This is a genomic window from Halomonas kalidii, assembly GCF_030010475.1.
In the GTDB taxonomy this organism is placed as follows: Bacteria; Pseudomonadota; Gammaproteobacteria; order Pseudomonadales; family Halomonadaceae; genus Halomonas; species Halomonas heilongjiangensis.
Genome location: NZ_JASCQN010000034.1, coordinates 1 through 55,266 on the forward strand (window position 1 = coordinate 1; position 55,266 = coordinate 55,266).

Sequence of the window (55,266 nt, forward strand, 5' to 3'; positions counted from 1 at the left end):
CGAGCGCGAGCAGATCTGGCTGCACGCCCAGAAGGACCTGGAGCTGCTGACCAACAACGACCGCACCGAGGAGATCGGCAACGACAGCTTCCTCACCGTGCACAACGACCGAATCGGCGAGATCCACGCCGACGAACACCACACCGTGCGCGGCAACCGCCATGAGCAGACCGACGGCAGCCAGCACCTGATCGTGCAGGGCAGCCTGCATGTCCAGGCCGGCCAGGCCTGGCTCACCGAGAGCGGCCGCGAGCTGCACATCAAGGCCGGCCACAAGGTGGTGCTGGAAGCCGGCAGCGAACTGACGCTGAATGCCGGCGGCAGCTTCCTCAAGCTCGACGGTAGCGGCGTGACCCTGGTCGGGCCCACGGTGAAGGTCAACGCCGGCGGCAGCCCCGGCTCGGGCTCCGGCCAGGCCGCCGAAACGCCGCTGCTGCCGGGACGGGCGGTGCCCGAGGGGCATGAGGCGATACCGCCCACCGCCCTGCCCAAGCTCAAGGATTACCAGCTCTCCGACGCGACGCTGATGCCGCTGTGCGGCAAGCTGAGCGATACCCAGTGCAGCCGGGAGGATTGCCCATGCCTGGCTGGCTGACCCGTATCGGCGAGCGCAGCCAGCGAGTCGACACCGTGGCCGCGTGCTTCGCTGCCCATCGCCCCGTCTTCCTGGTACTTGATCAGCGTCGTGCCGCCGAGCGCTGCGCCGCACTCGTAGGCCAGCCCGGCTGGCACGACTACCTGACCCTGTTCGCTGGCACGCCCCTGGCCCCGCTCATCGAAGCGAGCCCCTGGCTGATAGAACTCAAGCTAGGCAGCGAGGCCTGGCAGGCCGCCGCCGCGCTGTGCCAAGAGCAGCGCTGCGGCTGGGCCTTCCAGCCCGCGCAGGACACCCGTCTCGCTGACCTGGCCGACCACCTGCGCCGCCTGTTCGTGCTCGACGACCCCCATGGCGGCCAGTCGCTGGTCAACGTGCAGGACCCGGCCGCCTGGACGACCCTGCTCGCCGCCGGCAGCGACACCAGCTACGCCCACTGCATCGGGCCGCTCGGGCAGGTCGTCACGCCCACGCCACTGCCGCACTGGCAGGCGTGGCTACCCACTGATGAAGCTGACGAAGCCGCGGCGCCGCCGCTTACCCACGAACTGGAACGGGCCCTGAAAGAGATCCAGCGCGCCTGGTGGCTCAGCCAGGCGGCCGACATACCGCTGCAGAAACTGCCGCCCGAATGGCTGGAGCGGCTAACACAGCTCGCCGAGGCAGACATCGCACGCTGGCGGGACAGGAAGCGCCTGCTGCCCCTGGTTCGCCACGCCGATGCTGCAACGTGGCGCCACGCCCAAGCCATCCTGTTCGACGCGAGCCTCACCGTGCAGCAGAAAATCAGCGAACTGGAGCGCCATTCATGACCTCGAACTCCCGGCCCGGAAGCCTGCACTCCCCGCTGATCCTGCCTGAATTCCAGCTGCCCCCCTATGAAGGGGGCCAGGAAGCCTCGGCCCCGATGGCCTGCGAAGCGGCCCCCTGGGCCGACATCCTCTATCTCACCGGAACCGGCGCCTTCTGGCTGCTCACCGAGGAGGTCGCCGACGCCCTGCACGAAGCCGCCGGTGAGCTCGCCGGCTGGGTGAAAGTGGAAGACCCCATCCAGCGCATGGAACACCTCTCCAAGGATGCCGGCGTGATGGAGTGTTTCCTGCCGGCGCGGCCGGAAAACTTCCTGGAGGCAGCCGAGCGCGATCAGGCAGGCGAGAAGCTGAAGCGCCTGGGCGAACTGATGCAGGAACGCGGCGACGAGGAGGCGGATCCGGCTCAGCGCGTCAGCGCCCATACCCCGCTGAGCGAGAACCCCTGGTTCTGGGTCTTTCCATTTCCTGTAGGCGCCTCCCGTCTCTGGAACTGGAACGACGAGGAGACCCGCCTGGTGGAGGAGCTTCATGCCCTCTATCGCCGGGGCATGGAGCGCGCCAGGGAGGAAGGCTATGTGATCGAAGGCGGCGGCTACTACGGCCCCTGGGAAGCGGAGATCGAATCGGCACTGGAAACCTATCGCCAATGCCGCGACAGGGTGATCAGAGAAGTCGCTTCCGTCGAGCGTCCGGGCGAGCTTATCCCCGTTAGAGAAGCACTGGCAGAGTACCAGGCCTTCCTTGCCGATTGTGAGGCCATGTCACCGGTAGACTCCTCTCGTTGCCAAGTCATCGGGGATTTTATCCACCATCAAGTGGAGCACCTGGGCGCCGAGGTAACCGCTTACCAAGACAGCATCCTCGCCCTGGCAACGCTGGGAGTGGCAACGCCTGAATGGGCGCTAGCCAATGTGACCACGTCCAGCATGAACGGCAGGCTCGAACCGGGCGTCAATGCCTTTGATTACTATAATCGCCTCCTAAAAACCGCTGCGGATCTCTTTCAAGAGGTCGAAGACAAGCTGTCCGAATGGGCAACAGCCACCGCACGTAACGCATCCCTGCCTTTGCACCTATTCGATGATGAACGCCAGGCATTTAACCAGTTGACTGACCAACTGGATGCCCTGTACCAACTGGCCGAACGCCAAGTTGAGAACATGCGCCCACGCCGAGTGCTGTTCTGGCAAGCGGATATTGATGACCAGCGTCATGCGCTTGGCTACCAACGGCAATCCATCGATGTCCTAGTGCGCAAGGACTTTCCACTGCGCGAGTTCAGTTCTCCGTTAGGTAACTATCCGCTCAGTCACGTCAGCCTGCTGCACTTGATGCGTGACATTCGTGATGGCGAGCGCGCCACTCTGATGCACCACCTAGAGCAAGATGGTGTGCTTCCTGCCACGCTATGGCAGGCCAACGAAACGGCCCTCTCCAACTGGTTGGCCCGGCGCGGCTGCGAGCGCATCGAGCGACGCGCCGAATGGTTCGAGGAACGCCTGGGCTTCTTCGTGCCCGACGCTTTCTTCGACTATCTCGACGCCCAAGGGTATGAGGTGCAGTCTCTCCAGCAAGGAAGCGCCAAGAGCGCCTGGGCGGAGACATTGCAGCGCATCCTGTTCACCGGCCCCAGCCGTGAGCGCCTGCGCCTGTTCGATGCCAGCGCTCAGGCACAGATGCTGCGCCTGGTGGGCATGCCCCATGCCTCGCTGAACGACGCGCTGGATACCCACCTCGACGAACCGGTGACCCTGATCGAGCGAGAGGCCTCGCTGGAACTCTTCGAGTGGGAAGAAAAATCGAAGGCGGAAGGCTCGGTATCGGCGCAAATGCAGCAGCGTCGCGAAGTCGCCGGCGAGCGCAACATTGGCGGCCCTCGCCACGGCCCCTGGCGTGCCGCCGAGGGCTCAAGCGGCACGCGCTCCAGTGCTGGGGCCAAATACCAGTTGGAATTGAAAGGCACCTACAGCCTGGCACGTGGTGAGATCAGCCTGGGTACGCTGCACCTTCCTCACGAAAGCGATGCCGTACCATTCGCCGCGGTACTGACGCAACGCGAGAACGAGCTACGCGATCTCGGCTGCTACTCGTTGCAAGTGGCGGCGGTCGCCAAGGGATTCGCGGGCGCCACCCTGGCGCTGACGGCCGAAACCGGGCTGGGCTTCGACCATAACGGCGTCAAGCTCACCGGGCTCGAGTGGGCCCAGCGCGAGGCCCAAGGGGCCACCTTCAAGGCCTTTGCCGGTGCCACGGTAGGGGTCAACACGCGCTGTAGCATACGTTGGCAGCCGCCGGCCGATATCACCCGGCAGCTGCCCCAACTGGCCGACCGCGACTGGCTGACCTTGAGCAACCAGCAGCACGAACTCACCGCCTGGCGCACTCTCGGCCATGCCGTGCTGGGGCTGGAAGCCGCTGGCGGGATAGGCGGCGAGCTCGGCCTGCGCCTGGGCGTTCACCAGGGCAGGTTCGTGGCCTACTTCAAGGGCAAGGTCGTGGCGGGCAAGGGCGTGGGCGGCCAGATCGCCATGGAGCTGGACCTGCAGCAGCTGAACCTGTGGCTGATGATGCTCAGCCAGGCGCTGCGCGACAACGACTATGGCTTCGTTGACTGGGTGGACCGCGACGCCTACGAAGGCATGAGCTATCTGGCTTACCTAGCGACGACCACGCTGCTGGACGTGGGCCTGCTCGCCGCCCAGGGGCTGGATGGCATCCGCCGGCTCTACGACCTGATGACACAGAGCGATCGAGCAGGGCTGATTGCTTATGTCATCGTAAGACGTACAGGTAGTGATAGAGAGCAACTCGCCAAGTGGGTACAGCATCTGTCGCCCGAGGCGCTGGGGCCACTGCTGAATACGCTTGCGACCTCGCCTGGGTGGTTTGGTTATACCGTGGAAGATGAGGAATTTGACCGTGGTAGAGCCATTGACCTTCAGCAAATAGCCATTTCCAACTGCCTCGAATGGTTGGAAGAGGGCTATATCGCGAGTGGGCATTATGCTCGTGAGGATGCTAAGCAGCTCTTTGAGAGAGCAGTAGCCAGAATGTCGCAAGATGGTCGTCACGACAGTTTTCAAAGCTGGGTGCAGGCGTATTGTCATAACCGTGAGCGACTGGATCAATTTATGGCACAAAATAATACCAATAGCATTGAAGCTAGTGATGCTAGGGGATTGTATCGAGATTCCTCGAGTCGTTTGGGAGCCGATGTAAACGAATACCGTTACACCGTCTCCACGCGACGCGGCACCCGTATACGTTACAGAGAAAATTAATTTAGTGGATACCGGCATGCTAAAGAGATTACTACTGCTTACATTGCTAGCATTTTCAACCAATATTTTGGCGCTGGAGCCAGACACTCAGGCGGCGAAAGACGAAGGGATGCGGCTTTATGGGATTGGTATTTCCGCTGAAACCATTCCTTACCTAGAGCCTGCCGCTGAAGCTGGTGATGTTGAAGCCATGTACTACCTGGGTGAAGTACACCGGCTGCGGAATATGGGCTTAACGACAGAAGCCATGGAGTGGTATCTACAGGCCGCCGAGCAAGGTGATGTTTATGCCATGCTGCGATTGTTCCAAGGCGGAGCCTGCACCGCTGGCGACGAATGCCCGGAGGGCTACGATGACTGGCATTATGCTGCTCTGGATATCGTCAAGCCCAGGGCCGAAGCGGGCGATCCGGATGCCATGCTGGAACTATTCCATACCTACCGGATGCTGGACGAATCCAGTCGGGCAGGTGAATGGTTAGAGAGCGCGGCTGAAGCCGGGCAACCCGAGGCGCAAACTATTCTTGGTACGCAAATCCTGGATGGCCGAGGCTGGTACTGGACCAATAGCCGCCGCTTGGAAGCAGCCGAAGGGTGGTTTAGGCGAGCTGCGGAGCAAGGCTATGTGCCTGCAATAGATCAGCTTTCGAGTGTTCTTCGCGATAAAGGAGAATACGAAGAGGCTTGGCATTGGGCGAATAAAGCTTCCGATAATGGAAGCTATGATTCACGTCTACTAATCGGCGCCTGCTCCTTAAATCCCGACGAGTTCCCTATTTGCTTAAATGACAGGGATGTTGTGAAAGGCTGGGCCATTCTCCATGCTATTGATGTTGAGACCCAGGGGGCTGGGCTTATCAGAGGTAGTAAGCGGTTAAGGGGAAAATTGTTAACGGATGACCAAATGAATGAAGCTGAAGCACTCGCATGGGAAGAATGGATTGATCGCGAGCCCTCGCTTTCTCGCTTCCCTCCCCGGTTCGGGTTCTGAGCTGGCATACCTCAGCATCACTCTTTTGTTCCCTGCTTCGCCTTAGCGCTAACAGTTTCCAGCAGTAACTGGGCGCTGAAGCCCCCTCCAGAGCTGCATTATCGCTTATGCAGTTCTTGAGGGGGTCACTTCAGCGTGCGGCAGCCACTAGAGCCCGGCGTTGATCACCATGCAGTCCATGCCTTCCTGTACCAGGCTGCGGCAGGCGCGGTAGGCCTGGTTCTCGTCGAGGTTGACCAGGCGCGCCCGGAAGATCTTCTGCGGCCCGGTAATCTCGTCCACGTCGATACGCGCATCGGCCAGCTCGCTGGTGAGGCGATCGGCGGCGCGGCTGGCCAGGCTGCGGGCGTTGTCGGCATTGCTGAAGGCGCCCACCTGGACTCCCCAGCCGCCGCTCGGCCCCACCGGTTCGAGGCGGTGTACGACCCGCTCGGGAGAAGCGGCCGACGGCTCGGAGCGCGCGATCAGGTCGCGGATCGGGTCTTCCGCGGAGCCCTGCGCGGTACCCGAGCGCACGGCGGGCGGTGCCGAGGTGGCCGCCTGGCGCTCGATCGTGGAGGTCTCGAGGCTGGCCAGCAGGGTTGATGACCCGCCACTGGGTGCCGCGGGAGTCTCCGGTGCCTGCCTGCCGCCGCTGTTGGTCATGAAGTCGCCGGAGAAGTCCGATTGTGCGACCCAGTCACCGCGGCCAAGCAGCGAGGCACGCGCGAAGCCGCGGTCGAGCAGGTCGGCCATATGGGCATCGCGGGACTGGGCGGTGAATCCCCCCATCACCACCGAGAGGATACGCCGGCCGTCGCGTACCGCCGAGGTGGCGACGTTGAAGCCGGAGGCACGGATGAAGCCGGTCTTGAGACCATCGGCCCCGGCATAGCTACGCACCAGCCGGTTGTGACTGTTGTGGGTGGTACCGCGGTAGGTGAAGCTCTGGGTGGAGAAGTAGGGATAGTACTGCGGGAAGTCCTTCATCAGGCGGATCGACAGCGTGGCCATGTCCCGCGCGGTGGTGGTCTGACCGTTGTCGGGCAGGCCCGAGGCGTTGCGGAACTGGGTGGTCGGCATGCCGAGCTCACGGGCCTTGGCGGTCATCATCTGGCCGAACTGGCGTTCGCTGCCGGCCAGTGCCTCGGCGATGACCACGGCCACGTCGTTGGCCGAGCGCACCACCAGGGCGAGGATCGCATCCTCCACCGCGATGCTGGAGCCGGCCTTGAGCCACAGCTTCGAGGCCGGCATGGCGGCCGCCTGGGCCGACACCGGCAGCGCCTGGTGCAGGCTCATGGAGCCGTTCTCCAGCGCCTCGAACAGCAGGTAGAGCGTCATCATCTTGGTGAGAGACGCCGGATAGCGCGTCTCGTCGGCATTGGCGGCGTGCAGCACCTCGCCGCTCTCGACGTCGACCACGATCGCCGCATAGCGCGGATTGGCCTGGGCCGTCGTGGCGATGGACATGGCCAGACACGCCAGCAGCACGAATGCCACCATGCCATGGCGCCGTATTGTGGTTATGGTTGCGGTCACCATATGCGTACCCTCTGAGTTCCCCTGCGCGCCGTCGACGCGGCCCTTCATACATGCATTATGAACAGGATATCCATACTGTACAGTGTGAAAAACGTGGGACAAGGGCCGTATTTGCCGGCTTCACTCCACACTCCATCACTGCCAGGCCGGAAAGGGATCCGGCAACGCTTCCCAGACCGCCTTTCCCGCCGACAGTTCCCCGTCGCTCAGCAGGCAGTCGTCGAGCGCCCGGCAGATCCGCTCCCGGTCGAGGTGCTGGCCGATGAACACCAGCTCCTGGCGCATGTCGCCGAAGGGCTCCTGCCACTTCGCCATGATGGCGGCACGGTACTCCGGGTCGTCGGGCCAGCGCGACTCTGGCACCGCCTTCCAGAACAGGCCGGCGAAACCGTGATGGGCAATGCCTCCGGCCTGGCTCCACTGCCCCGCAAACTGCGGCCGGGTAGCCAGCCAGAAGAATCCCTTGGAGCGTAGCAACCGGCCGCCGAACCAGTCACCGTGCAGCAGCTCATGGAACTTCTGCGGATGGAAGGGCCGGCGGGCGTGATAGGCGAAGCTCGAGATGCCGTACTCCTCGGTCTCCGGCACGTGCTCGCCGCGCAACTCCTTGAGCCAGCCGGGGGCCTGCTGGGCACGCTCGAAGCTGAAGCGGCCGGTGGCGAGCACCTTGTCCAGCGCGACCTGGCCACGGGCCATGGGGATCAGCTCGGCATCGGGATTGAGCGAGTGCAGCACCGCCTCGAGCTCCGCGAGCCGGGCCGCGTCGATCAGGTCGGTCTTGCTGATCAACAACACGTCGCAGAACTCGATCTGGTCGACCAGCAGGTCGGCGACGTTGCGCTCGTCCTCCTCGCCCAGGCTCTCGCCGGCTTCGGCCAGCGACTGGGCCTCGCGGTACTGGTCGAGGAAATTGACGCCATCGACCACGGTGACCAGGGTGTCGAGCCGGGCCACGCTGGAGAGGCTGCGGCCGTGCTCGTCCTCGAAGGTGAAGGTCTCGGCCACCGGCAATGGCTCGGAGATGCCGGTGGACTCGATCACCAGCTGATCGAAGCGCCCCTCCCTCGCCAGGCGGCCGACCTCGACGAGCAGGTCCTCGCGCAGGGTGCAGCAGATGCAGCCGTTGCTCATCTCGACCAGCCGCTCCTCGGCCCGATTGAGGGCAACCTCACCGTCACCGTCGGGCGTGCCGCGCACCATGGCGGCATCGATGTTGACCTCGCTCATGTCGTTGACGATCACCGCCACGCGCCGTCCCTCGCGATTGGCGAGGATGTGGTTGAGCAGGGTGGTCTTGCCGGCGCCGAGAAAGCCGGACAGCACGGTGACGGGCAGGGTATCGGACGCGGTGGTCATCACTGGTCTCCTCGGGATTTGCTGAAGTGGTGCTCGCGCAGCTCCTGGCGTTCCTTGGCCTCCAGGCAGAGGGTCGCGGTGGGCCTCAGCAGCAGGCGCTCCAGGCCGATGGGCAGGCCGGTCTCCTCGCAGTAGCCGTAGTCGCCCTCGTCGATCCGCCGCAGGGCCTGGGCGATCTTGCGCAGCAGCCGTGTCTCGCGGTCGGCCTGGCGCAGCAGCAGGCGCGTCTCCTCCTCGATCGCCGCGCGGTCGAATTCATCGCCCCCCGCTGATGGGCACCGATGGCGTCACGCACTTCCTTGAGGTGGCTCTCCACCTCGGTCTGCTCGGCCAGCAGCCGCCGGCGAAAGAACGCCAGCTGTTCGTCGTTCATGTAGTCGTCTTCCGGCATGGCCAGCAGACGCAGCGCTTCCGGGCTAGGTGCCATGGAGGGTCTCCTGCGGGGCATCAAATGCGCAATGTTATATTATTGCATTACTGGCGCAAGTCTCTTGCGTGACGACGCCTCATCCCTCGTCGATCCTTGCCGCGAGTCACAGTGTGGTGCCCTCCCGCAGGCCCTGCAGCGTCCGCGCGAGCGCGCTCAGTCCTCCGCGATCGTCAGCAACACCTCGTAGCGGTAGTCGCGATGCAGGCAGTCGAAGGCCGAGCGGCACGCATGGGGATTGCTGACCCTCAGATACCAGGTGCCGGCCGCCAGGGACTCCTCGATCCGGAAGTTGCTGTCGGCGCCGCTGGTCCAGTCGCGTGCCACGACCCGCCCCTCGCTGTCGAGCAGTTGCCCCGCGGGAGAGACGAAGCCCACGTCCGCGGGGAAGGTGTGGCTCTCCAGCACCACCTTGGCGGGGGCCTCCAGGGTGAAGGTGAAATAGCGCTGCCCCGCCATCATGACCTGGTAGGACCGGCCGGGCACCAGCTCGATGGCGCCTTCCCGCGGGTCGTGCACGCCGGCACAGCCGGCCAGTGCCCACAGGCAGGCGGCGCACAGGAGAAATACGTAACGACGCATGACAAGCTCCTCTTCCCGGACACACGAGCCGCACCGCCGCCTCCCTTGCCGGCGGAGGTGCGCTACCCCTGAGCCTACGCTTTGTCTGAAAACTGCCTGCGCTCGCCGACTTTTCAGACAAAGCTTAGCTGGCCGGCGGGACACCGTCGCGGAGCCCTCGCCGCTTCCGAAGAGTGCCACACCCGATCTCGCCGGCCATGTCACGCCCCGCCAAGACGTCCCGCCCCCAGCCAGATCAGGCGCAGGGCGAGCAGCGTCAACATCCACTTGAAGAGGGTATCGAAGCGCTGGTCGGAGAGCCGGTGCAGCAGGCGCAGGCCGAGCCAGGTACCGACGACGCCGGCCGCCACCATGGCCAGCATCAGGCCGAACCAGTCGCGGAACACGAAGCCAGCGACCCCGAACACGAAGGCCTTGGTGAGGTGCTGGAAGGTCATGCAGGCGGCGAAGGTGGCCACCCGTGGCAGGCGCTCGGTGAAGTGCTGCTTGACGAAGGCGGCGACCAGCGGGCCGGTGGCCCCCACCAGGCTGGAGAGGAAGGTGGTCAGGGCCCCGGCGAGCAGGGTGCCGCCGCGGCCGAGGAGGCGCTGTGGCCACCCAGACCCCCAGCAGGAATAAAGCACGAAGGCGGCGATGCACAGCTCCAGCACCCCGACGGGCAGGCGCACCAGCAGCCAGGCGGCGACCAGGGCACCCAGCACCACCCCGGGCAGGAAGGCCACCAGCAGGCCGCGATCCAGGTGCCGCCAGGTCATCACCGCCCGGCCGCCGTTGGAGCCCAACTGCACCATGCCATGCACCGGGATCAGAGCGGTGGCCGGCATCACCTGGGCCATCGCCATGATCAGCAGGGTGCCACCGCCGATGCCGGCCGCGGCGGAAACCCCCGAGGTCAGCACCGAGAGCAGCACCAGGCCCAGGTTCAGGCTCGCCGGCAGCGGCGAGAGCGCCTCCAGCATCATGATTGGATCACTCGATTCGTTCCTCCTCCAGGGCGTGGCAGGTCACCTCGCTGCCGTCATCGCGGGCGATCAACCGCGGCACCTCGCGCGGGCAGCGCGGGGGAAGGCGCAGCCCTTGTGAGCGTTTCTCCCACACCTTAGCCAAGAATGCCAACGCCTCTCCGTGCAACCTTGCAGCCGACAACCCGGCACAGGGATACTCGGGCCTGGCTGGCAAGATCGGAGAGGAGACGCCGCATGCCTCTGCTTGAAACCCGTGTGGCCCCGGAGTGGGTCGACTACAACGGCCATATGAACGATGCCGAATACGCCCGGGTCTTCTCTCTGGCGGTGGAGGCGCTGATGGACCGCATCGGCCTGGATGTCGACGGCCGGGCCCGCCACGGCTATACCCTCTACACCCTGGAAACGCACCTGTGCTATCGGCGCGAGGCCCATGAAGGCGCGCTGTTGGTGGTAGACCTGATGCTGCTCGATCACGATGCCAAGCGCTTGCACGTATTCTTCACGATGCGTGATAGCGAAGGCCGGGAGCTGGCTACCAGCGAACAGATGCTGATGGGCATGAGCAGTGAAAACGGTCGCCCCAGTGCCTTTCCCGAGAGCGTGGCAGAGCATATCGCGCATCTGCCACATCCCGCCGACGGCGAATGGCCGGTGCTGGCTGGGCGGCGTATCGCCATCCCCCGCAGCCACTGATAGGAATCTCGCCAGCCGTGGTTTCACTTCCAGAAACGAAGAAGGCCTGCCCCAGGTGATGGCTAGTCACCTGGGGCAGGCCTTAGCAGGAGCGAAATAAGACCGCTCTCTTCAGTATGAGTCTCAGTACTGTCCGAGCTGTGATTCAAGCTTGAACATGCTGGCCGACAGCTCACCGGAGCTCATGACCGGCGATTCTGGTGCCTCTGCCGATGGCCAAGCCTGCAATGCTTCGTCGTAGGCCGACACCAATTCATCGAGGGACTCGGTACCGTTGGCCTGGAAGAGCTCGGCATGAGCCTCGAGCAGCGACTTGGCAACGAGCATGAAGCCACGACCATCCTGGTATTCGACGACATTGACGAACTGGCCATCGTCGACCGCTTCGGCATACTCGTTCGTGGCTTGGCGTACCAGTGCCAATTGAACACGGCTCTGGAAGGCCACATCTTCACGCAATTCAGGATCGACATCCTGCATGGCGGACTCGATGGCACCGATGGCCTCCTCGTAGGCATCTTCGTGCTGCCCCCATTCGCCACCTTCACGGACCTCGTCGACCAAGGCTTGCAGGGTATCTTCGAAGTCCTCGACTCCACGCTGCTCGAAAGCGGGTTCCAGCCCCTCGTAATGCTCATGGATGGGGTGCCCGAAGTGAGGCTGGGCAGCGGTTTGCTCACCCTCTTGATACAGCTCGCGCGCCACTTCGAGGTGGCCTTGCATCATGGCGAGGCTGGTGTAGTAGACACCGGGGTTGGAGGCATCGATATGCTGGCCGGCTTCTCCGCCTTCGCCGCCTTCGCCACCTTCGCCGCCTTCGCCACCTTCACCGCCTTCACCGCCTTCACCACCAGCGGAAGCGTTCAGGTAAGCAAAGACTGCGAACGGATCGGGACCCTCGGCATGGCCGGCCTCACCGCCTTCACCGCCTTCACCGCCTTCACCGCCTTCACCGCCTTCACCGCCTTCACCGCCTTCACCGCCTTCACCGCCTTCACCGCCTTCACCGCCTTCCTTATGATGGCCGGCTTCTCCGCCCTCGCCACCTTCGCCCCCTTCCTTGTGGTAACCGGCTTCACCGCCCTCGCCACCTTCTCCGCCTTCTCCGCCTTGCTCGTTGTGGGCGAGCATCAGAGTATCGGGGCCCTGGGTGAACTCGGGCGGGAGTTCGGTCTCCGCCCAGCTGGCCGTACTGGTACCCAGCAGGACACATGTGCCGACGCCGACCCAGAGCTTGGTACGAGTATTGTTGGACATGGGGACTTCCTTATTCATTTCCGTTTGCCATAGCACTCGGCCGTGAAGGCCGGTTCGGATGCCGACTACAGAGAGTGCCGACTGCGCAAGCTTAATGCAAACCATTCACGCTTGTTTATAATTAACGGCAATTTTTACTGGAGTGGAGCGCTAATCGTGATCCTATGCATCGATCAGGTCATTCCGGCCGAGCTGCTGCAACGGGTGCAAACCACCCTGGCTGACGCCTCCTTTCGCGACGGCCGCGAAACGGCGGGGTGGCATGCTCGTACGGTCAAGCTCAATCAACAGGCCGACAGCCGTCAACCAGAGGTAGCGGCCCTACGCCAGGAACTCACCGCCGAACTACAACGCCATCCGCTGTTTCAGATGGCGGCTCGCCCCAAGCGCATCAAGCCGTTGATGTTCAGCCGTTATGAGCAGGGCATGAGCTACGGCAACCATGTCGACGATGCGGTGATGGCCACGCCCCAAGGCGCCATGCGCTCGGACCTGTCCTTTACCCTCTTCCTCAACGACCCGGACAGCTACGACGGCGGCGAACTGCTCATCGATTCCACCGCCGGCGAACAGGCCTACAAGCTGCCCGCCGGGGCCCTGATCCTCTATCCCTCCTCGACCCTGCACCGGGTCGAGCCGGTGACGCGCGGCCAGCGGCTGGCCGCCGTCGGCTGGACCCAGAGCCAGGTCCGCGATCCTCAGCAGCGTGAAATCCTGTTCGATCTGGATACCACACGGCGTCAGGTCTTCGAGGAGAGCGGCAAGTCCCGCACTTTCGACATGCTGTCGAAAAGCCTGGCCAACTTGCTGCGGATGTGGGCAGACCCCTGAAGACCACTGACACCGAACGGCACGCCGACCCTTGATCTTGGACGATCACCTCACCCCGGGAACAGCCTCTTTCTGAGGAAGGTGAAGGCCAGGGCCTGCATATGGGCCCGCTGGCGATTGTCGGCCGCGCCGCCATGGCCGCCCTCGATGTTCTCGTAGTAGAGCACCCGATGCCCCTGCTCGCGCATCCGCGCCATCATCTTGCGGGCGTGGCCGGGATGGACCCGGTCGTCACGGGTGCTGGTCATCAGCAGCAGCGGCGGGTAGTCCGCCGCGGCGTCGAGGTTGTGGTAAGGCGAATACTCGCGCAGGAAGGCCCAGTCGTCGCCGTCGGGATCGCCGTACTCGGCCATCCACGACGCCCCGGCGAGCAAGCGGTGATAGCGACGCATATCGAGCAGCGGCACCTGGCAGACCGCGGCACCGAACAGCCGTGGATACTTCACCAGCATGTTGCCCACCAGCAGGCCACCGTTGGAACCACCCTGGATGCCCAGATGCCTGGGCGAGGTGATGCCACGCGCAATCAGGTCTTCGGCCACCGCGGCGAAATCCTCATAGGCCTTGTGACGATTGGCCTTGAGTGCGGCGCGGTGCCAGCGCGGGCCGTATTCGCCACCACCACGGATATTGGCGACCACGTAGACACCACCCTGGCTGAGCCAGCCACACCCGATCCCACCGCTGTAGCCAGGCGTCAGCGATATCTCGAAACCGCCATAGCCATAGAGTAGCGTCGGGTTCTTGCCATTGGTCTCGATGTCCTTGCTGGCGACCATGAAGTACGGCACGCGAGTGCCGTCCTTGCTGGTGGCGAAATGCTGGCTGACAGCCAGCCCCTCGGCATCGAAGAATGCCGGTGCCGCCTTGAGCTCGCGCGGCGACTCACCGACTCGTCCGTAATACAGCGTGGTGGGCGTGAGATAGCCAGTGGCGATCATGAAATAGTCGTCGGATTCCTCGTCATCCACCGCACTCACGCTCACCGTACCGAGCTCGGGCGCCCCGGCCAGCGGCTCGCACGACCACTCGCCATCGCCGGGGGTGACCACGTAGAGTCGATTCCTGACGTCGTCGAGGACATTGAGCACGAGGTGATGACGGGTCCAGGTGGCATCCGCCAGGGAGGTGCGCTCGGTCGGCGTGAACAGCACCCGTAGCTCTCGTGATCCGGCCATGAAGGCGTCGAAGTCGGCGGCCAACAGCGCCCCCGCCGGGTGGGTCGTGCCGTCGAGCGTCCAGGGCTCGCGCAGCTCCAGGGTCAGCCAGCGCCGATGTACCTGCTTGCGGGCCGAGTTCGGCACCTCGACCTTGCGCAGGGCACCATCCGGCTCGCGCAGGTAGAGCTCGTTATCGTAGAAGGCCCGGGCGCGGCTGACGAAATCGCGCTCGTAGCCGCGCGTGTGGTCGCGCACGGCACCCACCACCATGTCATCGGCGTCGCCCTCGAAGACCGTGGTGGCCTCGGCGAGCGGGGTACCGCGCCGCCACGCCTTGACGATACGCGGGTAGCCCGAGGCGGTCAGCGAGCCCTCGCCGAAGTCGGTGTAGGCGTAGACGCTGTCGCGGTCGATCCAGGCGAGTCCTCCCTTGGCCTCGGCGCGGAAGAAGCCGTCGTCGACCCAACGCTTGTCGACGAGATCGAACTCGCGGGTCACATCGGCGTCGGCGCCGCCCCGCGACAGCGAGATCAGGCAGTGGCGCCAGGGCCCGTCCGGGTCGTGCGGCTTGAGGCAGTGGGCGCCGTGCCAGACCCAGTTCTCGCCCTCGGCGGCGTTGAGGGCATCGAGGTCGATCAGCACCTCCCAGGCCGGACGGGGCTGGCGGTACTCCGCCGGCGTGGTGCGCCGCCACAGCCCCCGCGGATGCGCCCCGTCCTGCCAGAAGTTGTAGTAGTGCGCGCCGCGCTTAACCACGAAGGGGATGCGGTCGTCGGCCTCGAGGATCGCCAGCAGGTCGGCCTGCAGGGCAGCGAAGTCGAGATCGGCCTCCAGGCGGGCCCGGGCCACGGCATTGTGTGCCCGCACCCATTCCAGTGCCCGCTCGCCCTCGACCTCTTCCAGCCAGCGATGGGGGTCGGGCGCCTCCCGATCAGGGCCCGTGGTGGGATGGCTGGGCATGTCGGCTCTCCTGCGCTGGATGATCGCTTCACCCTAGCAGAGTCGTCCCTTCCTAGCCGCCGGTCATGTTCATGAAGCGCACCACCTGAACCTCGCCGCCGGTGGTGAAGTGATGGCGCTCGGGCTTGCGGGTCATGGCGGCGACGATGGCCGCCTTGAGGCGTTCGCGATCGCCGGGATGGCGACGCATCAGGCCGCGCAGGTCCAGCGAGTGCTCGTTGCCGAGGCACAGCAGCAGCCGACCCTCGGCGGTGACCCGCACGCGGTTGCAGGCATCGCAGAAGTTATGGCTGTGGGGGGAGATAAAGCCGATCCGACTTTCGCTGTCGGGCATGCGGAAATAGCGCGACGGCCCCAGGGTGCTCTCGGTGGTGGGCACCAGGGCATGGCGGGTCTCGATGGTCGCGCGTACCGCATCGCTCGAGCAGAAGGTCTCGGCCCGGTCATGGCCGGTGACCTGGCCCAGCGGCATCTCCTCGATGAAGCTGATATCCACCTTCTCTGCCCTGGCGAATGCCACCAGGTCGAGCACCTCGTCGTCGTTGCGCCCCTTGAGGATCACCGCATTGAGCTTGATGCCCTCGAAGCCGGCGTCGCGGGCCGTGCGGATGCCGTCGAGCACCCGGGCCAGCTCGCCGGTACGGGTCAGGGCACGGAAGCGTCCCGGGTCGAGGGTATCCAGGCTGATATTTAGGCGCGTCAGGCCCCCGTCGCGCAGTGCCCTGGCGTGCTTGACCAGGCCGGCGCCGTTGGTGGTCATGGCGAAGTCGCGCAGCCCCGGCAACGCCCCGATCTCGTGTACCAGCTCGCCGATCCCCCGCCTCACCAGCGGCTCGCCGCCAGTGAGGCGAATCTTCTCCACGCCGAGCTCGACGAAGGCCCGGCACAGGGTGGCCATCTCCTCGAGGGTCAGCACCCGGGCGCGGGGCAGGAAGGTCATCTGCTCGGCCATGCAGTAGACGCAGCGGAAGTCGCAGCGGTCGGTGACCGAGAGCCGCAGGTAGCGGATGGCACGGCCGAAGCCGTCGACCAGGGACGTCATGAGGGGCACTCCGCCGGCGGCGCGTCGCGCATCGTCCGGTCCATCGGCAGCCGGGCGATCAGCTCGCCGACGCCCTCGGTGACCTCGGCGATGGTCGCCTCGCCGTAGAGCCGGCCCTTGCGCTTGCGCAGGCCCTGGTCGTAGAGCCTGACGTGCTCGGTGGGCGTCACCCCGGCATTGGCCAGGCAGTGGCTGGCGCAGTGCAGCTGGCAGCCGTCGATGGCCACGATCGGGCGCCCGGAGCGGGCCAGGCGCACCAGGGGCGGTACGCCGCCGCCCACCCCGGCGATGCAGGACATCTCCGCCACGCCGGCGTGGTCGAGGCGCAGGGCGACCTCGTTGGCCAGCTGGGCCACGTCGGAACAGCCGGAGCAGGCATAGACCAGGGTGCGTGGCCGGTTCGCTTTGCGGGACATCTCGCCTCCCTCGTTGCGGGGTTCAGTCGTCGGTCAGCAGGGCGTCGCGCAACGTCTGCTCGTCGAGCACCACCAGCCGCTGACGGTCGATGTTGATGGCACCGCTGTCGCGCAGCTTGCCGAGCAGGCGCGACAGGGTCTCCGGGGTCATGGCCAGCTGGGCGGCCAGCCAGCGCTTGGGAATGGTCAACCGCACCACCCGCGGTCCCTTGGCACGGCTGCCGGGCAACTGGCGCAGGATGTAGCTGACCAGCCGTGCCATGGCGTCGGCCTGGGTCAGCAGCGCCATGTCCTCCAGGCGTTCGGTGAGCTCCAGGGCCAGGCGGCTCATGAACTCCGCCCGGCAGGCCGGGTGGGTATCCATGAGCGCACGGCAGCGGGGGGCGGGAATCGCCAGCACGTGGGTGCGGCGCAGCGCCTCGGTGGAATAGAGGTAGCTCCCCTCGCTGGACACCATGCTCAGCTGGCCCAGGGGGCCGCCACGCTCCACGCAGCGGATGGTCGCCTGGCGGCCGTCGATGGTGTCGCGCACCAGCCTGACCACCCCGCTGATGACGATGTAGAGCCAGTGCGCCGGGGCGTCCTGGCGGAACAGCCACTCGCGGCTCTTCAGGTGGCGCACCTCCGAGGCCGCCAGCAGGGCGTCGACCTCGTCGTCGTCGAGCGCGGAGAGCCAGGGCACCCCGCGCACCAGGTCGCGCAGCTGCCGGGGCCGGAACAGCAGCTCAGTCGAGGAACTGGGCGACGGGACAGAATCCATGGGCATTCCCTTCCTCCACGTGGGTATCGGCTTCGATCATCAGGTAACCGTGGGCCTGGCTGGCGGCGCCGAGCATATGGGAGCCCTGGCCTCCCGCGAGGAACGCCACGGGGGCGCCACCGGTCCAGTCGAGCACCACCCGCAACAGTTCGCGGCGCCCGCGCGGGCCGCGCCGCGAGAAACCGGCCACCACCGGGTAGTGCTGCAGCGGGGCCGGGGCACGGCCCTGGCGGCCATGCACCAGGGGCAGCGCCAGCCACTGCCAGCCGACCAGCGAGGCCACCGGGTTGCCGGGCAGGCCGATCAGCGGTGTGCCGCGCTCGGCATCGGGGCCCAGCCAGCCGAAGGCGAAGGGCTTGCCGGGCTTCATGGCCACGCCGTGGAAGGCGAGACCGCCGAGGCGCTCGAGCACCGGACGCACATGATCCTCCTCGCCCACCGAGACCCCGCCGGTGCAGATCACCAGGTCGGCGCTGTCCCGCGCGACGATGAACGCCTCGCGCAGGGCCGGGACCGTATCGCCGACGATGCCCAGGTCGAGCACCGCGCACTGCTGCTGCGCCAGCAGGGCACGCAGCATGGCGGCGTTGCTGTTGTAGACCTGCCCCGGCCCCCGGGGCGAGCCCGGCTCGATCAGCTCGTCGCCGGTGGAGATCAGCGCCACCGTCAGGCGCGGGCGCACCGTGACCTCGGCGATGCCGTGGCTCGCCAGCAGGGCGATGGCCGCCGGGGTCAGGCGCGTGCCGGCGGCCAGCACCCGCTCGCCGGCACGGGTCTCCTCGCCACGGCGGCGGATATTGGCAGCGGCCGACACCTCCCCCTCGACGTGCACGTGCCCCCGGGCATCGAGTCGGATGCGCTCCTGGGGCACCACGGCGTCGGCGCCCAGCGGCACCGGCGCCCCGGTGAAGATGCGCGCGCAGCCGCCTGGCGGCAGGTGCAGCACCCCGGCACCGGCGGGCACCCGCTGTGCCACCATCAGGCCACGGTCCTGCGCCCTAGCGTCCTCGAGATCGGTCAGGCACAGGGCGTAGCCGTCCATGGCGCTGTTGTCGACGCCCGGCAGGTCCAGCGCCGCCATGACGTCCTCGGCGAGCACGCGGCCGGGGGCCCCGGCCAGCGCCAGGCGCTCGCGGCCCGCGACCGGCACCGCGGCGGCGATCATCCGGGCACGGGCCTCGAAGAGATCGAGCAGGCCGGGCGTGACGACCTCCGCGCAACCGCAGTTCATATCACGGCTCCAGCCCGGCCGGACGACTGGCGGCTCGTGCAGCGTCCGGCCTCTGGCAGCACCATGGCGACGAAGTTGCAGGGCCGGGTGCGGGCGTCGAGCTGGGCTTTGATGATGCCGTCCCAGGCCGTGGCGCAGGCCTTCGGCGAGCCCGGCATGGCGAAGATCAGGGTGCGGTTGGCCACTCCGGCCACGGCCCGGGACTGAATGGTCGAGCTGCCGATGGTCGCGAAGGAGAGCTGGCGGAACAGCTCGCCGTAGCCGTCGATGGCCTTGTCGAACAGCGGCGAGAGCGCCTCGGGGGTGGTGTCGCGGGGCGTGAAGCCGGTACCGCCGTTGACCAGGATCGCCTGGATGTCGTCGCGCACCACCCACTCGGAGACCACCGCGCGGATGCGGTAGACGTCATCGGGCACGATGCAGCGCGCCACCAGGTCGTGGCCGGCCTCGGTCAGGCGGCCGCTGAGCAGGTCGCCGCTGCCGTCCGCGTCGAAGCCGCGGGTATCGGAGACGGTCAGCACCGCCATGCCCAGCGGCACGAAGGAGGCATCGGCATGCACATGGGCCATCGGGAATCCTCCGTCACTGCATCAATGAACGGCCGGCATCGTCGTCCAGGGTGACCCCCTCGACGCCGATCTCGGCCTCCAGCGCCAGCAGGTAGTGGCGCAGGGCACGGCGGGTGGCCTGTTCGCGCAGGCTGTGACGGACATGCTCGGCGACCCGCTCATAGGGCAGCTCGCGCCCCTCGACGCGCTCGTCGATGCTGACCAGGTGCCAGCCGTAGCGCGAGGCCAGCGGCCGTTCATGGAGGCCCTCGGGCAGGTGCTGCAGGGCACGGTCGAGCTCGGCGACGGTCTGTCCCGGGGCCAGCCAGCCCAGCTCGCCACCCTGCTCCTTCGACGGGCACGCCGAGTGGCGCTGGGCGAACTCGGTGAAGCGCTCGGGCACGGCGGCGAGTTCCTCGAGCAGTTTCTCGCCCTGGCGATAGCCGGCATCGCGGGCCGCGGCATCGTCCGGGGCCGCGGCCAGCAGCACGTGGCGTACCCGCAGGCGGGTGGGCTCGCTGAAGCGCTCGGGATGGGCGGCGTGGAAGCGCCGGCAATCCTGCTCGGCGGGGTCCGGCACGTCCAGCTCCTGCTCCAGCAACTCGGCGATGGCGGCATCGGCCTCGTCGAGTTCGCCATTGGCCGCATCACTCAGGCCCAGGGCCGCGGCGCGCTGGCGCAGCAGCTCGCGCACCACCAGCGCACGGGCCGCCTTGAGCTGGGCAGTGCCGGCGCTGTCTGCCGGGTGGTACTGCATCTCCTGGGCGATGGCGGCCTCCTCGATGGTGGCCTCGCCGACCCGGATGGGCGGGGGGCTGGCGCCCCCCGGGATCTGTTCGATATCGATCTTCTGCATGGTCCAGTCTCCCTTACCCTCTGCGACGGACGATTTGGTAACGCCGGGTGACGTACCCGAAGGGCACGCTCCAGACATGGACCAGGCGCGAGAACGGGAACAGCAGGATGATGGTCAGCCCGAGGAAGACGTGGAGCTTGTAGATCCAGGAGACCTCGGCCATGTAGTCCGCCGCCCCGCCGCCGAAGAAGACGATCGCCTGGGCCCAGGCGGCCAGGGTGAGCATCATCTCGCCATCCAGGTGGCCCAGCGAGAAGTACACGCTGATCACGCCCAGCCCCGCCTGGAAGACGATCAGCCCGAGGATGACGTTGTCCATGACGCTCGACGAGGCCTTGACCCGCGGGTTGGTCAGGCGGCGGTAGAGCAGCATGGCGCCGCCCACCAGGCACATCACCCCGGCGATGCCACCGATGACGATGGCCAGCATCTGCTTGGCACCCGCCGACAGGAAGGGCGCATAGGCCCAGTGGGGGGTCAGCATGCCGAACAGGTGGCCGAAGAAGATCACCAGGATGCCGATATGGAAGAGGTTGCTGGCCAGGCGCATGTTCTTCGACGAGAGCATCTGGCTGGAGCCGGTCTTCCAGGTGTACTGGCCATGGTCGTAGCGCAGCAGGCTGCCGACCAGGAACACCGTACCGGCCAGATACGGGTAGTAGCCGTAGATCAGGTGTTGCAGGTATTCGGAAAACATGGCGATTCTCCTTCAGCTGGCAGCCGGGCCGGTGCCAGGCATGATACGTACGGGGTCACTGGGCACCTCACGCTTGCGCTCGGCGAGGCGGCGTCCCTCGGCGGACTGCAGGGCGCAGTCCTGGTCGGACGCGGCGGAAAAACGCACCGCCTCCTCTTCCCATACCTCGTCCAGTGCCTCGGGGGTGTCGTCGCGGGGCTCCTCGACGACCCGCTCGCGGTGGGCGTCGACGTCGGCCTCGGCACCGATCAACGCCAGCAGCGCCAGGGGCACCAGGGCGTGGTCGGCATCGCGCTCCTCCAGCCGGGCGGCGAGCAGCGCCAGGATGTGGCGGATCTCGCCCAGCCAGCGGCCGATCTCGGCCTCCGGCCGGGTCGAGAGGTACTCCAGGAACAGCGGCAGGTAGTCCGGCAGCTCACGGGCGTCGAGCTCGAAGCCCGCGGCGCTGTACTCGGCCAGCAGGTCGACCATGGCCTGGCCGCGGTCGCGGGACTCGCCGTGGACGTGCTCGAAGAGCAGCAGCGAGGTGCTGCGCCCGCGATCGAACAGCGCCACGTACTCGGCCTGCAGCTCCATCAGGTCGGCATCCAGCAGACGCTGGCACCAGTCCATCAGAGCGGTGCGCAGCGTCGCCGGTAGCCGGAGTTCGGCATCGGTGATCTCGATCATCTCCGGCGCCGCGGCCTGCAGCGCCTCGCTCGGGTAGTCGAGCAACCGGGCCAGCACGCGCAGGCTCAGCATGTCCGGCTCCGTCGCGGGATGTTGCATCGCTGCCTCAGCCATGACGGACCTCCTCGGCTTGCGGATCGTAGGTTTCCACCGGCTTGACCAGGGTGGTGGTCGTCTTGCGCCCCCCGAACAGGCTGTCGCCGCTCTCGCCGTGGCAGCCATCGCCGAAGCTGAAGCCGCAGCCGCCGCGCTCCGGGAAGGCTTCGGTGGCCATCTCGCGGTGGCTGGTGGGGATCACGAAGCGGTCCTCGTAGTTGGCGATGGCCAGGTAGCGGTACATGTCCTCCACTTGGGCCTCGGTCAGGCCGACGCTCTCCAGCACCTCGGTCTCGGCCTGGCCTTCCACGTGCTTGCCGCGCATGTAGAGGCGCATGGCCATCAGGCGCTTGAGCGCCAGCACCACGGGCGCCTCCTCACCGGCGGTGAGCATGTTGGCCAGGTACTTGACCGGGATGCGCAGCGACTCGATCTTCGGCATCACGCCGTCGAACTCGACCTTGCCGGCCTCGGCGGCGGACTGGATCGGCGACAACGGCGGCACGTACCAGACCATCGGCAGGGTGCGATACTCGGGGTGCAGCGGCAGCGCCAGGCCCCAGTCCATGGCCAGCTTGTAGACCGGCGAGGCCTGGGCGGCCTTGATCACGTTGTCGGTGATGCCGTCCTTCCTCGCCTGGGCGATCACTTCCGGGTCGTGGGGGTCGAGGAATATCTCGCGCTGGCGGTGATAGAGATCGCGCTCGTCGGGTGAGCTGGCCACCTCCTCGATGCGGTCGGCATCGTAGAGCAGCACGCCGAGGTAGCGGATGCGCCCCACGCAGGTCTCGGAGCAGATGGTCGGCTGGCCGGCCTCGATGCGCGGGTAGCAGAAGATGCACTTCTCCGACTTGCCGGTCTTCCAGTTGTAGTAGATCTTCTTGTAGGGGCAGCCGGAGATGCACATCCGCCAGCCGCGGCACTTGTCCTGGTCGATCAGGACGATGCCGTCCTCCTCGCGCTTGTAGATCGCCCCGCTCGGGCAGCTCGCCACGCAGGTGGGGTTGAGGCAGTGCTCGCACAGGCGCGGCAGGTACATCATGAAGGTGTTCTCGAACTGGCCGTAGATGTCGGCCTGGATCTGCTCGAAGTTCGCGTCCTTGCGCCGCTTGGCGAACTCGGTGCCGAGGATCTCCTCCCAGTTCGGGCCCCACTCGATCTTGTTCATGCGCTCGCCGGAGATCAGCGAACGCGGGCGCGCGGTGGGCTGGTGGTCGCTCTGCTTGGCGGTGTGCAGATGCTGGTAGTCGAAGGTGAACGGCTCGTAGTAGTCGTCGATCTCCGGCAGGTCGGGGTTGGCGAAGATGTTCGCCAGCACCCGCCACTTGCCGCCGATGCGCGGCTCGATCTTGCCGTCCTTGCGACGCAGCCAGCCCCCCTTCCACTTGTGCTGGTTCTCCCACTCCTTGGGATAGCCGATACCGGGCTTGGTCTCGACGTTGTTGAACCAGGCGTACTCGACGCCCTCGCGGCTGGTCCAGACGTTCTTGCAGGTCACCGAGCAGGTGTGGCAGCCGATGCACTTGTCGAGGTTGAGGACCATGCCTACCTGGGAACGAATCTTCATTTCACGGCCTCCTGCACGGTGTCATTACCCTCGCCATCCAGCCAGTCGATCTTCTTCATCTTGCGTACGATGACGAATTCGTCGCGGTTGGAGCCGACGGTGCCGTAGTAGTTGAAGCTGTAGGACAGCTGCGCGTAGCCCCCGATCATGTGGGTCGGCTTGGGGCATACCCGGGTCACCGAGTTGTGGATGCCGCCGCGGGTGCCGGTGATCTCCGAGCCCGGCATGTTCAGGATCCGCTCCTGGGCGTGGTACATCATCGCCATGCCGTTCTTGACCCGCTGGCTGACCACCGCCCGGGCGGCGATGGCGCCGTTGGCGTTGTACAGCTCGATCCAGTCGTTGTCCTCGACGCCGATGGCCCTGGCGTCATCCTCGGACATCCAGACGATGGGGCCGCCCCGCGACAGGGTCTGCATCAGCAGGTTGTCGCTGTAGGTGGAGTGGATGCCCCACTTCTGGTGCGGGGTGATCCAGTTCAGGGCGATCTCCGGGTTACCGTTGCCCTTCGTCTCGGCCAGGCTGATCGCCGCCTTGGTGTCGATGGGCGGACGATAGACCAGCAGGCTCTCGCCGAAGGCGCGCATCCAGGGGTGATCCTGGTAGAACTGCTGGCGACCGCTGACGGTGCGCCACGGGATCAGCTCGTGGACGTTGGTATAGCCGGCGTTGTAGGAGACGTGCTCGTCCTCGAGGCCGGACCAGGTCGGGCTGGAGATGATCTTGCGCGGCTGGGCGACGATGTCGCGGAAGCGGATCTTCTCCTCCTCCTTGGGATGCGCCAGGTGGGTATGGTCCCGCCCGGTGATCTTCGACAGGGCGTCCCAGGCCTTCACCGCCACCTGGCCGTTGGTCTCCGGCGCCAGGGCCAGGATCATCTCGGCGGCGTCGATAGCGGACTCGATCCGCGGCCGTCCCTTGTGCGGCCCGTCCAGCTTGCGGTGGTTGAGCCTGCCGAGCAGCTCGACCTCCTTCTCGGTGTTCCAGCCGATGCCCTTGCCGCCGTTGCCGATGCTCTCGAGCAGCGGGCCCACGGAAGTGAAGCGCTCATAGGTCTCGGGGTAGTTGCGCTTGACCTCGATCAGCGCCGGCATGGTCTTGCCGGGGATCGGCTCGCACTCGCCGCGCTTCCAGTCCTTGACCTCGACCTGGGCCAGCTCGGCGGGGGAGTCGTGCTGGTGCGGCAGGGTGACCAGGTCGGTCTCCTCGCCCAGGTGCCCCACGCACGCCTTGGAGAAGGCCTTGGCGATGCCCTTGTAGATGTCCCAGTCGCTGCGCGACTCCCACGCCGGGTCCGTCGCCGCGGTCAGCGGGTGGATGAAGGGGTGCATGTCGGAGGTATTGAGGTCGTCCTTCTCGTACCAGGTCGCCGTGGGCAGCACGATGTCCGAGTAGAGGCAGGTGGTGGACATGCGGAAGTCCAGGGTCACCAGCAGGTCGAGCTTGCCTTCCGGCGCCTCGTCGTGCCACTTGACCTCCTCGGGCTTCTGGCCGCCGACCTCGCCCAGGTCCTTGCCCTGGATGCCGTGGCGGGTGCCCAGCAGGTACTTGAGCATGTACTCGTGGCCCTTGCCGGAGCTGCCTAGCAGGTTGGAGCGCCAGATGAACATGTTGCGCGGGAAGTTCCGGGGGTTGTCCGGATCCTCCGCGGCGAAGGCGAGCTTGCCGCTCTTCAGCTGGTCCACGGCGTAGTCGGCGGTGGACAGGCCGGCGGCCTTGGCGTCCCTGGCCAGGCCGAGCGGGTTGGTGCCGAGCTGGGGAGCGGAGGGCAGCCAGCCCATGCGCTCGGAGCGCACGTTGAAGTCGATCAGGCTGCCGGGATAGTCCTCGACCCTGGCCAGCGGCGAGAGGATCTCCTTGATCTCGAGCTTCTCGTAGCGCCACTGGGAGGAGTGGTTGTAGAAGAAGGAGGTGGAGTTCATGTGGCGCGGCGGGCGCTGCCAGTCGAGGCCGAAGGCCAGCGGGGTCCAGCCGGTCTGCGGACGCAGCTTCTCCTGGCCCACGTAGTGGGACCAGCCACCGCCGCTCTGGCCGATGCAGCCGCACATGACCAGCATGTTGATCAGCCCGCGGTAGTTCATGTCCATGTGGTACCAGTGGTTCATGCCGGCACCGACGATGATCATGCTGCGCCCCCGGGTCTTGTCGGCGTTGTCGGCGAACTCACGGGCGATGCGGGTGGCCTGCTCGGCGGGCACGCCGGTGATCTTCTCCTGCCAGGCCGGGGTGTAGGGCTTGACCTGGTCGTAGGAAGTGGCGCCGTCGTCCTCGCCCTCTGCCCCCTCTTTACTTCTAAAACCGCGGTCGATGCCGTAGTTGGCGCACATCAGGTCGAACACGGTCACCGCCAGCACGTCGCTGCCGTCGGCTTTCTTGAGGCGCTTGGCGGGCAGGCTGTGGAACAGCAGATCGTCGCTGGCGCCGCCGCTCTTCACATGGTCGAAGTGCTCGTGGGCGATGCCGCCGAAGTAGGGGAAGGCAACCCTGGCCACCTCGTCATGCTGCTCGGCCAGGGTCAGCAGCGGCTTGATCTCGCTGCCTTCGGCGTCCAGCGACTCGAGGTTCCACTTGCCCACCTCATCACCGGTCTCGCCCCAACGGAAACCGATGGAGCCGCGCGGCACAACGAGCTGGTCGCGGGTCTCGTCCCAGGCGACGGTCTTCCACTCGGGGTTGTTGCCCTGGCCCAGGCTCGCCTCGAAGTCGCTGGCGCGCATCTGGCGACCCGGCGCGTAGCTGCCGTCCTCGCGGGCCTCGAGCTCGACCAGGAAGGGCATGTCGCTGTAGCGCCGCACGTAGTCGGTGAAGTAGGCGCTGGGCTTGTCGAGGTGGAACTCCTTGAGGATGACGTGCCCCATGGCCATGGCCAGCGCCGCGTCGGTGCCCTGCTTGGCGGAGAGCCACTCGTCGGTGAGCTTGGAGACCTCGGCGTAGTCCGGGGTGATCGAGACGGTCTTGGTGCCCTTGTAGCGCACCTCGGTGAAGAAATGGGCGTCCGGGGTGCGGGTCTGAGGCACGTTGGAGCCCCAGGCGATGATGTAGCCGGAGTTGTACCAGTCGGCGGACTCGGGCACGTCGGTCTGCTCGCCCCAGGTCATCGGCGAGGCCGGCGGCAGGTCGCAGTACCAGTCGTAGAAGCTCATGCACACGCCGCCGATCAGCGACAGGTAGCGGCTGCCCGCGGCGTAGCTGACCATGGACATGGCGGGGATCGGCGAGAAGCCGATGATGCGGTCCGGGCCATACTGCTTGGCGGTGTAGACGTTGGACGCCGCAATCAGCTCGTTGAGCTCATCCCAGTTGGCGCGCACGAAGCCGCCCATGCCGCGGGCCCGCTTGTACTGCTTGGTCCGGGCCGGGTCCTCGACGATGGAGGCCCAGGCGTCGACGGGGTCGCCCTTCTCGGCAACGGCCTCGCGCCACAGCTTGAGCAAGGGCTTGCGGATCAGCGGGTGCTTGAGACGGTTGGCGCTGTACAGGTACCAGGAGTAGCTGGCGCCGCGCGGGCAGCCCCGCGGCTCGTGGTTGGGCAGGTCCGGGCGGGTGCGCGGGTAGTCGGTCTGCTGGGTCTCCCAGGTGACCAGGCCATTCTTGACGTAGATCTTCCAGCTGCACGAACCGGTGCAGTTGACGCCATGGGTGCTGCGCACGACCTTGTCGTGCTGCCAGCGCTGCCGGTAGCCGTCCTCCCAGCCGCGGGATTCCGTGCGCAGCTCGCCGTGGTCGTCGGCGAAGGGCTCGCGAGTCTTGCGGAAGAAGTTCAGCCGATCAATGAAGTGACTCATGGTCGCTCTCCAGGCTCCTCGAAAGATGTGTGACCGCTTCCGGCCACCCGGCCCGCCGTGCCGCGTGGAGCTCGTGCCGCACGCCAGGCAGGTTCATGGCGAGGATTCTGGGCGATCGATCGGCGAATTACTGCCCGGTTACCTCCATATACCGCGCCTCTACCCCCAAGGGGATAGAGGCCGTGAAGCGAGGGGATAAGCCGAAGATGGCAGGGCCGTCAGGCCGCCACGCGGGGAGCCCTGGCGTGGTCGGCGAGCATCACCAGCATGCACACCACCAGCGAGCCATAGAGGAACATGAAGCCGGCACTGCGGACGCCGACCCACTCGTTGCCGAGCACGAACACCATCGGCAGCAGCGCGGCGAAGAGCCCCCCCAGGGTCAGCGCCAGGCCGCCCACCAGCGGCATGTCAGCGCCGTGGTCGCGGTGGATCAACCGCATCAGGCTGCCCTTGCCGATGCCCATGCCTAGCCCCATGGGCACCAGCAGGGCCATGAACCACCACAGCGGGGCGCTGAAGCGCAGCACCAGTTCCCCATGGACCCCCTGGATCTGCATGGTGAAGGGGGGGTAGGAGAGCAGGAAGAGACAGACCAGCACGAAGGCGCTGACCCACCAGCGCAGGGCCCGGAAGTCACGCCAGTCGGCCAGTGCGCCGCCGAGCACCTGTCCCAGGCCCACCGCCAGGGTGAACGGCAGCGCCCAGAGCGCCGCACTGCCGAGTGGAAACTGGTACTGGGCCGCCAGGTAGCCCGGCAGCCACAGCGCCAGCGCCACGAAGGCGCCGAAGAAGAAGCTGTAGACGAAGGCGAGCCGCCACAGCCGCCAGCAGGCCAGGCGCTCCCGTGCCCTGCGCCAGCCACCGGCCACCGGCCCCGGATCATCGAGGGCGAGTGCGTCGTCCACCGTCCGCGGGGTGGTCTCGACCGGGTCGTCGGCGAACAGCCACAGCAGGCCCGCCACCAGCAGTACCGGCAACAGGTAGAGCTGCGGCGCCAGGCGCCAGCCATAGGCCTGGCTGATCAGCGGCAGCAGCAGGTAGCTGAGCCCGGCGCCGAGCATGCCGGCGCCGTAGAGCCCCAGCGCCAGGCCGGCATGCTGACGGGGCCCCTGGGTCGCCACATAGACCAGGCCGGCCGCCAGCGACCCGGCCCCCAGCCCCAGGCCGGCCCCGGCCAGCAGGAACTCCAGGTAATGGCCCGCCTGGCTGATCCACCACAGGAAGGGGCAGATCAGCAGCAGGCAGCCGAGCATCACCCGGCGCCCCCCGACCTTCACCGCCAGGCCCGCCATGGGCAGGCTGGCCAGGCCGCCCACCAGCATGGGCACGGCCAGCAGGGCGGCGAAGGCGACCTCGCCGAAGCCGAGCGCCGCCTTGAGCTCGAGGCCCAGCACGGCGAACAGCGTCCAGCAGGCGAAAACCAGGGCGAAGGCCAGTGGTGAGAGCACCACCACCACCAGCGAGCGGTAGCCACCCTCGGCATCGCGGACGGGGTCTTCCCGGAGGGGCATCATGGATGGCGGGGCTCCGAGGCAAGGGAACGGAACATTGGGAAAATTCTCGTGAGCCTGGGCCCGCCGGTCAAAAGGGCATGCGAGGTACACCTTTGAGGGGGCAGGGCCTACCTACTAGGGTATAATGATGGCCTCGTGACTCCTTCAGCCCGCCCCGATGCCGGAGGGCCCCCTCACCGATGAAACTGCTGCAACGTTCCCTGGTGGCACGCATCATCGCCTCCCTGCTGGCGATCAGTGCCATGGCCCTGATCAGCATCGTGGTCACCATGACCGTGGCCAGCAACAGCCGCGGCGACGCCGCCGCCATCAACATGGCCGGCTCGTTGCGCATGAACACCTACCAGATCGTCGCCGCCCTGCAGCGCTACCAGCAGCAGCCGGAGGCCGAGCGCCGCGAGCACGCCCGCGCGCTCGTGGTGCGCTTCAAGGAGCGCCTGACCAGCCCGCAGCTGACCGGCGCCATGCCCGGGGCGACCGACCATAGGCTGCAGGTTCAGTATCGGCGGCTGCTGGAGCGCTGGGACCGGGAGCTCGCCCCCCGGATCGAGGCGGCCATCGCCGGGGGACGGATCGAGACCGGCGAGCTCCACGCCAGCCTCGATGGGCTGGTGGGCGAGATCGATGCCCTGGTGACCCTGCTCGAGGAGAACAGCGAATCGAAGATCCGCCTGCTCAGTGTGCTGCAGATCTTTTTCCTGGGGCTGACCGCCGTGGTCGTGGCCATCGCGCTGTACGATATCCGCCACAACCTGGTCACCCCGCTGCGCCAGCTGATGGTGCTGGCCAGGGAGGCCGCCCATCGCAACTTCGGCCATCGCACCCGCCTGCGGGGCCACGACGAACTGGCGATGCTCGGCCGCACCCTCGACACCATGGCCGAGGAGCTCGGCGCCAGCTACGCCGAGCTGGAGGAGCGCGTGTCGCGCAAGAAGGCCGAGCTGGAGCGCAGCAACCTGGCCATGCAGGTCATGCACGACGGCAGCCGCCAGCTCTATGGTGGCGGCAACGACCTGTGCTCCAGTGCCGCGCCCATGCTGCGTCGTCTCGAGCAGCTGCTGGAGATCGGCCCCATCCGCTTGTCGCTCAACGATCCCCACGACGACCGCCAGATCCCGATACTCGCCACCCACTCGGCGCGTCGCCCCGAGTACTGCCGCGACCACGACTGTCACGCCTGCCTGATCGACCCGCGGCCACTGCGCCTGCGCGAGACCGAAGAGGGCGAGTGCCTGCTGCTGCCGGTGAGTGTCGGTGACGAGATGCTCGGCACCCTGGAGCTCTGGCACCCCAGGAACCAGCCGCTCTCGAACAGCACTCGACGCCTGCTGAACGCCCTCGCCGACCAGCTCGCCACCGCCATCTACCTGCAGCGGCGCATCGAGGAGCAGCAGCAGGTGTCGCTGATGAACGAGCGCACCATCATCGCCCGGGAGCTCCACGACTCCCTGGCCCAGTCGCTCTCCTACCTGAAGATGCAGGTGGCGCGGCTCGAGCGCATGCAGCAGAAGGACATGCCCCGGGAGGCCCAGGCCGCCGTGTTCGACGAACTGCGCACCGGCCTCGACAGTGCCTATCGCCAGTTGCGTGAACTGCTCACCACCTTCCGCCTCAAGCTCGAGGGGCCGGGGCTCTCGAGCGCCCTGCGCCAGACCACCGCGGAATTCGCCGAGCGCATGGCGGCGCCCATCGAGCTGGACGTCGACGTGCCGCCCCACCTGCTCAATCCCAACGAGGAGATCCACGTCCTGCAGGTGGTCCGCGAGGCCCTGGCCAATATCCACAAGCACGCCCGGGCCCACTGGGCCGGGGTCTCGGTGCGCTTCGCCGAGGCCCGCATCCGGGTGCGGATCGAGGACGACGGCATCGGCCTCGAGGACGACCGCTCGCCACCCATGCACTACGGCCTGGTGATCATGCGCGACCGTGCCGAGACCCTGGGGGGCGAGCTGAAGCTGCGCAACCGCCCCACGGGCGGCACCCTCGTCGAGCTCGTCTTCACGCCCCAGACCGCTCGCCTGATTACCCAGCAACCCGCGTCACATGTCCCGGATGCTGCCACCGACCCCGTCGCTGAGCACCGGGCCGATGATCGCATCGCGCTCAAACACCATGGCAACAGGGAATAAGTCACGATGGCCACGCCTGCCCACGATACGCCCGCCAGTATCCTGATCATCGACGACCACCCGCTACTGCGCCGTGGCGTCTCCCAGCTGCTCGAGCTGGAGGACGACCTCGCGCTGGTCGGCGAGGCCGGCGAGCCCGAGGAGGGCGTGCGGCTGGCCGCCGAACTCGACCCGGACATGATCCTGCTCGACCTCAACATGCCGGGCATGAACGGCATCGAGACCCTCAAGCGGCTGCGCGCGAACGACTTTGCCGGGCGCATCGTGATGTTCACCGTCTCCGACCACGAGGAGGACGTGGTGGATGCCCTGCAGAACGGCGCCGACGGCTACCTGCTCAAGGACATGGACCCCGACGAGATGGTCCGCCAGCTGCGCCAGGTGGCCCTCGGCCGCATGGTGATCAGCGAGAGCCTCACCGCCCTGCTCGCCGAGGCACTGCGCAACCAGCGCAGCCGGCCGGTGGCGCCGGACCTCCACAGCCTGACCCAGCGCGAGCGGGAGATCCTGCGCGAGCTCGCCGCCGGGCTCTCCAACAAGCTGATCGCCCGCAAGCTCGACATCACCGAGGGCACCGTCAAGGTCCACGTCAAGCACCTGCTCAAGAAGCTCAACCTGCGCTCGCGGGTGGAGGCCGCGGTGTGGGCCGTGCAGGAAGGCGTCGACCGCTAGGACGCCCCTACCCTCCTCCCGGTTCTCTGTGGATACCTCCAAATACTCCCGGGCCGCGCAGGCGGCCCGGCCTCCATCCCCCCGTGTGAAAAAAGCGCTTTTCTATCAACCGGATGGCCCCATACCCCGGCTACCCCTCAAGAGGTATTCCGCTGATTTTTCGGCATTTTCAGCCAGTTTCGCCCCCTCGAGCCGCGGCGTATCTTTCGCCTCAAAGCCTCGTGCGTTGATCCGTGTCACGCCGTGGACCGCAAGGCGAGGCGCAACGGTAATACCCAAGGGGGAATCACCATGGCTAAATCGAGTGCCGACACCGGCCGCATCGCCAGGCCCGGCAGGAATGCCGATATCGAACACTGGGATGTCGAGAACGACGACTTCTGGGAGCGGGAAGGCAAGAAGGTCGCCAACCGCAACCTGTGGATCTCCATTCCCAGCCTGCTGATGGGCTTCGCCGTCTGGTTGATGTGGGGGATGATCACCACCCAGATGCAGAACCTCGGCTTTCCGTTCACGGTCAGCCAGCTGTTCACCCTGAGCGCCATCGCCGGCCTCTCCGGCGCCACCCTGCGCATTCCGGCGTCGTTCATGATCCGCATCGCCGGCGGACGCAACACCATCTTCCTGACCACCGCCCTGCTGATGATTCCCGCCGCGGGCACCGGCCTCGCGTTGATGAACCCCGGCACCCCGTTCTGGGTGTTCCAGGCCCTGGCGCTGCTCTCGGGCATCGGCGGCGGCAACTTCGCCTGCTCGATGAGCAACATCTCGACCTTCTTCCCCAGGAAGCAGCAAGGCTATGCCCTGGGCATGAACGCCGGCCTGGGCAACTTCGGCGTCACCACCATGCAGATCCTGATCCCGCTGGTGATGACCGTGGGCATCTTCGGCGCCATCGCCGGGTCCCCCATGGAGCTCGAGAGCGCCAGCGGCACCCTGATCGGGCGCATCGAGGCGGGCACCGACACCTGGATCCAGAATGCCGGCTTCGTCTGGCTGGTCTTCCTGATCCCGCTGGCCTTCGCCGGCTGGTTCGGCATGAACAACCTGCGCACCATCACCCCCAACCCGGGTAGCCCGGGCGCCGCCTTCGGCAAGATCCTCGGCCTCTACGGCGTCGGCCTCGTGACCTCCGTGGTGGGCGTCGTCGCCCTGGGCATCCTCAACATGTGGCTGGCCCTGCCGCTGACCATCGCGCTGACCCTGGTGCTGCTGCGCCTGATCCCCGGTGACATCAAACCGAACATCCAGAAGCAGTTCGCGATCTTCTCGAACAAGCACACCTGGTCGATGACGGTGCTCTACATCCTCACCTTCGGCTCCTTCATCGGCTTCTCGGCGGCCCTGCCCCTCTCCATCAGCGTCATCTTCGGCAACATGATGGACGTGGCCGCCGACGGCACCGTGACCCGCGTCGCCAATCCGGATGCCCCCAGCGCCCTGACCTGGGCCTGGATCGGCCCCTTTGTCGGCGCCCTGATCCGTCCCGTCGGCGGCTGGATCTCCGACAAGGTGGGTGGCGCCATCGTCACCCAGATCATCTCGGTGGTGATGGTGGTGGCCTCCGCCGCGGCCGGCTGGGTGATGATGCAGGCCTACAACGCCACCGACCCCAACAGCTACTTCGCCCTGTTCATGATCCTGTTCGTGGTGCTGTTCGCCGCCAGCGGCATCGGCAACGGCTCCACCTTCCGCAGCATCGGGGTGATCTTCGATACCCAGCAGAAGGGCCCGGTGCTCGGCTGGACCTCGGCCGTGGCCGCCTACGGTGCCTTCATCGCCCCGCGGGTGATGGGCGAGCAGATCCAGGCCGGCACCCCCGAGCTCGCCATGTACGGCTTCGCGGTCTTCTACGCACTCTGCCTGGTGATCAACTGGTGGTTCTACCTGCGCGGCAACGCCTACGTGAAGAATCCCTGAGCCCGCCCCCTCCCGGCGCTCGGGACAGGCCCGAGCGCTCCACCTCACCGCTGCGTGTCGAGGTACCCCATGAAGATCATGATCGCCTACGACGGCTCGCGTAACGCCAAGCTGGCACTGGCGCAGACCGTCACCATGTTCCGCTGCAACGCCCCGACGCTGATCCTCGCCGGCGTGGCCGAGAACCCGCTGGACGCCACCGATGCCAACGAGGCGCTCTTCCAGGAGGAGTACGACGAGCTCAAGGCCGCCCTCCAGGAGGGGATCGACTTCGCCTCCGGCGAGGGCTTCGACGCCGAGCTGCTGATCGCCGAGGGCGATGCCCGCAAGATGCTGCTGCGCGCCACCCAGAAGCACCAGCCCGACCTGCTGGTGATCGCCCGCCACAGCCACAAGCCCGACGGCGGCATCATCGCCCAGTCGCTCAGCTACTTCGTCGACGAGCTCGACTACATGACCTTCGGCAGCGTCAGCTCCTTCCTGGCGCGACGTGTCGAGTGCCCGCTGTTGATCTTCCCCAGCCCATGACGGTTCGCCCGCTTCCACCACGCTCGGGAACAAAGGATTAAACGACCATGAAAGTCTCCGCCGTCTTCAAGGTGCGCAATCCGGAGATCAGGGCCCTGCACCTGACCTGGATCGCCTTCTTCATCACCTTCTACGTCTGGTTCAACATGGCGCCGCTGGCATCGAGCATGCTCAAGAGCGTCGACTGGCTGACCCGCGACGATATCCGGCTGTTCGCCATCACCAACGTGGCGCTGACCATCCCCGCCCGCATCATCGTCGGCATGGCACTCGACCGCTTCGGGCCGCGCCGGGTCTTCTCGGTGCTGATGGTGACCATGTCGGTCCCGGCCCTGGTGTTCGCCTTCGGCGACACCATGACCCAGCTGCTGGTCTCGCGCCTGGTGCTGAGCTCCATCGGCGCCAGCTTCGTGGTCGGCATCCACATGACCGCGCTGTGGTTCAAGCCCAAGGACATCGGCTTCGCCGAGGGCTTCTATGCCGGCTGGGGCAACTTCGGCTCCGCCGCCGCCGCCATGTCGCTGCCGACCATCGCGCTGACCATGTACGGTGGCGAGGACGGCTGGCGCTGGGCCATCGCCCAGAGCGCCATCGTCATGGCCGCCTACGGCGTCTACTACTGGTTCGCCATCACCGACGGCCCCGACGCCAGGGCCCATCGCAAGCCACGCAAGGCCGCCGCCATGGAGGTCAGCACCTGGGGGGACATGCTCAAGCTGATCCTGTGGACCATCCCGCTGGTGGGCTGCCTGGGCATCCTGGTGTGGCGCATCGAGGACATGGGCTACCTCTCCGCCACCGGTGCGCTGATCTGCTACCTGGTGATCGCCGCCATCGTGATCTACCAGATCGTGCAGATCCTGCGGGTCAACGTGCCGATCCTGAAGAAGGGCGTGCCGGAGGACGACCGGTATCCGTTCAGCAGCGTCGCCGCCCTGAACAGCACCTACTTCGCCAACTTCGGAGCCGAGCTGGCGGTGGTCTCGATGCTGCCGATGTTCTTCGAGGAGACCTGGGGGCTGAACGCCGCCACCGCCGGCCTGATCGCCGCCTCGTTCGCCTTCGTCAACCTGGTGGCACGCCCCATGGGCGGCCTGGTCTCCGACCGCATGGGCAACCGCCGCTTCGTGATGCTCAGCTACATGTTCGGCATCGGCATCGGCTTCGTGCTGATGGGCATGCTCGACTCGAGCTGGCCGCTGGTGATCGCCATCGCCATCACCATCTTCACCTCCTTCTTCGTGCAGGGGGCGGAAGGCGCGACCTTCGGCATCATCCCGTCGATCAAGCGCCGCATCACCGGCCAGATCTCCGGCATGGCCGGTGCCTACGGCAACGTCGGGGCGGTGGTCTACCTGACCCTCTTCACCTTCGTCACCCCGACCCAGTTCTTCTACATCATCGCCTCCGGCGCCTTCATCAGCTGGCTGATCTGCCTGGTCTGGCTGAAGGAGCCCGAGGGCGCCTTCGACGAGGAGTACCACATCTCCTCGGTGGATCGCATGATCGAGGAACAGGAGGCCCTCAAGGCCCAGGCCGGCAACGCCTGACTGTCCGCCCCCGTGGCCCGATGGCCGGCTCACCGCCGGCCATCGGCCTTGCTGCCTCTCCCCGCACCGACCATGGCGAGCTCGCCGAGACTTGATCCAGGCCAGGAAATAGTGGTGCATCTCGCGCTATAGTAGCATTTCAAATACATGAATCAGGTCGGCATCTCACGACGGGGACGGCCGACCCTCGGATGCGAGGTCACCATCATGTCCGCAGCCCTCTCCTCTCTCGCCCCCGCCCAGGGCAGCAAGGCCGACCGCGGTCGCGGCACGGCCATCGTCGTCTACATGCTCTTCCTGGGCAGCATCCTGGCGGTGGTCACGGCGCCGCTGGGCGTGCTGATCGCCCACCTGGCTAGGCGCCATGCCGAAGGCTGGGTCGCCTCCCACCTGCAGTTCCAGATCCGCACCTTCTGGCTGGGCGTACTGGGCGGCGGCCTGTTCGTGGCGGCCTGGCAGCTGCTTGGCGTGCTCGGCCTGCCCGCCCTGGCTCCCTGGGCGCTCGGCTACCTCTACTTCACCGCCTGCCTGATCTGGATGGTGGGCCGCTGTGGAGTGGGCATCGCCCGGCTGACCGCCAACCGCCCGGTCGACAACCCGCGCAGCCTGGCCTTCGGCGGTGCCCGGGTGACCCTGGCGGACGGATGAGCAGCCGCGCGTTGCCCAACCCCGGCTGGGGGCCCCTCTCGGCACTGCCCGGCAACCCGCTGATGTGGGTGCTGATCCTCAGCGAACTGCTGGTCTTCACCGCCTTCTTCGCGCTCTACGCCTGGCAACGCGCCGCCGACACGGCGCTCTTCGATGCCTCCCAGCGCGAGCTCGACCCGCTGATGGGCGGGCTCAACACCCTGGTGCTGCTGACCAGCGGGCTCTGCGTGGCCCTGGCCGTGGAGGCGACGAGTGCCGAGCGGATCCGCCGCGCCCGCCAGTGGCTCTCGGCTTCCATGGGGCTGGGGGTGGGGTTCTGCGTGATCAAGGTCGTCGAGTACGCCGACAAGCTGGCCGCCGGCCTGACGCCGGAGACCAACACCTTCTTCGGCTTCTACTACGGGCTCACCGCCTTCCACTTCGCCCATGTGCTGTTCGGCCTGGGGCTGCTGGCGCTGGTGAGCTGGCGCACCTCGCTGGACAACGTGGAAACCGCCGCCGCCTTCTGGCACCTGGTCGACCTGATCTGGATCCTGCTCTATCCGCTCGTCTATCTGCTCAGATGACGGCAACCGACCGATGACCGCAGAGGTGATCATGACCGCCCATCCCGGCACCCGCCGCCTGCTCGCGACCTGGGCCATCCTGATGGCCCTGACGGTGATCTCGATGGTCTCGGCGCGCCTGGACCAGGGCGACTGGCAGGCGCTGCCGCTGTGGTCGGCGGGCCTGGTGCTGGCCGCCACCGGCTTCAAGGCCCAGCGGCTGCTGATGGTCTACCTCAACCTGCGCGCCGCCACACCGGCCTGGCAGGGCGCCTTCGTGGGGCTGGTGGTGCTGACGCTGGCGCTGATCGGCGCGGGTTACCTGGCCGCCCGCCTCACCGCCTGACGGCCGCCTCAGGCGTCGTCACCCAGCAGCCACCGGTCGAGGCACTGGTGCACCTCCTCGATGCCCTGGCCCTTGAGCGACGAGAACAGCTGGATGCTCACCAGGTCCTCCCATTCGCGCAGCCGGCTTCGCACCTGATGCAATGCCCCTTTCGCCGCCCCCGACTTCAGCTTGTCGGCCTTGGTCAGCAGGATATGCACCGGCATCTCCTTGTCGTCGGCCCAGCCGAGCAGGGTCTGGTCGAACTCCGAGAGCGGGTGACGCACATCCATCACCAGCACCAGGCCACGCAGCGAACCACGGCGCTGCAGGTAGTCGGAGAGATGCCGCTGCCACTCCAGCTTGACCGACTCCGGCACCTTGGCGAACCCGTAGCCGGGCAGGTCGACCAGGCGGCGCTCGGTGTCGTCGCCCAGGGTGAAGAAGTTGATCAACTGGGTACGCCCCGGGGTCTTGGAGGTGCGCGCCAGGGCCTTCTGGCGGGTCAGGGCATTGATCGCGCTGGACTTGCCGGCGTTGGAGCGCCCGGCGAAGGCCACCTCGGCGCCGCTGTCGGGCGGGCAGGCCGCCAGCGTCGGGGCGCTGGTGAGGAAACAGGCGGTCTGGTAGTTGAGACGAAGGTTGGGCGAATCGTTGAGTCGCGACATGACGGGCTGGTCCTGACGATGGTCGGGGGTGGCAGGGGCGCGGCTTGCATTCCCGCGGCCGGGGTGTTTCGTTATAATGCAGTGTCTTCTGTCTGCGACCCGGGGCACGCTAGTGTACCACCGCGCCCTCGACGTCCGCGAACCGCCAGGCCGCCGAGCCGCCGCATGACCCGGCCCTGGCAGGTTTTCGCGATCCGGGCGGCACCCAGGGTACGTACCGGTCAACAACGTAACGGCATAGTGGAACAGCGATGAGAAAGTTACTGGCAAGCCTGGCAATCACCATGGGTGCCGTGGGCGCCGCCCACGCGGACCTGCAAGCCGACGCAGACGCAGCGGCCGGCCGCGAGAAGGCCCAATCCTGCGCCGCCTGTCACGGCCAGGAGGGCACCAGCCCCTCCGGCAGCTTCCCCAACCTGGCCGGCCAGCAGGCCTCCTACCTGGCCAAGCAGATCATGGACATCCGTGACGGCAACCGTCAGGTGGCGCAGATGGCCGGCCAGGTCGACGACTTCTCCGACCAGGACGCCTGGGACGTGGCCGCCTATTTCGCCGACCAGGACGCCAGCCTCGGCCAGGCCGACCCGGACGAGGAACTGGTCGCCCGCGGCCGCGAACTCTACCGTGCCGGTGACGTGTCCAAGGGCATCCCGGCCTGCGCCGCCTGCCATACCCCGACCGGCAACGGCATCGGCAGCGCCGGCTATCCGGCCCTCTCCGGCCAGCATACCGATTATACCGTCGCCACCCTGCAGGCCTTCGCCGCCGGCGAGCGTGCCAACGACCCCGCCAACATCATGCGCGATATCGCCGCCAAGATGAGCGATGCCGACATGCAGGCCGTGGCCAACTACGTGATCGGCCTGCACTGAAGGCCACCGGCATGTCCTCACGCAAGGGCGGCTCGTGGCCGCCCTTGTCGTCTCCGGCGGCGAACCTCGCCGGGAACCCCGGCAGCGATTCGGGCTCAAAGCCAGCGAACATGCCCGGCAGCGGCACCGGCTCATCCAAGGAGAGATACCCCCGATGTTCAAGACCCTGATGGTTGCCCTGGCAGGCCTCGGCCTGTCGACCCTGGCCTCGGCCGCCACCCTGGTGGAAGGCCAGCACTACGAGGTGCTCCCCGAAGCGGTCGAGACCCGCGTCGACGACGGCCAGATCGAGGTCACCGAGGCCTTCTGGTACGGCTGTCCGCACTGCTACAACCTCGAGGATCCGCTCAACGCCTGGGTCGCCGAGCAGCCCGAGGACGTCGTCTTCCAGCGCCTGCCTGCCACCATGGGCGGCGACTGGAACCAGCATGCCATGGCCTTCTATGCCGCCCAGGAGCTGGGCATTCTCGACGCGGTGCACGATGACTTCTTCGACGCCATCCACGAGGGGGGTCGCCAGCTCACCGAAGCCGACGACATCGCCGCCTTCTTCAGCGATTACGGGGTCAGCGAGGAGGAGGCGCGCGAGGCCCTGACGTCCTTCGGCGTGAAGAGCCAGGTCAACCAGGCCCACGCCCGCATGCGCGCCATGCGCCTGATGGGCGTTCCCGCCCTGATCGTCGATGGCCGCTACCTGGTGACCCCCAGCAGCGCCGGCAGCCTCGACAACATGCCGCAGATCGCCGACGCCCTGGTGGAGAAGGTTCGTGAGGAGCGCGCGGACTGACATGCCTCAGCTGGCCGACGCCCGGATACCGTTGCTCGACGGCGGCCACCTGAAGCTGCTCACCTTCAACCTACAGGTGGGCATCCAGACCTCCGCCTACCATCACTACCTGACCCGCAGCTGGCAGCACCTGCTGCCACACCCCAAGCGCATGCGGCGCCTGGACATGATGAGCGAGGTGATCGGTCGCTTCGACATCGTCGGCCTCCAGGAGGTCGACGGTGGCAGCTTCCGCTCGAGCCAGGTCAACCAGGTGGAGTACCTGGCGACCCGGGCCGGCTTTCCGCACCACTTCCAGCAGCTCAACCGCAACCTGGGCCGCATCGCCCAGCACAGCAACGGCTTGCTGTCGCGCCTGGCGCCGGCTCGTATCGAGGAGTATCGCCTGCCGGGCACCCTGCCCGGCCGCGGTGCCATCCATGCCCGCTATGGCGAGGGCCCCGACGCCCTGCACCTGTTCGTTGCCCACCTGGCCCTGAGCCATCGCGGCCGGGTGCGACAGCTCGACTACCTGAGCGAGATCATCCAGCCGCTGCGCCACGTGGTGGTGATGGGCGACCTCAACTGCACCCCGGAACAGCTGCACACCCACGACCGCTTCCGTGCCTCGCTGCCGCTGCACCCGGTGCGCCCGCTGCTCAGCTACCCCTCGTGGCAGCCGCGCCGGGCACTCGACCACATCCTGCTCTCCGACTCGCTGGAGGCCGGCGAGGTGCGGGTGCTCGACCACCTCTTCTCCGACCATCTGCCGATCGCCGTGGACGTCCGCCTGCCACCGGCCTGCCTGACGGCCATGAGAAAATCGCTGAAACGGACGCGTTGATGGCACGGGGATGACGGTCGGCACCGAATCGGCGATGATGCGCCTCCGGTTTTCCTTCATCACGAGAGCGCCCATGAATCCCGCGAAACGCGAACCGGCCCTGCTCGCACGGCTCGACGCCTTCACCGACCTGATCGGGCGTAGCATCGCCTGGCTGGTCATCGTCATGATGGTGGTGCAGTTCGCCATCGTGGTCATGCGCTACGTCTTCGGCATCCACAGCATCGTGATGCAGGAATCGGTGATGTACATGCATGCCATGGTCTTCATGCTGGCCGCCGCCTGGACCCTGCGCAACGACGGCCATGTGCGCGTGGACATCTTCTACCGCAAGCTGTCTGCCCGCGGCCGCGCCTGGATCGACCTCGGCGGCACCCTCGTCCTGCTGATACCGGTGCTGGTGTTCATCGCCCTCGTGAGCCTCGGCTACGTGACGAGCAGCTGGGCGATCCTCGAGCGCTCGTCGGATGGCGGCATCCCCGCCGTCTTCCTGCTCAAGAGCCTGATCCTGGTGATGGTGGCGTTGCTGCTGATCCAGGCCATCGCCCAGGTGATCCGTCAGGTGCTGATCCTGCGCGGCCGCCTGCCGGGCCACCCCCCCAGCCACGAGGAGGCCCTCTAGTGCTTGCCTCCCTCCTCGAACTCATGCCGCTGGTGCTGTTCGCCGCGGTCTGCGGCGTGCTGATGCTGGGCTATCCGGTGGCCCTGTCGCTGGCCGGCACCGCGCTGATCTTCGCCGGCCTCGGTTATGCACTGACGCAGATGGGCGTCCCGGTGCCCTTCGAGGCGCGTTACCTGAGTGCCATGCCCAACCGGCTCTACGGCATCATGACCAACCAGACGCTGCTGGCCGTGCCGCTGTTCGTGCTGATGGGCGTGCTGCTGGAGAAGTCGCGGGTCGCCGAGACCCTGCTCGATGCCATGGCCCTGGCCTTCGGCGCACTGCGCGGCGGGCTCGGCATCGCCGTGGTGCTGGTCGGCATGCTGCTGGCGGCCTCCACCGGCATCGTCGGCGCCACCGTGGTGACCATGGGCCTGTTGTCGCTACCGACCATGCTCAAGCGCGGCTACTCGCCGGCGCTAGCCACCGGCACCATCTGCGCCACCGGCACCCTGGGACAGATCATCCCTCCGTCCATCGCCCTGGTGCTGCTCGGCGACGTGCTTTCCAATGCCTACCAGCAGGCCCAGTTGGCCATGGGGGTGTGGAGCCCCAAGACCCTCTCGGTGGGCGACCTGTTCATCGGCGCCCTGGGGCCCGGCCTGCTGCTGGTGGCGGCCTATATCGGCTATGTGATGATCATCGCCTGGCTGAAACCGGAGACGGCGCCGCCGGCCGACCGCCAGGCGCTGATGCAGGACCTGGGGCACAGCGGCAGCCTCTGGCCGTTGCTGATCAAGGGGCTGATCCCGCCGGTGCTGCTGATCGTCGCCGTGCTGGGCTCGATCCTCGGCGGCTTCGCCACGCCCACCGAGGCCTCGGCGGTGGGTGCCACCGGCGCCTTCCTGCTGGCCCTGGCCAACCGCCGGCTGAGCCGGCCGATGCTGCGCGAGGTGGTGTACTCCACCACCCAGGTCACCAGCATGGTGTTCCTGATCCTGATCGGCGCCACCCTGTTCTCGCTGGTGTTCCGCGCCTTCGGCGGCGAGGAACTGGTCATCGAGCTGTTCGAGTCGCTGCCCGGCGGCGTGGTCGGCGCCACCCTGGTGGTGATGCTGGTGATCTTCCTGCTCGGCTTCATCCTCGACTTCATCGAGATCACCTTCGTGGTGGTGCCGATCGTCGGCCCAGTGCTGCTGACCATGGGCCTCGACCCGATCTGGCTCGGCATCATGATCGCGGTGAACCTGCAGACCTCCTTCCTCACGCCACCGTTCGGCTTCGCGCTCTTCTACCTGCGCGGCGTGACGCCGGAATCAGTGCCGACCTCGGCGATCTACCGCGGGGTGATCCCGTTCATCGTGCTGCAGCTGACCATGCTGCTGGTGCTGGCGCTGTTCCCGGGCATCGCCACCTGGCTGCCTTCGGTCCTGTGACGGCCAGGGCCGCTCATCGGCCCCGGCACGTTACTGACAGAGCGGCGCCAGCCAGCTCTGCGCCAGGTAGAGCACGAGGGCATAGCGGGTTCCCTTAGCCAGGGAGATCAGCAGGATGGCCCGCCACCAGGGCAGCCGGAAGATGCCGGCCAGCACGGTGAGCGGATCGCCGACCACCGGCGCCCAGGAGGCCAGCAGGCTCCACTCGCCGAAGCGGAAGTACCAGCGCTCGGCCCGGGCCAGCCCCTCCCGCGAGGCGGGAAACCAGCGGCGATCCTGGAAGCGCCGGGCGTAGCGACCCAGCCACACGTTGATCAGGCTGCCCAGGGTGTTGCCGGCGGTGGCCACCGCCCAGAGCATCGGCGCCGGCTCGCCCAGGCACCAGAGCCGGGCCAGCCATACCTCGGAGCCGCCGGGCAGCAGGGTGGCGCTGACCAGGGCGACCACGAACAGGCTCAGCATGCCGCCCCCCGAGCAACCGACACTCCCTTGCGATACGATGACGCCATGACGCTCCCTCGACCCATCCCCAATGTGCTGACCATCGCCGGCTCCGATCCCAGCGGCGGCGCCGGCATCCAGGCCGACCTCAAGACCTTCTCGGCGCTGGGCGCCTATGGTACCAGCGTGATCACCGCCCTGACCGCCCAGAACACCCGCGGCGTCACCGGCGTGCACCCGGTACCCGCGGACTTCATCGCCCGACAGCTGTCCACCCTGCTCGATGACGTCGAGATCGACGCCGTGAAGATCGGCATGGTGGCGAGCCGCGAGGTGGCCGAGACCCTGGGCACCCTTCTCGAGCGCCGTCGCCCGCGCTGGATCGTGCTCGACCCGGTGATGGTGGCCAAGAGCGGCGACGTGCTGGTCGACGACGCCGGCATCCGTGCGGTACGCGAGGTGCTGGTGCCGCTGGCCGACCTGGTCACGCCCAACCTGCCGGAGGCCGCCGTGCTGCTCGACTGCGCGGAGCCCCACGACCGAGCGGCCATGGCGGCACTCGCCCCCGGGCTGCGCGCGCTCGGCGCCGGCGCGGTGCTGCTCAAGGGCGGCCACCTGGCCGGCGATGCCTGCCCGGACCTGCTGATCACGTCCGACGCCACTCACTGGCTGGAGGGTCCGCGCATCGCTACCGGCAACCTCCACGGTACCGGCTGCACCCTCTCCTCGGCGATCGCCACCCGCCTGGCGCTGGGCGATGCGCTGCCCGACGCCGTGGCCGCCGCCAAGGCCTGGCTCGCCACCGCGCTGGGCGAGAGCTACCGCCTCGCGGTGGGGCGGGGCCACGGCCCGGTGCACCACTTCCACGCCTGGTGGTGAAACACGCGGCGGCCGATTCGGCTTGCAGCCCGGCCGAGCCCCACCCATTCTGAAGGTCCGACCCGCCGGGAACACCGCCCGGCGCCTTCATGCACCGGAGGGATGCGTCATGACCCAGACCCTGCTGTTCGCCTGCGATCTTTCCGCCGAGAACCGTGCCGCCTATGCCCGCGCTGTCCGCCTGGCGGTGGAGCATGGCGCCCGCCTCGACGTGATCCATGTGCTCGATCCCTATCTGCCGCACCGGGTGCTGCACGATCTGGAGGAAGCGGTGGTCGCCGACATGAAGGCCATCCTCACCGACATCCGCGAGGACTATGCCCTGCCCGAGCCGAAGATGCTGATCCAGACGGTGGCCGGGTCGGCCTATGCCGAGATCATCCGCGAGGCCCACGAGCGCGAAGTGGACATGATCATCCTCGGCGCCCACCGCAAGCGCGGCCAGCCGGACCTCGTCGTCGGCACCACCCTGGCGCGGGTGCTGCGCAGCGCCCCCTGCCCGGTGCTCTCGGTGAGCCATCTGGCCACCCAGGAGTGGCAGGATATCCTGGTCCCGGTGGACTTCTCGCTAACCTCGCGCCATACCCTGCGCGAGACCCTCAAGCGCTTCCCCGACGCCCGCCTCACCCTGCTGCATGCCTGGGACATCCCCGGCGAACGCGAGCTCGGTTCCGACAGCGACTACGCTCGCTGGCGCGACCGGGAAGTGGCGCGGTTGCGCACCCAGCTCGAGCGCGAGACCGAGCAGTTGATGAGCGAGCTCGACGACGTCCCGGAGCTGGAACTGGTGCTGGAGCAGGGCGACCCCCTCGAGGTGCTGATGACCCGTCTGCGCCGCCAGCCGCCGGACCTGCTGGCGCTGGGCAGCCGCGGCCAGCTGGGCCGCCAGAGCCAGATCACCGAGCAGCTGCTGGCCGAGCCCCACTGCGACATCATGCTCTGCCGCGCCTGGTAGCCACCGTCGTGCTATCCTTCCCGGCCTGATTCCCAGGCAGGAGGCCGCTCGTCGGATGAAAGCCCTGATTCAGCGCGTACGGCGCGCCAGCGTGGAGGTGGAAGGCCGGGAGGTCGGCGCCATCGGCCAGGGCCTGCTGGCCCTGGTGGGGGTCGAGAGGGGCGACGACGAGACCGCCGCCGACCGGCTGCTGCACAAGCTGCTGCACTACCGGGTGTTCGGCGATGACGACGGCCGCATGAACCTCAACCTGCAGCAGGTCGAGGGGGGCCTGCTGCTGGTCTCCCAGTTCACCCTGGCCGCCGATACCGGCAAGGGGCTCAGGCCCGGTTTCTCCAGCGCCGCGCCGCCCGCCGAGGGCGAACGCCTCTTCCACTACCTGCTCGACCGCGCCCGCGAGGCCTGGCCGAAGGTCGCGAGCGGCGAGTTCGCCGCCAACATGCAGGTCGCACTGGTCAACGACGGGCCGGTGACCTTTCTGCTGGAGAGCTGAAAGCTGGAAGCTGGAAGCACCCGGCCGGCTCCGGCGCGCACCAAGCCCGCGGCTTGCCCGGCGACAGGCCTACGAGGAGGCGCAGTGAACCCCTCCCTGGGCGCTACATTCGCCATCCATGGCGAATGACCTCCTCTTCGGCCTATCCCCGGCGCCGCTCACTCAAGGACCAACACTTCATTATCCTGCACTTGCAGCCTGGCGCTCGGCACTTTCCAGCGCTTCCTCGGCCGCCAGCCATTCTGCCTCGAGGTCGTCCAGCCGCGACTTGAGCTGGCCCTGGCGGGCCAGGGTCTCGGTCAGCTCCTCCTTGCGGGCGGCGTCGGTATAGAGCTCGGCATCGCCCAGCGTCTCCTCCACGATGGCGAGCTCGGCCTGGACCTTCTCCATCGCCTTCTCTGTCCGGTCGCGCTCGCGCTTGAGCGGACGCAGCTGCTCGCGCAGCTCGGCGGCGGCTCGCCGGGCCGCCTTGCGATCCTCCTTCGGTTCCGCGCTCTCCGCCTGGCGCTCGACCTTGTCGTTGCGCGCCTCGCGCCGTTCGCCCTCGAGACGGGCCTTGAGCCAGGCGCGATAGTCCTCCAGGTCGCCGTCGAAGGGTTCGACGTGGTGGTCGGCGACCCGCCAGAACTCGTCCACCGTGGCGCGCAGCAGGTGGCGGTCGTGGGAGACGATGATCACCGTGCCCTCGAAGCTCGCCAGGGCCTCGGTGAGCGCCTCGCGCATCTCCAGGTCCAGGTGGTTGGTCGGCTCGTCGAGCAGCAGCAGGTTGGGCTTCTGCCAGGCCACCAGGGCCAGCGCCAGGCGCGCCTTCTCGCCACCGGAGAAGCTGCCGACCCGGGCGAAGGCATCGTCGCCCTGGAAGCCGAAGCCGCCGAGGAAGTTGCGGATCGCCTGCTCGCTCGCCTTCGGCGACAACCGCTGCACATGCATGAAGGGCGTCGAGGAGAGGTCGAGCCCCTCGAGCTGATGCTGGGCGAAGTAGCCGATGGCCAGGTGCTCGCCTGGCACCCGCTTGCCGGCGAGCAACGGCAGCTCGCCGGTGAGCGACTTGATCAGGGTCGACTTGCCGGCGCCGTTGGGGCCCAGCAGGCCGATGCGCTGGCCCGGCAGCAGGGTCAGCCTTACCTTGTCGAGCTGTACGCTTTCCTGCCCGGCCGCGTCACGGTAGCCGAGCCGCGCCTCGTCGAGCACCAGCAGCGGGTGGGAGGTCTTGTCGGCCGCCGGCAGGGTGAAGTGGAAGGGCGAGTCGGCATGGGCCACGGCGATGTCGCCCATGCGTTCGAGCATCTTCAACCGGCTCTGGGCCTGGCGCGCCTTGGTCGCCTTGGCCCGGAAGCGCGCCACGAAGCGTTCGATCTCCTCGCGGCGAGCCTGCTGTTTGGCCGCCTCGGCCTGCTGCAGCGCCAGCTTCTCGGCCCGGGTGCGCTCGAAGGTGGAGTAGTTGCCGCGGTAGAGCACGAGCCGCTGGCGGTCGAAGTGCACGATATGGTCACACACCGCGTCCAGGAAATCGCGGTCGTGGGAGATCAGCAGCAGGGTGCCCGGGTAGCGCACCAGCCATTGCTCGAGCCACAGCAGGGCATCGAGGTCCAGGTGGTTGGTGGGCTCGTCGAGCAGCAGCAGGTCGGAGGGCATGAACAGGGTACGGGCCAGGTTGACGCGCATGCGCCACCCCCCGGAGAAGTCCGCCAGCGGCCGCTCGAGATCGGCCTGGGCGAAGCCCAGCCCCACCAGCAGCTGGGCCGCCCGGGACGGGGCGCTGTAGCCATCCAGGGCCTCGATGGTGCCGTGGAGCTCGGCCTCGCGATGGGCATCGTCGTGCTCGTGGGCCATCGCCAGGGCGGCCTCGGCACGCCGCAGCTCGTGATCGCCGTCGAGCACATAGTCGACGATGGGGCGCTCCAGCGCCTCCACCTCCTGGGCCATGTGGGCGATGCGCTGGCCGCCGCTCATCTCCACCTGGCCGGCATCCGGTGTCAGCTGGCCCAGCAGCAGGCCGAACAGGCTCGACTTGCCGGCGCCGTTGGGCCCGACGATCCCCGCCTTGTGCCCCGCATGCAGGGTCAGGTCGGCCTCCTCGAACAGTCGCTGGGTGCCGCGTTGCAGGGAAACTTGGCGCAGTGCGATCATGCTGGCTCCACTCGACAGGACGTGAGACTGCCGCCGCGATACGACGGCAGCCGATGGATGACCCCCGATTCTACCGAATTGCCGCCCGCTCTGCGGGCCAGGCTCATCGCCAATCCGCTCTGGGACTTCGCCCTGACGCTCTATGCCCGGGAAGGGGTCGAGGCCGCCTGCCTGCACCTGCAGGATGACGCCGGGCTGGACGTCTGCGAACTGCTGTGGCGCTGCTGGCTGTTCCACCACGGGGTCCAGCCGACCGACACGCCCACCGGCCTGGCCGAGATCCGCCACTGGCAGCAGCAGATCACCGCGCCGCTGCGTCGGCTGCGCCGCACCCTGAAGGCCGAGGCGGCGACTCGCCCCGCTGTCGCCGACCTGCGCCGTACGCTCCAGCGGGCCGAGCTCGAGGCCGAGCGGGAGACGCTCGACCGCCTGGAGGCTCTCACCGCCGACTGCCACCCGGCACCACTTCCGTCGGCCCGTCCGGGGTTGAAAGAACATCTCGCTGGCTGCCTGCAACTACAGAAAAAATCGCATCTTTCTGCCCTGCAAAGGCTAGAAAGCTCGCTTGACCCCTCCCGGACCCCACGCTAGCCTGAAACTAACCGTGCAGGATTTTTACCTGCTCGTTACCTGGCAATATCACCCGATCTTGACCAGTCCAACCTGCGAGGGGAACACAAGAATGAAGGCAACCAAGCTGTTGACCACGGCCACTGTCGGCGCGCTGCTGTTCGGCATGTCCGCCGCGGCCCATTCCGCCGACTGGCGCTATGCCCATGAGGAATTCGAAGGTGACGTTCAGGACGTGTTTGCGCTCGCCTTCAAGGAGCATATCGAGGAAAACTCCGACCATACCGTGCAGGTCTATCGCTTCGGCGAGCTCGGCGAGTCGGATGACCTCATGGAGCAGACCCAGGCCGGCATCCTGCAGTTCGTCAACCAGTCACCGGGTTTCACCGGCGCGCTGATCCCCGAGGCGCAGATCTTCTTCATCCCCTACCTGCTGCCGACCGATGAAGCGACCGTCCTCGAGTTCTTCGACGAGAGCAAGGCCATCAACGAGATGTTCCCCGAGCTCTACGCCGAACAGGGGCTCGAACTGCTGAAGATGTATCCGGAAGGCGAGATGGTCATCACCGTCGACGAGCCGATCCGCACCCCGGAAGACCTGCGCGGCAAGAACATCCGCACCATGACCAACCCGCTGCTCGCCGCCACCTATCGGGCCTTCGGTGCCAGCCCGACGCCACTGCCCTGGGGCGAGGTCTACGGTGGCCTGCAGACCAACATCATCCAGGGCCAGGAGAACCCGATCTTCTGGATCGAATCGGGCGGCCTCTACGAGGTCTCCCCGCACCTGGTGTTCACCGGCCACGGCTGGTTCACCACCGCCATGATGGCCAACCAGGACTTCTTCGACGGCCTCTCCGAGGAAGACCAGCAGCTGGTGCGTGATGCGTCCGATGCTGCCTACGACCACACCATCGAGCACATCCAGGGCCTGTCCGAGGAGTCCCTGGCCAAGATCCAGGAGGCCTCCGACGAGGTCACCGTGACGCGCCTGACCGAGGAGGAGATCCAGGCCTTCCGTGAACGTGCCCCGCAGGTCGAGGAGGAGTTCATCGAGATGACCGGCGAACGTGGCCAGGAACTGCTCGACCAGTTCAAGGCCGACCTGGAAGCCGTGAACGGCGAGTAAGCCTCAGGGCCGCTCCGCCGCAAGCACGCCAAGGGGGCAGCCGTCCGGCTGCCCCCTTGGCGTTGAGCCCCGGCCAATCAGCGTTGAAGAGCCGGCACGGGGTCCGGCCACCCGTTGCGTACCCTTGAGAACGAGCAAGGCGACCCCCCTTCTCTCGGGGAAAACCCTCAGGAGTCTGGTCACATGACTGAAGAAGAATCCGAAAAGAACTACCGGTCGACGCTGCCCGGTCCGCTGGGGCCGATCGATACCTGGATCAGCAAGATCGAGGCGGTGATCCTGGCCATGGGGATTATCCTCATGGCGATCAATACCATCGCCAACGTCATCGGCCGCTTCGTGTTCGGCGAGAGCCTGCACTTCTCCGAGGAAGTCAACCGCATCCTGATCGTGATGGTGACCTTCGCCGGCATCGGCTATGCGGCGCGCCATGGGCGACACATCCGCATGTCGGCGATCTACGATGCCCTGCCCACCGGCGGGCGCCGCTGGCTGATGATCTTCATCTGCCTGTTCACCGCCCTGGTGATGTTCGTGCTCTGCTACTACTCGATCGGCTACATCATCACCCTCTACGGCCGCGGTCGAGTGCTGCCGTCGCTGAGCATCCCGGTATGGATCATGTACGTCTGGGTCCCGGTGGGCTTCGCCATCACCGGCATCCAGTACCTGCTGACCGCCATCAAGAACCTCACCTCCCGTGACGTCTACCTGTCGACCCATGTGGTCGATGGCTACAAGGACACGGAAACGGAAGTCTGACGCAGGGCACGCGAGGAATACCCCATGACAACCATCATCGTCTCCATCATGATCGTGCTGCTGCTGCTGGGCTTCCCGATGATGATCCCCCTGGCCACCGCGGCCTTCGTCGGTTTCTACATGACCTTCGGCGGTACCGGCCAGATGGAAACCCTGATCCAGCAGCTGATGGGCGGCATCCGCCCCACGGCGCTGATCGCCGTGCCGTTGTTCATCCTGGCCGCCGACATCATGACCCGCGGCCAGTCGGCCAACCGCCTGATCAACATGGTCATGGCCTTCGTCGGCCACGTGAAGGGCGGGCTGGCGGTCAGCACCGCGGCCTCCTGCACCCTGTTCGGTGCGGTCTCGGGCTCGACCCAGGCCACGGTGGTAGCGGTCGGCTCGCCGCTGCGGCCCCGCATGCTCAAGGCCGGCTACAAGGACCCCTTCACCCTGGCGCTGATCATCAACTCCAGCGACATCGCCTTCCTGATCCCGCCGAGCATCGGCATGATCATCTACGGGGTCATCTCCGGTACCTCCATCGGCGAGCTGTTCATCGCCGGCATCGGCCCGGGCCTGCTGATCCTGGCCATGTTCTCGGTCTACTGCGTAACCTACGCCATCGTCAAGGACGTGCCCACCGAGCCCCGTTCAAGCTGGAAGGAGAGGGCCCTGTCGGTACGCGACGCCCTCTGGCCGCTAGGTTTCCCGGTGCTGATCGTCGGCGGCATCTACGGCGGTGTCTTCAGCCCCACCGAGGCCGCGGCGGCCTGTGTGCTCTATGCGGTGCTGCTCGAGTTCGTGGTCTTCCGCTCGCTGAAGCTGCACCACATCTACACCATCGCCAAGTCGACCGGCCTGATCACTGCGGTGGTGTTCATCCTGGTGGCGGTGGGCAACGGCTTCTCGTGGATCATCTCCTTCGCCCAGATCCCGCAGACGCTCCTTGCCGCCTTCGGCATCAACGAGGCCGGGCCGATCGGCGTGCTGGTCGCCATCTCGGTGGCCTTCTTCGTCGCCTGCATGTTCGTCGACCCCATCGTGGTGATCCTGGTGCTGACGCCGATCTTCGCCCCGGCCATCGCCGCCTCCGGGCTCGATCCGGTGCTGGTGGGCGTGCTGATCACCCTGCAGGTGGCGATCGGCTCGGCGACCCCGCCCTTCGGCTGCGACATCTTCACCGCCATCGCCATCTTCAAGCGACCCTACTGGGAGGTGATCCGCGGCACGCCCCCCTTCGTCTTCATGCTGGTGCTGGCGGCCGCTCTCATCATCATCTTCCCGCAGATCGCGCTGTTCCTGCGTGACCTGGCATTCCGCTGATCCACTGTCCAGATCCACTAACCTCAGGAGAAGGTGACGATGTTCAATCGGATACTGATACCGGTGGACGGCTCGAAGGGGGCGCTGAAGGCCCTGGAGAAGGCCGTGGGGCTGCAGATGCTGACCGGCGCCGAACTCTACATCCTCTGCGTCTTCAAGCACCACAGCCTGCTGGAGGCCTCGCTCTCCATGGTCCGGCCCGACAAGCTGGACATTCCCGACGATGCCCTCAAGGAGTACGCCACCGAGATCGCCGTGCACGCCAAGGGCGAAGCCCTGGCGCTGGGGGCCGAGCCGACCAAGCTGCGCGCCTTCGTCAAGGGCGGCCGCCCTTCGCGCACCATCGTGCGCTTCGCGCGCAAGCGCGAGTGCGACCTGATCGTGATCGGCTCCCAGGGCACCAACGGCGAGAAGAGCATGCTGCTGGGCAGCGTGGCCCAGCGGGTCGCGGGCTCCGCCCACTGCCCCACGCTGGTCGTCTGACAGCTCCCGCCTCCCGGGCCGGCTTCCCGCACCGCGCCGGTCTCTGGTGCGGAACCGGCCCGGCCCTGTTACAGTCCCATGGTTTCCATGCACTGGCGCCGCGGCGCCCGGACCACAAGGCTTGCTGATGAAGAGACTGCTGACCACCGCCTCCCTGACCGCCCTCCTGGGCGCCGCCCCCCTGGCACTGGCGACACCGGAAACCGACGACGAGCGCCTCGGCTACAGCCTGGGCGTGACCCTCGGCCAGAGCATCCAGCAGGACGTCGAGGACCTGAACATCGACGCCTTCACCCAGGCCATCCGCGACGTCTTCGAAGGCGGCGAACTGGCCATGAGCGACGAGGAGATGGCCGAGGCCCTGATGCGCTTCCAGCAGGAGGCCATGGCCGCCCGCGAGGCCGAGGCCGAGCAGCTGGCCGAAGCCAACCGCGCCGACGGCGAAGCCTTCCTGGCCACCAACGCCGAGGATGAGGATGTCGAAGTCACGGAGTCCGGCCTGCAGTACAAGGTGCTGGAATCCGGCGATGGCGACTCCCCTGGCCCCGAGTCCACCGTCGAGGTGCACTACGAGGGCACCCTGATCGACGGTACCGTCTTCGACAGCTCCTACGAGCGCGGCGAGCCGGTCAGCTTCCAGGTCGGCCAGGTGATCGAGGGCTGGCAGGAGGCGTTGCAGTTGATGAGTGTCGGCGATACCTGGGAGATCGTCATCCCCGCCGAGCTGGCCTATGGCCCCCGGGGCCAGGGCCCCATCGGCCCTCACGAGACGCTGATCTTCAAGGTCGAGCTGCTCGGCGTTGACGCCGACTGACCATGAACCTCCTTGCCTCTGTCGCCGCCGGCCTCGTTCTGACAGGGCTGGCGGCCCCCCTTGCGGCCACCGAGCGGCTCCCCGAACTGCCTCGGCTGGGCATCGCCGCCGATGACGTCAGCCTGGTCGGCATCTCCTCCGGCGGCTACATGGCCACCCAGTTGGCGGTGGCCTGGCCGGAGCGCTTCGCCGGCCTCGCCGTGCTGGCCGCCGGCCCCTGGTCCTGCGCCCAGGGGGCCTTGAGTCTCGCGCTCGGGCAATGCATGACAACGCGGCTGGGCGCCCCGGAGCTGGACGAACTGGCCAACCGCCACCGCGGCTATCTGGAGGGCGGCCTGGTGGGCGACCCCCAGGCACTGGCGCGACTGCGGGTGTTCATCTGGCATGGCACCGAGGACGATACGGTGTCGCCGGCCCTGGGCCGTGCCCTGGCCGAGCAGATGCAGGGCTGGCTGGAGAGCCCCGAGGAGCAGCTCCGGCTGATCGAGAGCGAGGATGTCGGCCACGGCTGGCCCGTGGCAGCCCGAGAGGAGGCCCCCGTCGATGTCCTTGCCGGCTGCCGTGCCGGGGGCGGTACCCACCTGCTGGCCTGTGGCCTGGACATCGCCGGCGAGGCATTGGGCTGGCTGCATGGCGCACTCGACCCGCCGGCCGAAACGGCCCCCCGCGACCACCTGACGCGCTTTACCCAGGCCCCCTTCCTCGACGGCAAGGGATTCGACGAAGCGGGCTATCTGTTCGTGCCCGAGGGGTGCGAGGCCGGAGGCTGCGGGCTGACCGTCGCGCTGCACGGCTGCGCCATGGGCGCCGGACAGATCGACGACGCCTTCGTGCGCCACAGCGGGCTCAACGAGTGGGCGGCCACCAATCGTCGCGTGATCCTGTACCCCCAGGCGGATACCAGCCTGGCCAATCCACAGGGCTGCTGGGACTGGTGGGGGTTCGCCGAGAGCACCTGGCAGCTGAACCCGCTGCACGACACCCGCGAGGGCACCCAGACACGGGCCCTGATGGGCATGATCGATCGTCTGGCACAATCCCCGGAGGCGTGACTAGCACCCGGCGTCAGCCCTCCAGCTCGCTCTCCAGCGCCGAGATCAGCGCATGGGGGGCGGGCGAATAGAGCACTCGCTTCTGGATTCGCCCCTCCCGGTCGACCAGGTAGAGCGACGAGCTGTGGTCGATGGTGTACTCCATCGCCGACTCCGGCGTCTCCACGCGCCGCCAGACCACGCCGTAGCGCTCGGCGATCTCCTCGAGCTGCGCCTCACTGCCGGTGGCACCGATGAAGGCATCGCCGAAATAGTCGGTGTACTCGGCCAACCGCTCCAGGGTATCGCGCTCGGGGTCCACCGAGATCAACACCGGCACCACCCGCTCGCGGCTTTCGTCGTCGAGCTCGGCCAGCGCCTGGCGCACCACTGCCATGCTCATGGGACAGACGTCGGGGCAGTAGGTGTACCCGAAGAAGAGGATCGCCAGTTGATCGTCGTCGAGCCGGGAGAGAGAGAAGTCGCCTTGGGTCGAGGAGAGCTCCACCGGGCCGCCCTGTGCCCCGTGGCCCGTGCCACGGGCCACCTGCTGCTGGTACCAGGCATAACCGCCGAGGGCCATGATCAGCACGATCACGGCCAGCCCTGTCCAGATCCCCTGTCGCTTCATGGTGTGTGTCGCTCCACATCGAAATCGAACCAGCTCCCCAGGCTTCCCCGGGCGGTTTCCACTACCACCCGGGCCCGCCACGGCATGACCGACTCGGTACAGATCGTCACCTGACCCTCGCCGCGGAAGACGCCATCGGCTCCACGGGTGAGCGGGAAGCGATGCAGCCCCATGTCCATGTCGCGGCCGACGAACTCGACCCGCGCCGCTTCGGCCGCGAGGCCCTCGAGGGTCACGACCAGGGGCAGGGGCTCCAGCGCCCGGATCCGCCCGGCAACGTCGGCCTCGAGCGTGAGGCTTACGCCCCGATCAAGGGTCGCCGCGCAGGCGCCGACATGCAAGTCACAAGGGGCCTCGGGGGCAACCCAGCGCACCTCGCCGCCACCGCGAAGACTGTAGCTGGTCAGGTACCAGAGCGCCACGGCGATGACCCCCAGTGTCACCAGCATCAGCAGGCGCAGCAGCGGGGAACGCGAGACACCGGTTTCGATCGGGGGGCGGTGGGGCATGGCGGCGAAAGAAGCACTCCAAAGGGGGCAGGATGCGGGTAAGCTTATCAGCATTTGCCCTGAGTGGACTGTGCAAGGATGTCGCAGGGCGGCACGACGAGGGAGGCGTTCATGGAGGGAGTGGCAAGTGCGCTGGGGCCGCTGTTCCTGCTGATCCTGCTGGGAGCCGTGCTGGGTTGGACCCGACAGCCCGGTGGCGACTTCTGGCCACGGCTGGAAAGGCTGATCTACTTCCTGCTGTTTCCCGCCATGCTGATCTCGACCCTGGCCACCGCCGACGTGAGCCAGGTACCGGTCGCCCGGCTGGCGCTGGCCCTGCTCGGCGCCATGGGCCTGTTCGGCGCCCTGTTGTGGCTCGTTCGGGACCGGCTGCGGCTCGAGTCACCGGCCTTCACTTCGGCCTTCCAGGGCGCCCTGCGCTTCAACACCTATGTCGGCGTGGCCGGCGCCGCGGCGCTTCATGGCGGTGCCGGGGCCACCGTGGCCGCGGTGGCCGTGGCACTGATGGTGCCGGTGGTCAATGTGCTCTGCGTGGCCAGCTTCATCGCCGCCGGCACCCTGGGCCGCTCCAGCCTGGGCCGCAGCCTGGCCGCGCTGGTACGTAACCCGCTGATCCTCGGCTGCCTGATCGGCATCGGCCTCAACCTCAGCGGCATCGGCCTGCCCGGCTGGAGCGGCGCCACCGTGGAACTGCTTGGCCGCGCCGCCCTGCCACTGGGCCTGGTGGCGGTGGGCGTGGCACTGCGACCCGCCGCCCTGATCCGCCTGGATCGCGGTGTCTGGGCCACCAACCTGATCAAGCTGGTGCTGATGCCGACCCTGGTGCTGGGGCTCGCCCTGGTCTTGCGACTCGACCCGGTGAGCCGCGACGTGGCCCTGCTGTTCGCCGCCCTGCCCACCGCCACCTCGGCCTATATCCTGGCCCGCCAATTGGGGGGCGACGCCGAACTGATGGCGGCGCTGATCACCGGTCAGACCCTGTTGGCCATGGTGACGCTGCCCTTGT

General features: G+C 67.1%; 54 protein-coding genes (1 of these 54 only partly in view). 30 read left to right on the forward strand and 24 right to left on the reverse strand.

Features of this window, described 5'->3' with window-relative positions; translation table 11 throughout:
* From QLQ85_RS09965 to QLQ85_RS09980, 4 genes are all read left to right on the forward strand, one after another.
* The coding region (locus QLQ85_RS09965; RefSeq protein WP_407650376.1) for a bacteriophage T4 gp5 trimerisation domain-containing protein at positions 1–595 on the forward strand (595 nt) is incomplete at its 5' end.
* Positions 580–1,407, forward strand: a complete 828-nt coding sequence (locus tag QLQ85_RS09970) for a DUF4123 domain-containing protein (protein ID WP_282738855.1) — start codon at positions 580–582, stop codon at positions 1,405–1,407. The genes QLQ85_RS09965 and QLQ85_RS09970, both read left to right, overlap by 16 nt.
* On the forward strand, positions 1,404–4,688 hold the full coding sequence (locus tag QLQ85_RS09975) for a hypothetical protein (RefSeq protein WP_282738856.1): 3,285 nt from the start codon (positions 1,404–1,406) through the stop codon (positions 4,686–4,688). Before QLQ85_RS09970 ends, QLQ85_RS09975 begins: the two co-directional genes overlap by 4 nt.
* A 16-nt stretch (positions 4,689–4,704) precedes the next feature.
* Complete coding sequence (locus QLQ85_RS09980) at positions 4,705–5,679, forward strand: tetratricopeptide repeat protein (RefSeq protein ID WP_282738857.1); 975 nt, start codon at positions 4,705–4,707, stop codon at positions 5,677–5,679.
* Between the two features lie 147 nt (positions 5,680–5,826).
* On the opposite strand, the gene QLQ85_RS09985 is transcribed toward QLQ85_RS09980, so the two are convergent.
* The 6 genes from QLQ85_RS09985 to QLQ85_RS10010 all read right to left on the reverse strand — a co-directional run bounded on the left by QLQ85_RS09985 (position 5,827) and on the right by QLQ85_RS10010 (position 10,684).
* A complete protein-coding gene (locus tag QLQ85_RS09985) occupies positions 5,827–7,164 on the reverse strand; it encodes a serine hydrolase (protein WP_282738858.1) in 1,338 nt (445 codons plus the stop codon).
* A 174-nt stretch (positions 7,165–7,338) separates the two neighbouring features.
* On the reverse strand, positions 7,339–8,559 hold the full coding sequence (gene zigA / locus QLQ85_RS09990; RefSeq protein WP_282738859.1) for a zinc metallochaperone GTPase ZigA: 1,221 nt from the start codon (positions 8,557–8,559) through the stop codon (positions 7,339–7,341).
* Complete coding sequence (locus QLQ85_RS22910; protein WP_456070440.1) at positions 8,559–8,798, reverse strand: TraR/DksA C4-type zinc finger protein; 240 nt, start codon at positions 8,796–8,798, stop codon at positions 8,559–8,561. Before QLQ85_RS22910 ends, zigA begins: the two co-directional genes overlap by 1 nt.
* A gap of 344 nt (positions 8,799–9,142) precedes the next feature.
* Entirely contained in the window at positions 9,143–9,568 is a 426-nt protein-coding gene (locus QLQ85_RS10000; protein WP_282738860.1) for a PPC domain-containing protein, read from the reverse strand.
* Positions 9,569–9,768: 200 nt separating this feature from the next.
* Complete coding sequence (locus QLQ85_RS10005) at positions 9,769–10,530, reverse strand: sulfite exporter TauE/SafE family protein (protein WP_282738861.1); 762 nt, start codon at positions 10,528–10,530, stop codon at positions 9,769–9,771.
* Between the two features lie 7 nt (positions 10,531–10,537).
* Positions 10,538–10,684 (reverse strand): hypothetical protein, encoded by a 147-nt coding sequence (locus QLQ85_RS10010; RefSeq protein WP_282738862.1) that lies wholly within the window; start codon positions 10,682–10,684, stop codon positions 10,538–10,540.
* A gap of 83 nt (positions 10,685–10,767) precedes the next feature.
* Here QLQ85_RS10010 and QLQ85_RS10015 point away from each other — a divergent pair, with 83 nt between their 5' ends.
* A complete protein-coding gene (locus QLQ85_RS10015; protein WP_282738863.1) occupies positions 10,768–11,229 on the forward strand; it encodes a thioesterase family protein in 462 nt (153 codons plus the stop codon).
* Positions 11,230–11,352: 123 nt separating this feature from the next.
* On the opposite strand, the gene QLQ85_RS10020 is transcribed toward QLQ85_RS10015, so the two are convergent.
* Positions 11,353–12,486, reverse strand: a complete 1,134-nt coding sequence (locus tag QLQ85_RS10020; RefSeq protein WP_282738864.1) for a hypothetical protein — start codon at positions 12,484–12,486, stop codon at positions 11,353–11,355.
* A gap of 42 nt (positions 12,487–12,528) precedes the next feature.
* On the opposite strand from QLQ85_RS10020, the gene QLQ85_RS10025 reads away from it, so the two are divergent.
* Positions 12,529–13,317: a Fe2+-dependent dioxygenase gene (locus QLQ85_RS10025; protein ID WP_282738865.1), complete on the forward strand. Its 789-nt coding sequence runs from the start codon at positions 12,529–12,531 to the stop codon at positions 13,315–13,317.
* A 50-nt stretch (positions 13,318–13,367) separates the two neighbouring features.
* On the opposite strand, the gene QLQ85_RS10030 is transcribed toward QLQ85_RS10025, so the two are convergent.
* The 12 genes from QLQ85_RS10030 to QLQ85_RS10085 form a co-directional block, all read right to left on the reverse strand.
* Complete coding sequence (locus QLQ85_RS10030) at positions 13,368–15,437, reverse strand: prolyl oligopeptidase family serine peptidase (protein WP_282738866.1); 2,070 nt, start codon at positions 15,435–15,437, stop codon at positions 13,368–13,370.
* Between the two features lie 52 nt (positions 15,438–15,489).
* Positions 15,490–16,479: a GTP 3',8-cyclase MoaA gene (gene moaA / locus QLQ85_RS10035; RefSeq protein WP_282738867.1), complete on the reverse strand. Its 990-nt coding sequence runs from the start codon at positions 16,477–16,479 to the stop codon at positions 15,490–15,492.
* The gene (locus QLQ85_RS10040) at positions 16,476–16,895 is read right to left on the reverse strand and encodes a putative zinc-binding protein (RefSeq protein WP_282738868.1); all 420 of its coding nucleotides are present in this window, start codon (positions 16,893–16,895) and stop codon (positions 16,476–16,478) included. Before QLQ85_RS10040 ends, moaA begins: the two co-directional genes overlap by 4 nt.
* A 22-nt stretch (positions 16,896–16,917) precedes the next feature.
* Positions 16,918–17,655, reverse strand: a complete 738-nt coding sequence (locus QLQ85_RS10045; RefSeq protein ID WP_282738869.1) for a Crp/Fnr family transcriptional regulator — start codon at positions 17,653–17,655, stop codon at positions 16,918–16,920.
* Positions 17,621–18,886 (reverse strand): molybdopterin molybdotransferase MoeA, encoded by a 1,266-nt coding sequence (locus QLQ85_RS10050; protein WP_282738870.1) that lies wholly within the window; start codon positions 18,884–18,886, stop codon positions 17,621–17,623. The genes QLQ85_RS10045 and QLQ85_RS10050 overlap by 35 nt, the downstream gene beginning before the upstream one ends.
* Positions 18,883–19,455, reverse strand: a complete 573-nt coding sequence (moaB, locus tag QLQ85_RS10055; protein WP_282738871.1) for a molybdenum cofactor biosynthesis protein B — start codon at positions 19,453–19,455, stop codon at positions 18,883–18,885. Before moaB ends, QLQ85_RS10050 begins: the two co-directional genes overlap by 4 nt.
* A 13-nt stretch (positions 19,456–19,468) precedes the next feature.
* On the reverse strand, positions 19,469–20,290 hold the full coding sequence (locus QLQ85_RS10060; protein ID WP_282738872.1) for a peptidylprolyl isomerase: 822 nt from the start codon (positions 20,288–20,290) through the stop codon (positions 19,469–19,471).
* A 13-nt stretch (positions 20,291–20,303) separates the two neighbouring features.
* Positions 20,304–20,987, reverse strand: a complete 684-nt coding sequence (narI, locus tag QLQ85_RS10065; protein ID WP_282738873.1) for a respiratory nitrate reductase subunit gamma — start codon at positions 20,985–20,987, stop codon at positions 20,304–20,306.
* Positions 20,988–20,999: 12 nt separating this feature from the next.
* A complete protein-coding gene (narJ, locus tag QLQ85_RS10070) occupies positions 21,000–21,770 on the reverse strand; it encodes a nitrate reductase molybdenum cofactor assembly chaperone (RefSeq protein ID WP_282738874.1) in 771 nt (256 codons plus the stop codon).
* Positions 21,763–23,319, reverse strand: coding sequence for a nitrate reductase subunit beta (narH, locus tag QLQ85_RS10075; protein ID WP_282720087.1), 1,557 nt, complete (start codon positions 23,317–23,319; stop codon positions 21,763–21,765). Before narH ends, narJ begins: the two co-directional genes overlap by 8 nt.
* On the reverse strand, positions 23,316–27,104 hold the full coding sequence (locus QLQ85_RS10080; protein WP_282738875.1) for a nitrate reductase subunit alpha: 3,789 nt from the start codon (positions 27,102–27,104) through the stop codon (positions 23,316–23,318). The genes narH and QLQ85_RS10080 overlap by 4 nt, the downstream gene beginning before the upstream one ends.
* Before the next feature lie 218 nt (positions 27,105–27,322).
* Positions 27,323–28,621, reverse strand: a complete 1,299-nt coding sequence (locus QLQ85_RS10085) for an MFS transporter (RefSeq protein ID WP_282738876.1) — start codon at positions 28,619–28,621, stop codon at positions 27,323–27,325.
* Positions 28,622–28,800: 179 nt separating this feature from the next.
* Here QLQ85_RS10085 and QLQ85_RS10090 point away from each other — a divergent pair, with 179 nt between their 5' ends.
* The 8 genes from QLQ85_RS10090 (at position 28,801) to QLQ85_RS10125 (ending at position 36,959) form a co-directional block, all read left to right on the forward strand.
* Complete coding sequence (locus QLQ85_RS10090; protein WP_282738877.1) at positions 28,801–30,750, forward strand: type IV pili methyl-accepting chemotaxis transducer N-terminal domain-containing protein; 1,950 nt, start codon at positions 28,801–28,803, stop codon at positions 30,748–30,750.
* A 6-nt stretch (positions 30,751–30,756) separates the two neighbouring features.
* Positions 30,757–31,422, forward strand: coding sequence for a two-component system response regulator NarL (gene narL, locus QLQ85_RS10095; protein ID WP_282738878.1), 666 nt, complete (start codon positions 30,757–30,759; stop codon positions 31,420–31,422).
* Between the two features lie 291 nt (positions 31,423–31,713).
* Entirely contained in the window at positions 31,714–33,342 is a 1,629-nt protein-coding gene (locus QLQ85_RS10100; protein ID WP_282738879.1) for an MFS transporter, read from the forward strand.
* A gap of 69 nt (positions 33,343–33,411) precedes the next feature.
* Complete coding sequence (locus QLQ85_RS10105; RefSeq protein WP_282738880.1) at positions 33,412–33,870, forward strand: universal stress protein; 459 nt, start codon at positions 33,412–33,414, stop codon at positions 33,868–33,870.
* Between the two features lie 47 nt (positions 33,871–33,917).
* Positions 33,918–35,420, forward strand: a complete 1,503-nt coding sequence (locus QLQ85_RS10110; protein WP_282738881.1) for an MFS transporter — start codon at positions 33,918–33,920, stop codon at positions 35,418–35,420.
* A gap of 207 nt (positions 35,421–35,627) precedes the next feature.
* The gene (locus QLQ85_RS10115) at positions 35,628–36,068 is read left to right on the forward strand and encodes a DUF4870 family protein (protein ID WP_282738882.1); all 441 of its coding nucleotides are present in this window, start codon (positions 35,628–35,630) and stop codon (positions 36,066–36,068) included.
* Positions 36,065–36,634 (forward strand): cytochrome c oxidase subunit 3 family protein, encoded by a 570-nt coding sequence (locus QLQ85_RS10120; RefSeq protein ID WP_282738883.1) that lies wholly within the window; start codon positions 36,065–36,067, stop codon positions 36,632–36,634. The genes QLQ85_RS10115 and QLQ85_RS10120 overlap by 4 nt, the downstream gene beginning before the upstream one ends.
* Positions 36,635–36,665: 31 nt before the next feature.
* Complete coding sequence (locus tag QLQ85_RS10125) at positions 36,666–36,959, forward strand: cytochrome C oxidase subunit IV family protein (RefSeq protein WP_282738884.1); 294 nt, start codon at positions 36,666–36,668, stop codon at positions 36,957–36,959.
* 8 nt (positions 36,960–36,967) lie between these two features.
* Here QLQ85_RS10125 and yihA read toward each other — a convergent pair whose 3' ends face one another.
* Positions 36,968–37,606: a ribosome biogenesis GTP-binding protein YihA/YsxC gene (gene yihA, locus QLQ85_RS10130; RefSeq protein ID WP_282738885.1), complete on the reverse strand. Its 639-nt coding sequence runs from the start codon at positions 37,604–37,606 to the stop codon at positions 36,968–36,970.
* Between the two features lie 251 nt (positions 37,607–37,857).
* Between yihA and QLQ85_RS10135 the strand changes: the two genes are divergently transcribed.
* From QLQ85_RS10135 to QLQ85_RS10155, 5 genes are all read left to right on the forward strand, one after another.
* Positions 37,858–38,478, forward strand: a complete 621-nt coding sequence (locus QLQ85_RS10135; RefSeq protein WP_282738886.1) for a c-type cytochrome — start codon at positions 37,858–37,860, stop codon at positions 38,476–38,478.
* A gap of 154 nt (positions 38,479–38,632) precedes the next feature.
* A complete protein-coding gene (locus tag QLQ85_RS10140) occupies positions 38,633–39,265 on the forward strand; it encodes a thiol:disulfide interchange protein DsbA/DsbL (protein ID WP_282738887.1) in 633 nt (210 codons plus the stop codon).
* Position 39,266: 1 nt separating this feature from the next.
* Positions 39,267–40,088 carry an endonuclease/exonuclease/phosphatase family protein gene (locus QLQ85_RS10145; RefSeq protein ID WP_282738888.1) on the forward strand — a complete coding sequence of 274 codons (822 nt, stop codon included), beginning with the start codon at positions 39,267–39,269 and terminating at the stop codon, positions 40,086–40,088.
* A gap of 73 nt (positions 40,089–40,161) precedes the next feature.
* Positions 40,162–40,710: a TRAP transporter small permease subunit gene (locus tag QLQ85_RS10150; protein WP_282738889.1), complete on the forward strand. Its 549-nt coding sequence runs from the start codon at positions 40,162–40,164 to the stop codon at positions 40,708–40,710.
* Positions 40,710–42,125: a TRAP transporter large permease gene (locus tag QLQ85_RS10155; protein ID WP_282738890.1), complete on the forward strand. Its 1,416-nt coding sequence runs from the start codon at positions 40,710–40,712 to the stop codon at positions 42,123–42,125. The genes QLQ85_RS10150 and QLQ85_RS10155 overlap by 1 nt, the downstream gene beginning before the upstream one ends.
* A gap of 30 nt (positions 42,126–42,155) precedes the next feature.
* Here QLQ85_RS10155 and QLQ85_RS10160 read toward each other — a convergent pair whose 3' ends face one another.
* Positions 42,156–42,587 carry a YqaA family protein gene (locus QLQ85_RS10160; protein WP_282738891.1) on the reverse strand — a complete coding sequence of 144 codons (432 nt, stop codon included), beginning with the start codon at positions 42,585–42,587 and terminating at the stop codon, positions 42,156–42,158.
* Between the two features lie 45 nt (positions 42,588–42,632).
* On the opposite strand from QLQ85_RS10160, the gene thiD reads away from it, so the two are divergent.
* The 3 genes from thiD to dtd all read left to right on the forward strand — a co-directional run bounded on the left by thiD (position 42,633) and on the right by dtd (position 44,893).
* Positions 42,633–43,445 (forward strand): bifunctional hydroxymethylpyrimidine kinase/phosphomethylpyrimidine kinase, encoded by an 813-nt coding sequence (gene thiD / locus QLQ85_RS10165; RefSeq protein WP_282738892.1) that lies wholly within the window; start codon positions 42,633–42,635, stop codon positions 43,443–43,445.
* Positions 43,446–43,554: 109 nt separating this feature from the next.
* A complete protein-coding gene (locus tag QLQ85_RS10170) occupies positions 43,555–44,400 on the forward strand; it encodes a universal stress protein (protein ID WP_282738893.1) in 846 nt (281 codons plus the stop codon).
* 55 nt (positions 44,401–44,455) lie between these two features.
* Complete coding sequence (gene dtd, locus QLQ85_RS10175) at positions 44,456–44,893, forward strand: D-aminoacyl-tRNA deacylase (protein WP_282738894.1); 438 nt, start codon at positions 44,456–44,458, stop codon at positions 44,891–44,893.
* Between the two features lie 180 nt (positions 44,894–45,073).
* Here dtd and QLQ85_RS10180 read toward each other — a convergent pair whose 3' ends face one another.
* Positions 45,074–47,023 carry an ABC-F family ATP-binding cassette domain-containing protein gene (locus tag QLQ85_RS10180; RefSeq protein ID WP_282738895.1) on the reverse strand — a complete coding sequence of 650 codons (1,950 nt, stop codon included), beginning with the start codon at positions 47,021–47,023 and terminating at the stop codon, positions 45,074–45,076.
* Between the two features lie 57 nt (positions 47,024–47,080).
* Between QLQ85_RS10180 and QLQ85_RS10185 the strand changes: the two genes are divergently transcribed.
* From QLQ85_RS10185 to QLQ85_RS10215, 7 genes are all read left to right on the forward strand, one after another.
* The gene (locus QLQ85_RS10185) at positions 47,081–47,614 is read left to right on the forward strand and encodes a TIGR02444 family protein (RefSeq protein ID WP_282738896.1); all 534 of its coding nucleotides are present in this window, start codon (positions 47,081–47,083) and stop codon (positions 47,612–47,614) included.
* A gap of 91 nt (positions 47,615–47,705) precedes the next feature.
* Positions 47,706–48,722: a TRAP transporter substrate-binding protein gene (locus tag QLQ85_RS10190; protein WP_282738897.1), complete on the forward strand. Its 1,017-nt coding sequence runs from the start codon at positions 47,706–47,708 to the stop codon at positions 48,720–48,722.
* Positions 48,723–48,905: 183 nt separating this feature from the next.
* Positions 48,906–49,484, forward strand: a complete 579-nt coding sequence (locus QLQ85_RS10195; RefSeq protein WP_282738898.1) for a TRAP transporter small permease — start codon at positions 48,906–48,908, stop codon at positions 49,482–49,484.
* A 24-nt stretch (positions 49,485–49,508) separates the two neighbouring features.
* Positions 49,509–50,792 (forward strand): TRAP transporter large permease, encoded by a 1,284-nt coding sequence (locus QLQ85_RS10200; protein WP_282738899.1) that lies wholly within the window; start codon positions 49,509–49,511, stop codon positions 50,790–50,792.
* Positions 50,793–50,831: 39 nt separating this feature from the next.
* Positions 50,832–51,275, forward strand: coding sequence for a universal stress protein (locus QLQ85_RS10205; protein ID WP_282720115.1), 444 nt, complete (start codon positions 50,832–50,834; stop codon positions 51,273–51,275).
* A gap of 127 nt (positions 51,276–51,402) precedes the next feature.
* Entirely contained in the window at positions 51,403–52,089 is a 687-nt protein-coding gene (locus QLQ85_RS10210) for an FKBP-type peptidyl-prolyl cis-trans isomerase (RefSeq protein WP_282738900.1), read from the forward strand.
* Between the two features lie 2 nt (positions 52,090–52,091).
* Positions 52,092–53,141 carry an alpha/beta hydrolase family protein gene (locus tag QLQ85_RS10215; protein ID WP_282738901.1) on the forward strand — a complete coding sequence of 350 codons (1,050 nt, stop codon included), beginning with the start codon at positions 52,092–52,094 and terminating at the stop codon, positions 53,139–53,141.
* A gap of 13 nt (positions 53,142–53,154) precedes the next feature.
* Here QLQ85_RS10215 and QLQ85_RS10220 read toward each other — a convergent pair whose 3' ends face one another.
* Together QLQ85_RS10220 and QLQ85_RS10225 are read right to left on the reverse strand one after the other, a co-directional pair.
* Positions 53,155–53,751 (reverse strand): SCO family protein, encoded by a 597-nt coding sequence (locus QLQ85_RS10220; protein ID WP_282738902.1) that lies wholly within the window; start codon positions 53,749–53,751, stop codon positions 53,155–53,157.
* The gene (locus QLQ85_RS10225) at positions 53,748–54,260 is read right to left on the reverse strand and encodes a hypothetical protein (protein ID WP_282738903.1); all 513 of its coding nucleotides are present in this window, start codon (positions 54,258–54,260) and stop codon (positions 53,748–53,750) included. Before QLQ85_RS10225 ends, QLQ85_RS10220 begins: the two co-directional genes overlap by 4 nt.
* Positions 54,261–54,371: 111 nt before the next feature.
* Here QLQ85_RS10225 and QLQ85_RS10230 point away from each other — a divergent pair, with 111 nt between their 5' ends.
* Positions 54,372–55,266, forward strand: partial view of an AEC family transporter gene (locus QLQ85_RS10230; RefSeq protein ID WP_282720120.1) — the 5' portion only. The gene runs 20 nt beyond the window's last position; 895 of the gene's 915 nt are visible here — the first part of the coding sequence; the start codon lies at positions 54,372–54,374; its stop codon lies off the right edge, out of view.

What these genes read in the sequence shown, in the direction of transcription:
- QLQ85_RS09970 (WP_282738855.1), top strand. Translation starts at nt 580, where the DNA reads ATGCCTGGCTGGCTGACCCGTATCGGCGAGCGCAGCCAGCGAGTCGAC.
- QLQ85_RS09975 (WP_282738856.1), top strand. Translation starts at nt 1,404, where the DNA reads ATGACCTCGAACTCCCGGCCCGGAAGCCTGCACTCCCCGCTGATCCTG.
- QLQ85_RS09980 (WP_282738857.1), top strand. Translation starts at nt 4,705, where the DNA reads ATGCTAAAGAGATTACTACTGCTTACATTGCTAGCATTTTCAACCAAT.
- QLQ85_RS09985 (WP_282738858.1), bottom strand. Translation starts at nt 7,164, where the DNA reads ATGGTGGCATTCGTGCTGCTGGCGTGTCTGGCCATGTCCATCGCCACG.
- zigA (WP_282738859.1), bottom strand. Translation starts at nt 8,559, where the DNA reads ATGACCACCGCGTCCGATACCCTGCCCGTCACCGTGCTGTCCGGCTTT.
- QLQ85_RS10000 (WP_282738860.1), bottom strand. Translation starts at nt 9,568, where the DNA reads ATGCGTCGTTACGTATTTCTCCTGTGCGCCGCCTGCCTGTGGGCACTG.
- QLQ85_RS10005 (WP_282738861.1), bottom strand. Translation starts at nt 10,530, where the DNA reads ATGATGCTGGAGGCGCTCTCGCCGCTGCCGGCGAGCCTGAACCTGGGC.
- QLQ85_RS10015 (WP_282738863.1), top strand. Translation starts at nt 10,768, where the DNA reads ATGCCTCTGCTTGAAACCCGTGTGGCCCCGGAGTGGGTCGACTACAAC.
- QLQ85_RS10020 (WP_282738864.1), bottom strand. Translation starts at nt 12,486, where the DNA reads ATGTCCAACAATACTCGTACCAAGCTCTGGGTCGGCGTCGGCACATGT.
- QLQ85_RS10030 (WP_282738866.1), bottom strand. Translation starts at nt 15,437, where the DNA reads ATGCCCAGCCATCCCACCACGGGCCCTGATCGGGAGGCGCCCGACCCC.
- moaA (WP_282738867.1), bottom strand. Translation starts at nt 16,479, where the DNA reads ATGACGTCCCTGGTCGACGGCTTCGGCCGTGCCATCCGCTACCTGCGG.
- QLQ85_RS10040 (WP_282738868.1), bottom strand. Translation starts at nt 16,895, where the DNA reads ATGTCCCGCAAAGCGAACCGGCCACGCACCCTGGTCTATGCCTGCTCC.
- QLQ85_RS10045 (WP_282738869.1), bottom strand. Translation starts at nt 17,655, where the DNA reads ATGGATTCTGTCCCGTCGCCCAGTTCCTCGACTGAGCTGCTGTTCCGG.
- QLQ85_RS10050 (WP_282738870.1), bottom strand. Translation starts at nt 18,886, where the DNA reads ATGAACTGCGGTTGCGCGGAGGTCGTCACGCCCGGCCTGCTCGATCTC.
- moaB (WP_282738871.1), bottom strand. Translation starts at nt 19,455, where the DNA reads ATGGCCCATGTGCATGCCGATGCCTCCTTCGTGCCGCTGGGCATGGCG.
- QLQ85_RS10060 (WP_282738872.1), bottom strand. Translation starts at nt 20,290, where the DNA reads ATGCAGAAGATCGATATCGAACAGATCCCGGGGGGCGCCAGCCCCCCG.
- narI (WP_282738873.1), bottom strand. Translation starts at nt 20,987, where the DNA reads ATGTTTTCCGAATACCTGCAACACCTGATCTACGGCTACTACCCGTAT.
- narJ (WP_282738874.1), bottom strand. Translation starts at nt 21,770, where the DNA reads ATGGCTGAGGCAGCGATGCAACATCCCGCGACGGAGCCGGACATGCTG.
- narH (WP_282720087.1), bottom strand. Translation starts at nt 23,319, where the DNA reads ATGAAGATTCGTTCCCAGGTAGGCATGGTCCTCAACCTCGACAAGTGC.
- QLQ85_RS10080 (WP_282738875.1), bottom strand. Translation starts at nt 27,104, where the DNA reads ATGAGTCACTTCATTGATCGGCTGAACTTCTTCCGCAAGACTCGCGAG.
- QLQ85_RS10085 (WP_282738876.1), bottom strand. Translation starts at nt 28,621, where the DNA reads ATGATGCCCCTCCGGGAAGACCCCGTCCGCGATGCCGAGGGTGGCTAC.
- QLQ85_RS10090 (WP_282738877.1), top strand. Translation starts at nt 28,801, where the DNA reads ATGAAACTGCTGCAACGTTCCCTGGTGGCACGCATCATCGCCTCCCTG.
- narL (WP_282738878.1), top strand. Translation starts at nt 30,757, where the DNA reads ATGGCCACGCCTGCCCACGATACGCCCGCCAGTATCCTGATCATCGAC.
- QLQ85_RS10100 (WP_282738879.1), top strand. Translation starts at nt 31,714, where the DNA reads ATGGCTAAATCGAGTGCCGACACCGGCCGCATCGCCAGGCCCGGCAGG.
- QLQ85_RS10105 (WP_282738880.1), top strand. Translation starts at nt 33,412, where the DNA reads ATGAAGATCATGATCGCCTACGACGGCTCGCGTAACGCCAAGCTGGCA.
- QLQ85_RS10110 (WP_282738881.1), top strand. Translation starts at nt 33,918, where the DNA reads ATGAAAGTCTCCGCCGTCTTCAAGGTGCGCAATCCGGAGATCAGGGCC.
- QLQ85_RS10115 (WP_282738882.1), top strand. Translation starts at nt 35,628, where the DNA reads ATGTCCGCAGCCCTCTCCTCTCTCGCCCCCGCCCAGGGCAGCAAGGCC.
- QLQ85_RS10120 (WP_282738883.1), top strand. Translation starts at nt 36,065, where the DNA reads ATGAGCAGCCGCGCGTTGCCCAACCCCGGCTGGGGGCCCCTCTCGGCA.
- QLQ85_RS10125 (WP_282738884.1), top strand. Translation starts at nt 36,666, where the DNA reads ATGACCGCCCATCCCGGCACCCGCCGCCTGCTCGCGACCTGGGCCATC.
- yihA (WP_282738885.1), bottom strand. Translation starts at nt 37,606, where the DNA reads ATGTCGCGACTCAACGATTCGCCCAACCTTCGTCTCAACTACCAGACC.
- QLQ85_RS10135 (WP_282738886.1), top strand. Translation starts at nt 37,858, where the DNA reads ATGAGAAAGTTACTGGCAAGCCTGGCAATCACCATGGGTGCCGTGGGC.
- QLQ85_RS10140 (WP_282738887.1), top strand. Translation starts at nt 38,633, where the DNA reads ATGTTCAAGACCCTGATGGTTGCCCTGGCAGGCCTCGGCCTGTCGACC.
- QLQ85_RS10145 (WP_282738888.1), top strand. Translation starts at nt 39,267, where the DNA reads ATGCCTCAGCTGGCCGACGCCCGGATACCGTTGCTCGACGGCGGCCAC.
- QLQ85_RS10150 (WP_282738889.1), top strand. Translation starts at nt 40,162, where the DNA reads ATGAATCCCGCGAAACGCGAACCGGCCCTGCTCGCACGGCTCGACGCC.
- QLQ85_RS10160 (WP_282738891.1), bottom strand. Translation starts at nt 42,587, where the DNA reads ATGCTGAGCCTGTTCGTGGTCGCCCTGGTCAGCGCCACCCTGCTGCCC.
- thiD (WP_282738892.1), top strand. Translation starts at nt 42,633, where the DNA reads ATGACGCTCCCTCGACCCATCCCCAATGTGCTGACCATCGCCGGCTCC.
- QLQ85_RS10170 (WP_282738893.1), top strand. Translation starts at nt 43,555, where the DNA reads ATGACCCAGACCCTGCTGTTCGCCTGCGATCTTTCCGCCGAGAACCGT.
- dtd (WP_282738894.1), top strand. Translation starts at nt 44,456, where the DNA reads ATGAAAGCCCTGATTCAGCGCGTACGGCGCGCCAGCGTGGAGGTGGAA.
- QLQ85_RS10180 (WP_282738895.1), bottom strand. Translation starts at nt 47,023, where the DNA reads ATGATCGCACTGCGCCAAGTTTCCCTGCAACGCGGCACCCAGCGACTG.
- QLQ85_RS10185 (WP_282738896.1), top strand. Translation starts at nt 47,081, where the DNA reads ATGACCCCCGATTCTACCGAATTGCCGCCCGCTCTGCGGGCCAGGCTC.
- QLQ85_RS10190 (WP_282738897.1), top strand. Translation starts at nt 47,706, where the DNA reads ATGAAGGCAACCAAGCTGTTGACCACGGCCACTGTCGGCGCGCTGCTG.
- QLQ85_RS10195 (WP_282738898.1), top strand. Translation starts at nt 48,906, where the DNA reads ATGACTGAAGAAGAATCCGAAAAGAACTACCGGTCGACGCTGCCCGGT.
- QLQ85_RS10200 (WP_282738899.1), top strand. Translation starts at nt 49,509, where the DNA reads ATGACAACCATCATCGTCTCCATCATGATCGTGCTGCTGCTGCTGGGC.
- QLQ85_RS10205 (WP_282720115.1), top strand. Translation starts at nt 50,832, where the DNA reads ATGTTCAATCGGATACTGATACCGGTGGACGGCTCGAAGGGGGCGCTG.
- QLQ85_RS10210 (WP_282738900.1), top strand. Translation starts at nt 51,403, where the DNA reads ATGAAGAGACTGCTGACCACCGCCTCCCTGACCGCCCTCCTGGGCGCC.
- QLQ85_RS10215 (WP_282738901.1), top strand. Translation starts at nt 52,092, where the DNA reads ATGAACCTCCTTGCCTCTGTCGCCGCCGGCCTCGTTCTGACAGGGCTG.
- QLQ85_RS10220 (WP_282738902.1), bottom strand. Translation starts at nt 53,751, where the DNA reads ATGAAGCGACAGGGGATCTGGACAGGGCTGGCCGTGATCGTGCTGATC.
- QLQ85_RS10225 (WP_282738903.1), bottom strand. Translation starts at nt 54,260, where the DNA reads ATGCCCCACCGCCCCCCGATCGAAACCGGTGTCTCGCGTTCCCCGCTG.